This window comes from Micromonospora sp. WMMD812, from assembly GCF_027497215.1.
GTDB lineage: Bacteria > Actinomycetota > Actinomycetes > Mycobacteriales > Micromonosporaceae > Micromonospora.
This window is the reverse complement of the sequence record NZ_CP114904.1, coordinates 5,428,001-5,484,714: the sequence shown is the minus strand read 5'-3', so window position 1 is coordinate 5,484,714 and position 56,714 is coordinate 5,428,001. Positions and strand designations below refer to the sequence as shown.

General features: G+C 74.1%; 52 protein-coding genes (1 of these 52 cut by a window edge). 23 read left to right on the top strand and 29 right to left on the bottom strand.

The genetic code is table 11. From position 1 onward, the window contains the following. Nucleotides 1–27: 27 nt before the first annotated feature. From O7603_RS25430 to guaB, 4 genes are all read right to left on the bottom strand, one after another. Nucleotides 28–1,485, bottom strand: a complete 1,458-nt coding sequence (locus O7603_RS25430) for a M1 family metallopeptidase (RefSeq protein ID WP_281572272.1) — start codon at nucleotides 1,483–1,485, stop codon at nucleotides 28–30. A 144-nt stretch (nucleotides 1,486–1,629) separates the two neighbouring features. Further along, nucleotides 1,630–3,039: a M1 family metallopeptidase gene (locus tag O7603_RS25425; protein ID WP_281572271.1), complete on the bottom strand. Its 1,410-nt coding sequence runs from the start codon at nucleotides 3,037–3,039 to the stop codon at nucleotides 1,630–1,632. A gap of 50 nt (nucleotides 3,040–3,089) precedes the next feature. Then, the gene (locus O7603_RS25420; RefSeq protein WP_281572270.1) at nucleotides 3,090–4,208 is read right to left on the bottom strand and encodes a GuaB3 family IMP dehydrogenase-related protein; all 1,119 of its coding nucleotides are present in this window, start codon (nucleotides 4,206–4,208) and stop codon (nucleotides 3,090–3,092) included. Between the two features lie 37 nt (nucleotides 4,209–4,245). After that, on the bottom strand, nucleotides 4,246–5,808 hold the full coding sequence (gene guaB / locus O7603_RS25415) for an IMP dehydrogenase (RefSeq protein ID WP_281572269.1): 1,563 nt from the start codon (nucleotides 5,806–5,808) through the stop codon (nucleotides 4,246–4,248). Nucleotides 5,809–6,074: 266 nt separating this feature from the next. Here guaB and O7603_RS25410 point away from each other — a divergent pair, with 266 nt between their 5' ends. After that, entirely contained in the window at nucleotides 6,075–6,485 is a 411-nt protein-coding gene (locus tag O7603_RS25410) for a DUF5319 domain-containing protein (protein WP_281572268.1), read from the top strand. 101 nt (nucleotides 6,486–6,586) lie between these two features. Here O7603_RS25410 and O7603_RS25405 read toward each other — a convergent pair whose 3' ends face one another. After that, nucleotides 6,587–7,414 carry a LuxR family transcriptional regulator gene (locus tag O7603_RS25405; RefSeq protein ID WP_281572267.1) on the bottom strand — a complete coding sequence of 276 codons (828 nt, stop codon included), beginning with the start codon at nucleotides 7,412–7,414 and terminating at the stop codon, nucleotides 6,587–6,589. A gap of 252 nt (nucleotides 7,415–7,666) precedes the next feature. Between O7603_RS25405 and O7603_RS25400 the strand changes: the two genes are divergently transcribed. After that, nucleotides 7,667–8,050 carry a WhiB family transcriptional regulator gene (locus O7603_RS25400; RefSeq protein WP_281572266.1) on the top strand — a complete coding sequence of 128 codons (384 nt, stop codon included), beginning with the start codon at nucleotides 7,667–7,669 and terminating at the stop codon, nucleotides 8,048–8,050. A gap of 123 nt (nucleotides 8,051–8,173) precedes the next feature. Here the strand turns inward: O7603_RS25400 and O7603_RS25395 are convergent, their stop codons facing one another. The 3 genes from O7603_RS25395 to groES form a co-directional block, all read right to left on the bottom strand. Continuing rightward, the gene (locus O7603_RS25395) at nucleotides 8,174–9,877 is read right to left on the bottom strand and encodes a molybdopterin-dependent oxidoreductase (protein ID WP_281572265.1); all 1,704 of its coding nucleotides are present in this window, start codon (nucleotides 9,875–9,877) and stop codon (nucleotides 8,174–8,176) included. A gap of 129 nt (nucleotides 9,878–10,006) precedes the next feature. Next, nucleotides 10,007–11,653 (bottom strand): chaperonin GroEL, encoded by a 1,647-nt coding sequence (gene groL, locus O7603_RS25390; protein ID WP_281572264.1) that lies wholly within the window; start codon nucleotides 11,651–11,653, stop codon nucleotides 10,007–10,009. A gap of 69 nt (nucleotides 11,654–11,722) precedes the next feature. Next, nucleotides 11,723–12,037 carry a co-chaperone GroES gene (gene groES, locus O7603_RS25385; RefSeq protein ID WP_184534298.1) on the bottom strand — a complete coding sequence of 105 codons (315 nt, stop codon included), beginning with the start codon at nucleotides 12,035–12,037 and terminating at the stop codon, nucleotides 11,723–11,725. 365 nt (nucleotides 12,038–12,402) lie between these two features. Here groES and O7603_RS25380 point away from each other — a divergent pair, with 365 nt between their 5' ends. From O7603_RS25380 to O7603_RS25345, 8 genes are all read left to right on the top strand, one after another. Next, nucleotides 12,403–13,653, top strand: a complete 1,251-nt coding sequence (locus tag O7603_RS25380; RefSeq protein WP_281572263.1) for a methyltransferase domain-containing protein — start codon at nucleotides 12,403–12,405, stop codon at nucleotides 13,651–13,653. A gap of 7 nt (nucleotides 13,654–13,660) precedes the next feature. Then, nucleotides 13,661–14,143 carry a Cys-tRNA(Pro) deacylase gene (ybaK, locus tag O7603_RS25375; protein ID WP_281576803.1) on the top strand — a complete coding sequence of 161 codons (483 nt, stop codon included), beginning with the start codon at nucleotides 13,661–13,663 and terminating at the stop codon, nucleotides 14,141–14,143. A gap of 302 nt (nucleotides 14,144–14,445) precedes the next feature. Further along, a complete protein-coding gene (locus O7603_RS25370) occupies nucleotides 14,446–15,540 on the top strand; it encodes a sugar ABC transporter substrate-binding protein (protein WP_281572262.1) in 1,095 nt (364 codons plus the stop codon). 117 nt (nucleotides 15,541–15,657) lie between these two features. Beyond that, entirely contained in the window at nucleotides 15,658–16,485 is an 828-nt protein-coding gene (locus O7603_RS25365; protein WP_281572261.1) for an ATP-binding cassette domain-containing protein, read from the top strand. Further along, a complete protein-coding gene (locus tag O7603_RS25360) occupies nucleotides 16,482–17,741 on the top strand; it encodes an ABC transporter permease (protein ID WP_281572260.1) in 1,260 nt (419 codons plus the stop codon). The genes O7603_RS25365 and O7603_RS25360 overlap by 4 nt, the downstream gene beginning before the upstream one ends. A 26-nt stretch (nucleotides 17,742–17,767) precedes the next feature. Next, nucleotides 17,768–18,949, top strand: a complete 1,182-nt coding sequence (locus tag O7603_RS25355; RefSeq protein ID WP_281572259.1) for an ROK family transcriptional regulator — start codon at nucleotides 17,768–17,770, stop codon at nucleotides 18,947–18,949. Between the two features lie 100 nt (nucleotides 18,950–19,049). Beyond that, nucleotides 19,050–19,346 carry a DUF1707 domain-containing protein gene (locus tag O7603_RS25350; protein ID WP_281572258.1) on the top strand — a complete coding sequence of 99 codons (297 nt, stop codon included), beginning with the start codon at nucleotides 19,050–19,052 and terminating at the stop codon, nucleotides 19,344–19,346. A 143-nt stretch (nucleotides 19,347–19,489) separates the two neighbouring features. Then, nucleotides 19,490–20,227, top strand: coding sequence for a DUF4142 domain-containing protein (locus tag O7603_RS25345; protein WP_281572257.1), 738 nt, complete (start codon nucleotides 19,490–19,492; stop codon nucleotides 20,225–20,227). A 79-nt stretch (nucleotides 20,228–20,306) separates the two neighbouring features. On the opposite strand, the gene O7603_RS25340 is transcribed toward O7603_RS25345, so the two are convergent. The 6 genes from O7603_RS25340 to tsaB form a co-directional block, all read right to left on the bottom strand. Next, on the bottom strand, nucleotides 20,307–22,166 hold the full coding sequence (locus O7603_RS25340; protein WP_281572256.1) for an ABC transporter ATP-binding protein: 1,860 nt from the start codon (nucleotides 22,164–22,166) through the stop codon (nucleotides 20,307–20,309). Next, a complete protein-coding gene (locus O7603_RS25335) occupies nucleotides 22,166–23,866 on the bottom strand; it encodes an ABC transporter ATP-binding protein (RefSeq protein WP_281572255.1) in 1,701 nt (566 codons plus the stop codon). The genes O7603_RS25340 and O7603_RS25335 overlap by 1 nt, the downstream gene beginning before the upstream one ends. Nucleotides 23,867–23,948: 82 nt before the next feature. Continuing rightward, entirely contained in the window at nucleotides 23,949–24,203 is a 255-nt protein-coding gene (locus O7603_RS25330) for a hypothetical protein (RefSeq protein ID WP_281572254.1), read from the bottom strand. A gap of 10 nt (nucleotides 24,204–24,213) precedes the next feature. Beyond that, the gene (gene tsaD / locus O7603_RS25325) at nucleotides 24,214–25,260 is read right to left on the bottom strand and encodes a tRNA (adenosine(37)-N6)-threonylcarbamoyltransferase complex transferase subunit TsaD (protein WP_281572253.1); all 1,047 of its coding nucleotides are present in this window, start codon (nucleotides 25,258–25,260) and stop codon (nucleotides 24,214–24,216) included. 4 nt (nucleotides 25,261–25,264) lie between these two features. Continuing rightward, entirely contained in the window at nucleotides 25,265–25,717 is a 453-nt protein-coding gene (gene rimI, locus O7603_RS25320) for a ribosomal protein S18-alanine N-acetyltransferase (protein WP_281572252.1), read from the bottom strand. Beyond that, nucleotides 25,714–26,391, bottom strand: coding sequence for a tRNA (adenosine(37)-N6)-threonylcarbamoyltransferase complex dimerization subunit type 1 TsaB (gene tsaB / locus O7603_RS25315; RefSeq protein ID WP_281572251.1), 678 nt, complete (start codon nucleotides 26,389–26,391; stop codon nucleotides 25,714–25,716). Before tsaB ends, rimI begins: the two co-directional genes overlap by 4 nt. Before the next feature lie 295 nt (nucleotides 26,392–26,686). Between tsaB and O7603_RS25310 the strand changes: the two genes are divergently transcribed. Next, entirely contained in the window at nucleotides 26,687–27,451 is a 765-nt protein-coding gene (locus O7603_RS25310) for a helix-turn-helix transcriptional regulator (protein ID WP_281572250.1), read from the top strand. A gap of 4 nt (nucleotides 27,452–27,455) precedes the next feature. On the opposite strand, the gene O7603_RS25305 is transcribed toward O7603_RS25310, so the two are convergent. The 6 genes from O7603_RS25305 to O7603_RS25280 form a co-directional block, all read right to left on the bottom strand. Then, on the bottom strand, nucleotides 27,456–28,154 hold the full coding sequence (locus tag O7603_RS25305) for a uracil-DNA glycosylase (protein WP_281572249.1): 699 nt from the start codon (nucleotides 28,152–28,154) through the stop codon (nucleotides 27,456–27,458). Between the two features lie 75 nt (nucleotides 28,155–28,229). Further along, nucleotides 28,230–28,712, bottom strand: a complete 483-nt coding sequence (gene tsaE, locus O7603_RS25300) for a tRNA (adenosine(37)-N6)-threonylcarbamoyltransferase complex ATPase subunit type 1 TsaE (protein WP_281572248.1) — start codon at nucleotides 28,710–28,712, stop codon at nucleotides 28,230–28,232. Next, complete coding sequence (locus O7603_RS25295; RefSeq protein ID WP_281572247.1) at nucleotides 28,709–29,797, bottom strand: alpha/beta hydrolase; 1,089 nt, start codon at nucleotides 29,795–29,797, stop codon at nucleotides 28,709–28,711. Before O7603_RS25295 ends, tsaE begins: the two co-directional genes overlap by 4 nt. Then, nucleotides 29,794–30,912, bottom strand: a complete 1,119-nt coding sequence (alr, locus tag O7603_RS25290; protein ID WP_281572246.1) for an alanine racemase — start codon at nucleotides 30,910–30,912, stop codon at nucleotides 29,794–29,796. The genes O7603_RS25295 and alr overlap by 4 nt, the downstream gene beginning before the upstream one ends. A gap of 88 nt (nucleotides 30,913–31,000) precedes the next feature. Continuing rightward, nucleotides 31,001–32,470 carry an NAD(P)H-hydrate dehydratase gene (locus O7603_RS25285; RefSeq protein WP_281572245.1) on the bottom strand — a complete coding sequence of 490 codons (1,470 nt, stop codon included), beginning with the start codon at nucleotides 32,468–32,470 and terminating at the stop codon, nucleotides 31,001–31,003. Between the two features lie 53 nt (nucleotides 32,471–32,523). Beyond that, nucleotides 32,524–32,892: a holo-ACP synthase gene (locus O7603_RS25280; RefSeq protein WP_281572244.1), complete on the bottom strand. Its 369-nt coding sequence runs from the start codon at nucleotides 32,890–32,892 to the stop codon at nucleotides 32,524–32,526. Nucleotides 32,893–33,066: 174 nt separating this feature from the next. On the opposite strand from O7603_RS25280, the gene O7603_RS25275 reads away from it, so the two are divergent. Both O7603_RS25275 and O7603_RS25270 read left to right on the top strand, forming a co-directional pair. Beyond that, on the top strand, nucleotides 33,067–33,363 hold the full coding sequence (locus O7603_RS25275) for a hypothetical protein (RefSeq protein WP_281572243.1): 297 nt from the start codon (nucleotides 33,067–33,069) through the stop codon (nucleotides 33,361–33,363). Then, complete coding sequence (locus tag O7603_RS25270; RefSeq protein ID WP_281572242.1) at nucleotides 33,360–35,045, top strand: alpha/beta hydrolase; 1,686 nt, start codon at nucleotides 33,360–33,362, stop codon at nucleotides 35,043–35,045. Before O7603_RS25275 ends, O7603_RS25270 begins: the two co-directional genes overlap by 4 nt. Before the next feature lie 145 nt (nucleotides 35,046–35,190). Here O7603_RS25270 and glmS read toward each other — a convergent pair whose 3' ends face one another. After that, nucleotides 35,191–37,104: a glutamine--fructose-6-phosphate transaminase (isomerizing) gene (glmS, locus tag O7603_RS25265; RefSeq protein ID WP_281572241.1), complete on the bottom strand. Its 1,914-nt coding sequence runs from the start codon at nucleotides 37,102–37,104 to the stop codon at nucleotides 35,191–35,193. A 255-nt stretch (nucleotides 37,105–37,359) separates the two neighbouring features. Here glmS and O7603_RS25260 point away from each other — a divergent pair, with 255 nt between their 5' ends. From O7603_RS25260 to O7603_RS25250, 3 genes are all read left to right on the top strand, one after another. Then, nucleotides 37,360–38,139: an MmpS family transport accessory protein gene (locus O7603_RS25260; protein WP_281572240.1), complete on the top strand. Its 780-nt coding sequence runs from the start codon at nucleotides 37,360–37,362 to the stop codon at nucleotides 38,137–38,139. A gap of 101 nt (nucleotides 38,140–38,240) precedes the next feature. Then, nucleotides 38,241–38,975 carry an MmpS family transport accessory protein gene (locus tag O7603_RS25255; RefSeq protein ID WP_281572239.1) on the top strand — a complete coding sequence of 245 codons (735 nt, stop codon included), beginning with the start codon at nucleotides 38,241–38,243 and terminating at the stop codon, nucleotides 38,973–38,975. Nucleotides 38,976–39,006: 31 nt separating this feature from the next. Then, entirely contained in the window at nucleotides 39,007–40,200 is a 1,194-nt protein-coding gene (locus O7603_RS25250) for a pyridoxal phosphate-dependent aminotransferase (protein WP_281572238.1), read from the top strand. Between the two features lie 43 nt (nucleotides 40,201–40,243). Here O7603_RS25250 and O7603_RS25245 read toward each other — a convergent pair whose 3' ends face one another. After that, on the bottom strand, nucleotides 40,244–40,849 hold the full coding sequence (locus O7603_RS25245; RefSeq protein WP_281572237.1) for a PadR family transcriptional regulator: 606 nt from the start codon (nucleotides 40,847–40,849) through the stop codon (nucleotides 40,244–40,246). A gap of 75 nt (nucleotides 40,850–40,924) precedes the next feature. Between O7603_RS25245 and O7603_RS25240 the strand changes: the two genes are divergently transcribed. Both O7603_RS25240 and O7603_RS25235 read left to right on the top strand, forming a co-directional pair. Then, nucleotides 40,925–43,753 carry an ABC transporter permease gene (locus O7603_RS25240; protein ID WP_281572236.1) on the top strand — a complete coding sequence of 943 codons (2,829 nt, stop codon included), beginning with the start codon at nucleotides 40,925–40,927 and terminating at the stop codon, nucleotides 43,751–43,753. Nucleotides 43,754–43,755: 2 nt separating this feature from the next. Next, nucleotides 43,756–44,502, top strand: coding sequence for an ABC transporter ATP-binding protein (locus O7603_RS25235; protein ID WP_281572235.1), 747 nt, complete (start codon nucleotides 43,756–43,758; stop codon nucleotides 44,500–44,502). 64 nt (nucleotides 44,503–44,566) lie between these two features. Here O7603_RS25235 and glmM read toward each other — a convergent pair whose 3' ends face one another. From glmM to O7603_RS25200, 7 genes are all read right to left on the bottom strand, one after another. After that, complete coding sequence (gene glmM, locus O7603_RS25230) at nucleotides 44,567–45,925, bottom strand: phosphoglucosamine mutase (RefSeq protein WP_281572234.1); 1,359 nt, start codon at nucleotides 45,923–45,925, stop codon at nucleotides 44,567–44,569. Between the two features lie 115 nt (nucleotides 45,926–46,040). Further along, complete coding sequence (rpsI, locus tag O7603_RS25225; RefSeq protein ID WP_076466623.1) at nucleotides 46,041–46,505, bottom strand: 30S ribosomal protein S9; 465 nt, start codon at nucleotides 46,503–46,505, stop codon at nucleotides 46,041–46,043. Between the two features lie 20 nt (nucleotides 46,506–46,525). Then, nucleotides 46,526–46,969, bottom strand: a complete 444-nt coding sequence (rplM, locus tag O7603_RS25220) for a 50S ribosomal protein L13 (protein WP_242794454.1) — start codon at nucleotides 46,967–46,969, stop codon at nucleotides 46,526–46,528. Between the two features lie 191 nt (nucleotides 46,970–47,160). After that, nucleotides 47,161–48,522, bottom strand: a complete 1,362-nt coding sequence (locus O7603_RS25215) for a nitrate/nitrite transporter (protein ID WP_281576802.1) — start codon at nucleotides 48,520–48,522, stop codon at nucleotides 47,161–47,163. Nucleotides 48,523–48,727: 205 nt separating this feature from the next. Next, entirely contained in the window at nucleotides 48,728–49,021 is a 294-nt protein-coding gene (locus O7603_RS25210; RefSeq protein ID WP_281572233.1) for a hypothetical protein, read from the bottom strand. Next, the gene (locus tag O7603_RS25205; protein WP_281572232.1) at nucleotides 49,011–49,268 is read right to left on the bottom strand and encodes a DUF6364 family protein; all 258 of its coding nucleotides are present in this window, start codon (nucleotides 49,266–49,268) and stop codon (nucleotides 49,011–49,013) included. The genes O7603_RS25210 and O7603_RS25205 overlap by 11 nt, the downstream gene beginning before the upstream one ends. A gap of 118 nt (nucleotides 49,269–49,386) precedes the next feature. Next, entirely contained in the window at nucleotides 49,387–50,082 is a 696-nt protein-coding gene (locus tag O7603_RS25200) for a class I SAM-dependent methyltransferase (RefSeq protein ID WP_281572231.1), read from the bottom strand. 146 nt (nucleotides 50,083–50,228) lie between these two features. Here O7603_RS25200 and O7603_RS25195 point away from each other — a divergent pair, with 146 nt between their 5' ends. The 5 genes in view from O7603_RS25195 to O7603_RS25175 are tightly spaced (each overlapping or abutting the next) and all read left to right on the top strand, a layout consistent with a single transcriptional unit that may run on beyond the window. Then, nucleotides 50,229–52,391, top strand: coding sequence for a molybdopterin oxidoreductase family protein (locus tag O7603_RS25195; RefSeq protein ID WP_281572230.1), 2,163 nt, complete (start codon nucleotides 50,229–50,231; stop codon nucleotides 52,389–52,391). Continuing rightward, a complete protein-coding gene (locus tag O7603_RS25190) occupies nucleotides 52,388–53,827 on the top strand; it encodes an FAD-dependent oxidoreductase (RefSeq protein ID WP_281572229.1) in 1,440 nt (479 codons plus the stop codon). The genes O7603_RS25195 and O7603_RS25190 overlap by 4 nt, the downstream gene beginning before the upstream one ends. Next, the gene (nirB, locus tag O7603_RS25185) at nucleotides 53,824–56,355 is read left to right on the top strand and encodes a nitrite reductase large subunit NirB (RefSeq protein WP_281572228.1); all 2,532 of its coding nucleotides are present in this window, start codon (nucleotides 53,824–53,826) and stop codon (nucleotides 56,353–56,355) included. The genes O7603_RS25190 and nirB overlap by 4 nt, the downstream gene beginning before the upstream one ends. Then, on the top strand, nucleotides 56,352–56,690 hold the full coding sequence (gene nirD, locus O7603_RS25180) for a nitrite reductase small subunit NirD (RefSeq protein ID WP_281572227.1): 339 nt from the start codon (nucleotides 56,352–56,354) through the stop codon (nucleotides 56,688–56,690). Before nirB ends, nirD begins: the two co-directional genes overlap by 4 nt. After that, a protein-coding gene (locus O7603_RS25175) for a uroporphyrinogen-III synthase (protein ID WP_281572226.1) crosses the window boundary here: on the top strand, nucleotides 56,690–56,714 show its beginning. The gene runs 1,064 nt beyond the window's last position; the window shows 25 of its 1,089 coding nt (coding positions 1–25); the start codon lies at nucleotides 56,690–56,692; its stop codon lies off the right edge, out of view. Before nirD ends, O7603_RS25175 begins: the two co-directional genes overlap by 1 nt.

The following is a 56,714-nucleotide window of genomic DNA, read 5'->3' as shown; positions in this document are numbered from 1 at the left end:
GGGTCGGGGCCGGGCGGGCGGGCGCGGTTAGAGGGGTTTCGGCTCGGTGGGGCGGGTGGTGCCGTAGAGCCAGGCGTCGAAGAGGGCGTCGAGCTTCTTGCCGGACACGCGCTCGGCGAGCGCGATGAACTCGGCGGTGGTGCCGTTGGCGTTGCGCTTCTCCGCCGCCCAGGTCTTCAGGATCTCGAAGAACGCCTTGTCCCCGACGGCCACCCGCAGCGCGTGCACGGTCATCCCGCCGCGCTGGTAGACCGACTGGCTGAACAGGTTCTCCACCCCCGGCTTGCCGGGGGGGGTCCGCCAGAGCGAGGCCGGCGAGCCGGAGTACCGGGTGGCGAAGGCGGATTCGGCCTTCCGGCCCGCGCTGTGCTCGGCCCAGAGCCACTCGGCGTACGTGGCCAGCCCCTCGTTGAGCCAGATGTCCTGCCACTTCGTCAGCGCGACGCTGTCGCCGAACCACTGGTGCGCCAGCTCGTGCGCGACCACCTCGGTGTTCGCCCCCTGGCGGAAGAACCCGGCGGAGTAGACCGGGCGGGACTGCGTCTCCAGCGCGTAGCCGATCCGGTTGTCGGAGACCACCACGCCGCCGTACGCGTCGAACGGGTACGGCCCGAAGACGCTCTCCAGGTAGTCGGCCACCTCGACGGTGTCGGCGATCGCCTCGTCCGCCGCCCCCTTGGGCAGGTCGACGTCGACCGCGCTGAACACGGGCCGTCCCTTGTGCTCGCCGGTGGTCACCCGGAGCTTGCCGATCACAACGAAGCTCAGGTAGCTGGCCATCGGCTGGCGCTCGGACCACTTCCAGGTGGTCCAGCCGCCGCTGGCGGACTTCCCCGCCGGCACCCCGTTGCTGACGGCCGTCACCCCGTCCGGGACGGTGACCTCGAGGTCGTACGTCGCCTTGTCCGACGGGTGGTCGTTGACCGGGAACCAGGTGCTCGCCGACTCCGGTTGGCCGAGCGCGATCGCGCCGTCGTCGGTGTGGAGGAAGCCACCCACTCCGAGCACCTCGTTCTCCAGCGGCTCGGGCCGGCCCTCGTACGCGATCTCGGCGACGAAGCCGTTGCCCGCGATCAGGCCATGCGGCGGGGTTACCACCAGCTCGTCGGCCTTGCGGGTGTGCTTCGCCGGGGCGCCGTCCACCTTCACCGATCGGACGGTCAGCCCGGCCAGGTCCAGGTTGAACGACGACAAATCGTTGGTCGCGGCCGCCTGGACGCTGGCGGTGCCGGTGAGCTTGTCGGTCTTCGGGTCGTACCGGACCTTCACGGTGTACCGGCCGACGTCGTAACCCCCGTTGCCATAGCTCGGGAAGTAGGCGTCGCCAGCACCCGCCGCGCCCGGCTTGAACTCCCGGGGGGCGATCGGCGACGGGGCCGCAGCCGAGGAGCCCGACTCGGCCCCCGTCGAGTCGCAGCCGACCAGCAGCGCCCCGGTCAGCAGCAGACCGGCACCCGTCCGCAACGCCCGCCGTGGCAGCGTCATCGCTTCGCCCTCCCCTGTGCCGACGGGATCCGCGCCCGTCCGTCCGTTCGACGCACCGGGCCTACCTGGCCCAGCCCACCGGGCGCGACCGACGGGTCGCCCGAGTCGTCCGCGGCAGCCTACCGAGCGACCATCACGGGCCCGTCACGGCAGGGCGGGTGCACTGCCGCCCACCAGCCAGGCGTCGAACAGCGACCGCAGCTGCCGGCCGGCGACCCGTTCGGCGTGGGTGATCAGGTCGTCGGTCGTGGCGTTGCCGTCCCGCCGCCCGACCGTCCACTCGCGCAGGATGCGGAAGAAGGTGTCGTCGCCGACGGTCCGGCGCAGCGCGTGCACGGCGAGCGCGCCCCGCCGGTAGACGGCGTTGCCGAACATCGCCTCCCGACCCGGATCCACGGCGGGCGCCGACCAGTCGGTGGTCGCGTACTGAGCCTCGAAGGCACGCTGGGCGGTGCGGCCGCCGTCGTGCTCCGCCCAGAGCCATTCGGCGTACGTGGCGAAGCCCTCGTTGAGCCAGATGTCGCGCCACCGGGTCAGCGAGACGCTGTCACCGAACCACTGGTGGGCCAGTTCGTGTGCCACCACCGACGGGTTGGGCCGGCCGGCGGAGAAGAAGGCCGGCCCGTACACCGGCCGGGACTGCGTCTCCAGCGCGTACCCGATCCGCGGGTCGGCGACCACGATCCCGCCGTACGACTCGAACGGGTACGGCCCGAAGCGGCTGGCCAGGAAGTCCACGATCGCCCCGGTGCGGGCCAGCGAGGCGGCGGCGGCACCGGTCGCCGGCTCGCTCGCCGGCACCGCGGTCACCATCGGTCGGCCGGCGTGCGTACCGGTGGTCACCTGGTAGTCGCCGATCACCAGGGTGGTCAGGTAGCTGGCCATCGGGGCCCGCTCGGACCACCGCCAGGTGGTCCAGCCGTCGGCGCTGCGCTTCGGCCCCGGCGCGCCGTTGCTCAACGCGGCGAGCCCCTCGGGGACGGTCACCGCGAGGTCGTAGGTCGCCTTGTCCGACGGGTGGTCGTTGACCGGGAACCAGGTGGCCGCCGAGTCGGGCTGGCCGAGCGCGATCGCGCCGTCGTCGGTGTGCAGGAAGCCGCCGCTGCCCAACGCGCCCCCGACGACCGGGGCCGGCACACCGGCGTACGCCACCTCGATCGTGAACCGGGCGCCCCGGGCCAGCCCGCGCGCCGGGGTGACCACCAGTTCGTCGCCGGTCCGCCGGTGCGTGGCGGAGGCCCCGTCGACCACCACCCGGTCGACCTCCAGCCCGGCGAGGTCCAGGTTGAACCGGGACAACCCGGTGGTGGTCGTCGCGGTGAGCACCGCGCGCCCGGTCAACCGGTCGGTAGCCGGGTCGTACCGCACGTCGAGGTCGTAGTGCCCGACGTCGTACCCGCCGTTGCCACGCCCGGGGACGTACGGGTCGCCGAGGTCGGTGCTGCCCGGGCGGAAGCCATCCTCCTCATCGGACCGGGTACAGCCGCCGAGCGCGAGCGCGATCGCCAGGGCGACGCCCAGCGCCGGCCTCAACAGTGGGGAGATACGTCGCACCGGCCGAGCCTAGCGGCGCGGCCGGTGCGATCGGAGCAGGTTGGCGCAGGTCAGCGGTCCAGGACCAGGCCGACCTTCTGGAACTCCTTGAGGTCGCGGTAGCCGCACTTGGCCATCGCCCGGCGCAGCCCGCCGAAGAGGTTGAGCTGGCCGTCCGGCTCGTCGGCCGGGCCGAAGAGGAGCTGCTCCATCGAGCCGAGCGGCTCGCTGGCGACCTCGAAGGCGCCACGGGGCAGCGACGGGTGGCTTGCCGCCGAGTGCCACCAGGCGCCACCGGCCGGGGCCTCCGCGCAGAGCGACAGCGGCTCGCCGAGCATCACCGCGTCCGCCCCGCAGCCGAGCGCCTTGGCGATGTCGCCGGAGGTCTGCAGGTCGCCGTCGGCGATCAGGTGCACGTACCGGCCGCCGGTCTCGTCCAGGTAGTCCCGGCGGGCCGCCGCCGCGTCGGCGATCGCGGTCGCCATCGGCACCCGGATGCCGAGCACCGACTCGGTGGTCGACCACTCGTCGCCGCCGATGCCGACGATGACGCCGGCCGCGCCGGTGCGCATCAGGTGCAGCGCGGTCTTGTAGTCGGTGCACCCGCCGACGATGACCGGCAGGTCGAGGTCGGCGATGAACTCCTTGAGGTTCAGCGGCTCGTCGGTGGTCGAGACGTGCTCGGCGGAGACGATCGTGCCCTGGATGACCAGGATGTCCACGCCGGCGTCCAGGATCACCGGGGCGAGCGCCAGGGTGTGCTGCGGGGAGACGCGCACCGCCACCGTGCCGCCGCCGGTTCGCAGCTCGCGGACCCGCTCCGCGATCAGGTCGGGACGGATCGGCTCGGCGTACACCTCCTGGAGGCGCTTGGTGGCGCGGGCGCCCTCGTCCAGGCCGGCCAGCTCCTCCAGGATCTTGGTCGGGTTCTCGTAGCGGGTCCAGAGCCCCTCGACGTTGAGCACGCCCAGACCGCCGTGCTCGCCGAGCCGGACGGCGGAGGCGGGGCTCATGGTCGCGTCGGAGGGATGCCCGACGCACGGGATGCCGAACTGGTAGGCGTCGAGCTGCCAGGCGGTCGAGACGTCGTCGACGTCCCGGGTCCGGCGGCTCGGCACGATCGCGATGTCGTCCAGGTGGTAACCGCGCTGCGCGGTCTTGCCCAACCCGATCTCGACCACGTCACGCATGGGTCACTCCAGGTGTCTTCGGGGGTGGTGGGGGGAGTCAGCGGGTGTGGTAGTTGGGCGCCTCGACGGTCATCTGGATGTCGTGCGGGTGGCTCTCCTTGAGCCCGGCCGCGGTGATCCGGATCAGCTGCCCACGCTCGTGCAGGTCGGGGATGTTCTCCGCACCGGCGTATCCCATGGCCAGTCGCAGCCCGCCGACCAGCTGGTGCGCCACCCGGGACAGCGGCCCCCGGTAGGGCACCTGGCCCTCCACACCCTCCGGGACCAGCTTCTCGTCGCTGGTCACGTCCTGCTGGAAGTAACGGTCCTTGGAGTACGACTTGGCCTGCCCACGGGACTGCATCGCGCCGAGCGAGCCCATCCCGCGGTACGCCTTGAACTGCTTGCCGTTGACGAAGATCAGCTCGCCGGGGCTCTCCTCGCAGCCGGCCAGCAGGCTGCCGAGCATCACCGTGTCGGCGCCGGCGACCAGCGCTTTGGCGATGTCGCCCGAGTACTGGATGCCGCCGTCGCCGATCACCGGCACGCCGGCCGGCCGGGCGGCCCGGGCCGCCTCCATGATCGCGGTGATCTGCGGTACGCCGACTCCGGCCACGATCCGGGTGGTGCAGATCGCGCCCGGGCCGACGCCGACCTTGATCCCGTCGGCGCCCGCCTCGACCAGCGCCCGGGCCCCGGCGTACGTGGCGATGTTGCCGCCGACGACGTCGACGCTCACGTCCTTCTTGAGCCGGCGGACCATGTCGAGCACGGCCCGCTGGTGCCCGTGCGCGGTGTCCACGATCAGCACGTCCACGCCCGCGTCGACCAGCGCCCGGGCCCGCTTGTACGAGTCCTCGCCGACGCCGATCGCAGCGGCCACCCGGAGCCGGCCCGCGTCGTCCTTGGTGGCGTCCGGGTACTGCTCGCTCTTGGTGAAGTCCTTGACGGTGATCAGCCCGCGCAGCCGGCCCGAGCCGTCCACGATCGGCAGCTTCTCCACCTTGTGCTGGCGCAGCAGCGCCAGCGCCTCGTCCTTGCTCACGCCGACCGGCGCGGTGACCAGCGGGGCGCGGGTCATGATCTCGCGGACCGGGGTGGCCGGGTCGGAGACGAACCGCATGTCGCGGTTGGTCACGATGCCGACCAGCTCGCCGTCGCCGTCGACCACCGGGACGCCGGAGATCCGGTAGCGGCCACAGAGCGCGTCGACGTCACGCAGCGTGTCGTCCGGGCTGGCGGTCACCGGGTTGGTGATCATGCCGGACTCGGAGCGCTTGACGAGGTCGACCTGGAGCGCCTGGTCCTCGACCGAGAGGTTGCGGTGCAGCACGCCGATGCCGCCCTGACGGGCCATCGCGATCGCCATCCGCGCCTCGGTCACCGTGTCCATCGCGCTCGACAGCAGCGGCACGGAGAGGGTGACGTTGCGGGTCATCCGGGTGACGGTGTTCACCCGGCTGGGCACCACATCCGACTCGCCGGGCTGGAGCAGCACGTCGTCGAAGGTGAGACCGAGCGGCACCACCCGGGCCGAACCGGCCGGCAGCTCCGGCAGGTGGCCGCCCAGCTCGCCGTGGTCGGCGCCGGTCGGACGAGCGCTGCTGGGCGAATTTTCCACGATTGCTCCCCTGAGCTGTTCGGTTCGGCTTCAGCGAGGTGGCGCGGTGGGCACCGGAGGAGCGCCGCACGCGGCGCTCCTCCCATCGTACCCAGCGTGCGGGGCGAGCCCACGTCGCGTCGCGCCGAGTGACCCGCGTCCCCGGCGCGCCGGGGACGACGGGCCGGCGCGGGTGCGGCCGCGGGCGGGCCGGCACGCGGGTGCCGGGCGGGCCGGCCCGCGCGCGGGGGCGGGCGTCGCCGCGCCGTTGGGTCTACGGTGAGGGAGTGCACGAGGAGCCCATCGACCCGTTCAACGGCGACCCGGCCGACCCGGCCGCGGGCCTGCACGATCCGGGCGACGAAGCACCGCTCGACCCGCTGACCGACGTCGAGCGGCAGGACGTCCTGGAGGACCTGGCCGACCTGGAGATCTACCAGGCGCTGCTGGCGCCCATCGGGGTCCGCGGGTTGGTGATCGAGTGCGAGGACTGCCGGGAGCCGCACTACTTCGACTGGGACCTGCTCCGGGGCAACCTGCGCCACCTGCTCAGCTCGGGTCGGCCCCGCGTGCACGAGCCGGCGTACGACCCCGACCCGGACCACTACGTCACCTGGGAATACGCGCGCGGCTACGCCGACGGCGTGCACGACACGCTGACCGAGGGCAACGACGAGGAGCCCGGCACCGGGACGTGACCCCGGCCGGCGCGCACCCCGCGAGACGGGCGGTCCCGCCGACACCCGCGCTGTGCGACGCCCGCCCGCCCGGCCGGAGGTATCCGGGCCGGTCGGAGTCGTCAGGCCACCAGGCCGGCGCGGAAGCCGGCGGCTACCGCGTGCGCCCGGTCGCGGGCGCCGAGCTTGCGGAACAGCCGGCGGGCGTGCGTCTTCACGGTGTCCTCCGAGACGAACAGCTCACGGCCGATCTCGGCGTTGCTCTTGCCCTCCGCCATGCCGAGCAGCACCTGGAGCTCGCGCTCGGTCAGCCCGATGGCCGCCCGGGCGGCCCGGACGTTCGCCGCCGGCCGCTGCCCGTCCGGTGGCGCTCCCTCGGCCTCGCCACCGCCCGTCTCGGGTCCGTCGTCGCCGCGCTGCACCGGCACCATCGCCGGTCCGCCGCCCGGCTCCTCCTCGGTGCCTGCGGTCCAGCCGGCGCCCGGTTCTCCGGAGGGCCGGCCGGCCTGCGCGGGGCGGTTCGGTCCGCCTACCGCCGCGGTGTTCCGGGCCGGGTCGGTGACCCGGTGCCGGGCCGCCCGGCCGGGGGCGGAGAGCAGCAGCAGCGCCTTGGCGACCGCGCTGGTCAGGTCATGGTCGGCGCCCTGGATCAAACCCCGGGCGCCGGCGCTGATGGTGGCAGCGGCCGCCTCGGACTCCTCCGCGCCGAACAGCAGCACCGCGGCCTGTGGCGCGCGAGCCAGCACCCGGCGGACAAAACCGGCGCTGTCCGGCCGGGTGAGGGCGGTGTCGGCCAGGATGACGTCGGGCTGGCGCTCGGCGAGACGCAGCATCACCTCGGGATCGGAGACCGCGGTACGGACGACCGCGGACAGTCCCAACCGGGCGGCCGCGGAGGTCAGGTGCTGCGCCGCGAGCGGTGTCCGGACGCACACGAGAACGTTACGCACTGTGCTCTCCTCTCCGCCAACGAGCAGACCATGACGGGGTCGGCTGGGGAGGAGGTTCCCGGCAATCCTCCGAACTTTTCCGACAGATGGGGCATATGCCGCAAGTTGTCCGACGTTTTCGATCAAAGACGTGTGAGCGCAGGAAAGCCCGGGTACCGGGAGACCCAGGCCGGGAACGGTGCGCCTGTGCGGCCCGCCGCCCGTAAGCCGGCCACAAGTATCTCGCGGTGCCGCGCGGGAGGAGGGGTGCTGATGTCGAACGTACGTAGACTGCCCGGACCCATCGTCGATCTCTGGGACTGGCAGCGACTCGGCGCCTGCCGGGGCCGCGACAGCGCCCAGTTCTTCCACCCCGACGGCGAGCGGGGCTCGTCCCGGTTGCGCCGCGAGTCCGCCGCCAAGACCGTCTGCCGCGCCTGCCCGGTGCGGGCCGAGTGCGCCGCCCATGCGCTGTCGGTCCGCGAGCCGTACGGCGTCTGGGGCGGCTTCAGCGAGTCCGAGCGGCTGCGGCTGCTGGCCATCGGCTGGGAGGACCTGGCCGACCGGCGGCAGACGCGGGTCGACGTCGCCCGGCTGGAAGCCCGCCTGGGCCGCCCGCACAAGTCGACCGTGCCGGCCCAGCGCAACGTCGCCTGAGCGCACCCCAACCCCACGGAACCGCGCCCCCACCTGCCCCATCCCGTTGATCATGAGGTCTGCGGCGTCTTCGATCTCCGGATCTGCCGCAGACCTCATGATCAACCGGGGAGAGAATGGGGGCTAGGTGACGCGCACTCTGACCGTGTGCCAGCCGGTGGCGCCGTCGGGTGCCACGTCCTGCTCGCGCTCGGTCTGTGGTTCGCCCGTGGCGTCGGTGGCCCGGACCTGGAGGCGGTGCTCGCCCGGCGTGGCGTCCCAGCTCCACGACCACTGCACCCAGGTGTCCACCGAGACCGTCGGGGCCAGCTCGGCCTCCTGCCACGGACCGTCGTCGACGCGTACCTCCACACGCCGGATGCCCCGCTGCTGCGCCCAGGCCACCCCCGCCACCACCACCCGGCCGGCGGTCAGCCGGTTGCGCGCGCGGGGCGTGTCGATCCGCGACTGGGTCTTGATCGGCCCCTGGGCCGACCACCCCCGCGGCACCCAGTACGCGTCGAAGTCGGCGAAGCCGGTCAGCTCCAGCTCGGTCACCCACTTGCAGGCCGACACGTAGCCGTAGAGGCCGGGCACCACCATCCGGACCGGGAACCCGTGCTCCACGGGCAGTGGCTCGCCGTTCATCCCCACCGCCAGCAGCGCGTCCCGCCCGTCGCGCAGGGCGGCGGTCGGGGTGCCGCAGGTCCAGCCGTCGACCGAGCGGCCCACCACCTGGTCCGCCCCCTCCTCCGGCTCCGCCTCGTCCAGCAGGTCCCGGATCGGTACGCCCAGCCAGCGGGCATTGCCGATCAGGTCCCCGCCGACCTCGTTGGAGACGCAGGCGAGCGTGACGTAGCGCTCCACCATCGGCCGGGCCAACAGGTCCGCGAAGCTGAGCGTGATCGGGTTGCGCACCCGGCCGTGGATGCGCAACTGCCAGGTCTCGGGGTCCACCTGGGGCACCACCAGGGCGGTGTCGATCCGGTAGAAGCCGAAGTTCGAGGTGACGTACGGCGCGAGCTGGGTGAGGGAGAGGTCGGCCCCGGCCGGCACCGCGGGAGCGGGCGAGGCCGGAGCGGGCAGCACCACCGCGTCCCGGGCCGCCGACACCCCGCGCCGACCGGCCAGCCAGCGACCGCCGAAGCCGGCCACCGCCGCCGCGCCGAGCAGCACCCCCGTCCCGGTCAGGAACCGCCGCCGGGACTCCGGGTCGGTGCTCTCCAGCGACACCCCCACGGCCGCCGGTCCGGCGCCGGGGTGGGCCGGCGCGGCCGGTGGGTTGCCGGGTTCCTGTCGGGCGGCACCCTCGTCCCCAGCGAGCGGCGGGACCATCGGCTCGCCCGGCCTCGCCGCTGACAAGGGCGTGACGGGCCGGCGGCCCGGGCTGGGCGGGGTCCACGGCCACGGGTCGAGCTCCAGCGGGCCCGCGACGAACGCCCACAGCACGATCGCGCCGAGCCCGCCGCCGACCAGCGAGGGCAGCGCGTCCAGGGCGTCCGCGCCGGCTCGGGTCAGGGCGGCGGCCACGCCGAGCGCGGCGAAGCCGGCGATCCCGGCGAGGCCCACCGCCAGCCGGCGCACCGAGAGCGCGCCCAACAACGCGGCGAAGCCGGCGAGCAGCAGCGCCGTCCCGATCAGGAGGGCGAGCTTGTCGTGCCGACCGAAGAGGTCGATCGCGAACTGCTTGAGCGGCTCCGGAACGGTGTCCACGACCACGCCGCCGACCGCGACCAGCGGTGCCGATCGGGGGCCGGTCAGCACGGCCACCAGCTCGGCGGTGCCGATCGCCACCGTGGCGGCGGTGATCCCGGCCAGGGCGCCGTACCGGCGCGTGGTGGTGCTCATGGGCCCCAGTGTTTCCGATCGGCCCGGGCGGCCGGTAGTGACGTCAGCGACCGGTAATGACCTTCGCCGGATACGCGTCGGGGCGCACCGCCGGCTGGCGGTGCGCCCCGACCGGGCGAACGAGCTACGTCAGAAGCCCGGGCCGTGCTGGTGACCGTGGCCGTGCGAGTGGCCGTGCCCGCCGGCGGCGGCCGGCTCCGGCTCGGCCGGCTTCTCCACCACGAGGCTCTCGGTGGTGAGCAGCAGACCGGCGATGGAAGCGGCGTTGGAGACCGCGTTGCGGGTCACCTTCACCGGGTCCAGGATGCCGGCCTTGGCCAGGTCGACGTACTGGCCGGTGGCGGCGTCGAGGCCGTGGCCCCACTCCTTGCCGACGACCTTCTGCACCACGACGTAGCCGTCGTGGCCGGCGTTCTGGGCGATCCAGCGCAGCGGCTCGACCAGCGCCTTGCGCACGATCGAGACGCCGACCTTCTCGTCACCGGTGAAGCCGAGGTCGTCGTCGAGCACCGGCAGGATCTGCGCCAGGGCGGCACCGCCGCCGGGCACCGTGCCCTCCTCGACCGCGGCCTTGGTCGCCGCGATGGCGTCCTCGATGCGGTGCTTGCGCTCCTTCATCTCGACCTCGGTGGCCGCACCCGCCTTGATCACGGCGATGCCGCCGGAGAGCTTCGCCAGCCGCTCGGCCAGCTTCTCCCGGTCCCACTCGGAGTCCGAGGCCTCGATCTCCTTGCGGATCTGGGCCACCCGGTCGGCGACGTCGGAGGACTGGCCGCCACCGTCGACGATCGTGGTGTTCTCCTTGTCGACCACGATGCGCCGGGCGGTGCCGAGCACCTCCAGGCCGACCTGGTCGAGCTTGTAGCCCAGCTCCGGGGCGACCAGCTCGGCGCCGGTGGAGATCGCGATGTCCTGGAGCATCGCCTTGCGCCGGTCGCCGAAGCCCGGGGCCTTGACCGCGCAGACCTTGAGGGTCTTGCGGATCGAGTTGACCACGAGGGTGGAGAGCGCCTGGCCCTCCACGTCCTCCGCGATGATCAGCAGCGGCTTGCTGTTCTGGAGGACCTTCTCCAGCAGCGGCAGCAGCTCCTCGATCGCGGAGATCTTCTGCGTGGTGATCAGGATGTACGCGTCCTCGAGGACGGACTCCTGCGCCTCGGCGTCGGTGACGAAGTTCGGCGAGATGAAGCCCTTGTCGAACTGGAGACCCTCGGTCACGTCCAGCTCGGTGGTGAGGGTGGAGCCCTCCTCGACGGTGATCACACCGTCGCGGCCGACCCGCTCCATCGCCTCGGCGATCAGCTCACCGATGGTGGCGTCCTGCGCGGAGATCGTCGCGACGTGCGCGATCGACTCCTTGGCGGCGACCTCGACGGCCCGGCCGAGCAGCGCCTCGGAGACCTTGGCGGCCGCCGCGTCGATGCCCCGCTTGAGGCCGGCCGGGTTGGCCCCGGCGGTCACGTTGCGCAGGCCCTCGCGGACCATCGCCTGGGCCAGCACGGTCGCGGTGGTGGTCCCGTCGCCGGCGACGTCGTTGGTCTTCGTCGCCACCTCCTTGACCAGCTGCGCGCCGAGGTTCTCGTAGGGGTTGGTGAGCTCGATCTCCTTGGCGATGGTCACGCCATCGTTGGTGATCGTCGGCGCACCGAATTTCTTGTCCAAGACGACGTTGCGCCCGCGCGGGCCGAGGGTGACCTTGACCGCGTCCGCGAGGGCGTTGACACCGTGCTCCAGCTGGTGCCGGGCGTCGTCCGAGAAGCTCAGGATCTTCGCCATGAATGTCCCTTCAAGCGACGGCGCCCCGGCCCGGCGAGCCGGACCGGGGCACCGACACTGATCGGTTGCTTACTTCTCGATGACCGCGAGGACGTCGCGGGCGGAGAGCACCAGGTACTCCTCGCCGGCGTACTTGACCTCGGTGCCGCCGTACTTCGAGTAGATGACGGTGTCGCCGACCTTGACGTCAACCGGGATGCGGTTGCCGTTGTCGTCGACGCGCCCCGGGCCGACAGCGAGGACGGTGCCCTCCTGCGGCTTCTCCTTGGCGGTGTCGGGGATCACGATGCCCGACGCCGTGGTGGTCTCAGCCTCGTTCGCCTGGACCAGGATCCGGTCCTCGAGCGGCTTGATCGCAACCTTGGTCGCGGTAGTCACGGGCATACCCTCCTGGGGTACTGGTTTCTGTGCCGGTCGACTGGGCCGACCAGCGTCAATCTGCCACATGCCACCGGGCGGGGCCGTCGTCGCGGGTGCCGGTCCGCCTGGCGTTCAGCGCCCGGGTCGCGGGACCCGGAAGCTGGCACCCTCAGGGTGAGAGTGCTAATCGCAGGTTATTCCGTGGCTAGCACTCCGTCAAGGAGAGTGCCAACGGGCCCGGCTCCGTGTCGCCACAGCTCCGCCGGCACCCGGCCGGGCGCCCCAGCCCGACCCCGGCCGGACGCCCCGCACCCCCACAGCCCGGCCGGGCTGCTCCGCACCCCGACACCCCGGGCCGGGCACCCTGGTCGAGCCCGGACAATGGGCGGGTGGATCTCGACCAGCTCGCCGCCCTGCGTACCGCCGAGGGGGCGACCGCGCTCGCCGCGGCGGCCCGGGTGGCCGGCGGCGATCCACTGGCCGCGGCGTCCGCCCTGCGGTCGGCCGGCGTGCCCGCCGGGCTGGCCGCCGCGGCGCTGACCCAGTCGGAGCTGCGCCGGCGGGCCGCGACCAAGTTCGGGCCGGCGGCGGCCGGGATGTTCCTCACCCGGGCCGGCCTGGAGCAGGCGACCCGGGGCGTGGTCGCGACGCGGCGCGCCGAGCGGCTGCGCGCCGCCGGGGTGCGCACGCTCGCCGACCTCGGCTGCGGCTTGGGCGCCGACGCGCTCGCCGCCGCCCGCGCCGGCATCCGGGTGTACGGGGTGGAGGCCGACCAGGTGACCGCGGCGATGGCCGCCGCCAACGCCGAGGCGGCCGGGCTGGCCGACCTCTTCACGGTGGAGTGCGGGGACGCCACCGCGTTCGACGTGACCCGGGTGGAGGCGGTCTTCTGCGATCCGGCCCGGCGCACCGCCGGCACCGGCCGCCGGATCTTCGACCCGAACGCCTACTCGCCGCCGTGGGACTTCGTCACCGGGCTGGCCGAACGGGTGCCGCGCACGGTGGTGAAGGTGGCGCCCGGCCTCGACCACGGGCTCATCCCCGACGGCGCCGAGGCCGAGTGGGTCAGCGTCGACGGCGACCTGGTCGAGGCGGCGCTCTGGTGCGGCCGGCTCGCCGAGGTGCCCCGCCGGTCCACGCTGCTGCGCGAGGGGTCGCCGTCCACGCTGCTGCGCGAGGGGTCGCCGTCCACGCTGCTGCGCGAGGGGTCGCCGGACAACGCCCACCAGCTCACCGGCACCGGTGACCGCGAAGCGCCGGTCGGGCCGGTGCGGCGCTTCGTGCACGACCCCGACCCGGCGGTGGTGCGCGCCCACCTGGTCGCCGAACTGGCCGACCGCCTCGACGCCACCCTGGCCGACCCGAGCATCGCCTACCTCTACGCCGACACCCCGGCGGAGAGCCCGTACACCCGCTGTCTGGCCGTCACCGACGTGCTGCCGTTCTCGCTGAAGCGACTTCGCGCCCTGCTCCGGGAGCGTGGCGTGGGCCGGGTGGAGATCCTCAAGCGCGGCTCGGCGCTCACCCCGGAGCAGCTCCGACGGGACCTGCGGCTGGCCGGCGACGCGGCGGCCAGCCTGGTGCTCACCCGGGTGGCCGGTGCGCCCACCGTGCTGGTGTGCCAGCCGGTGCGGGGCTAGGTTGTCGATCGTGGCGGGACAGGGCACACCAGCGACGGCGCTGCTGGCGAAGCGGAAGATCGTCCACCGCACCCACCCGTACGACATCGACCCGGGCGCGTCGAACTACGGAGCGCTGGTCGCGGCGGCCCTCGGCGTACCGCCGGAGCGGGTGTTCAAGTCGCTGGTCACCGACGTCGACGGGGCGCTCACCGTGGCGGTGGTGCCGGTGACCGGTGAGCTGGACCTCAAGGCGCTGGCCGCGGCGGTCGGCGGCAAGCGGGCGGCGCTCGCCGACCGGTCGGTCGCCGAGCGGGCCACGGGCTACGTCCGAGGCGGGATCAGCCCGCTGGGCCAGCGCAAGCGGCTGCCCACCGTCCTCGACTCCTCGGCGCTGGACTTCCCCACCGTCTACGTCTCGGCCGGCCGGCGTGGCCTCCAACTCGAACTCGCCCCGGCCGACCTGGTCGCGCTGACCGACGCGCGCACGGCACCGGTCGCGGCCCGCTGACCCTTTCCCCCGCACCGTGCGACTCCACTGTGGATAGTGTCGTGGCGCTGGACGCCCTCCGGCTCGTGACGCCGGTCACCGCCAGATTTCACGCTGAGGCCGGCGCTTTTTTCCGGGACGGATGTGGCGACCGGAGAGCGTTTTCTCGTTCGGTGACCTGGGAGTGACGGCCACGTTGCTGAATTGTTACCGCCGCCAACAAACTCGCCACCTCGGCACTCTTGTGCCCCACATCGGCGCCGGAATACGTTGCCGGACACAACAAAACAAACACCTTCCCCCACCCCGAAAGGACCCTGCACATGCGTAAGGGGCTCCTCACCTTCGCCGCCGTGGGCCTCCTGGCCACCGGCAGCATGGCCGCCTGTGGCGACGACTCCGGTGGTAGCGAGGCCGGCGCGGACAAGACCCCCAAGATCGGCGTGATCCTGCCGGACAGCAAGTCCTCCGCCCGCTGGGAGGGCGCGGACCGGAAGTTCCTGGAGGAGGCCTTCAAGGCCGCCGGCGTCCAGTACGACATCCAGAACGCCCAGGGCGACAAGACCGCCTTCCAGACCATCGCCGACCAGATGATCACCAACGGCGTGACCGCCCTGATGATCGTCAACCTCGACTCCGGCACCGGCAAGGCCGTGCTGGACAAGGCGAAGTCCCAGGGCGTCGCGACCATCGACTACGACCGGCTGACCCTCGGCGGCTCGGCCGAGTACTACGTCAGCTTCGACAACGAGGCGGTCGGCAAGCTTCAGGGCGAGGGCCTGGTCAAGTGCCTGACCGACAAGGCCGCCAAGAACCCGTCGATCGCCTACCTCAACGGCTCGCCGACCGACAACAACGCGACCCTCTTCAAAAACGGGTACGACTCGGTGCTCAAGCCGAAGTTCGACTCGAAGGAGTACACCAAGGTCGCGGACGACTCGGTGCCGGACTGGGACAACGCCCAGGCCGCCACGATCTTCGAGCAGCAGCTCACCAAGGCCGGCGGCAAGATCGACGGGGTGCTCGCCGCGAACGACGGCCTGGGCAACGCCGCCATCTCGATCCTGAAGAAGAACAAGCTCAACGGGAAGGTCCCGGTCACCGGTCAGGACGCCACCCCCGAGGGCCTGCAGAACATCCTCGCCGGTGACCAGTGCATGACCGTCTACAAGGCGATCCGGGAGGAGGCGAAGGCCGCCTCCGACCTGGCCATCGCGCTCGCCAAGGGAGAGCGGAAGGAGACCGGTCAGACGGTCAAGGACCCCGAGGGCGGCCGGGACGTCGCGTCCGTGCTGCTGACTCCGAAGGCGATCTACAAGGAGAACGTCAAGGACGTCATCGCCGACGGCTTCGTCACCAAGGACGAGATCTGCACGGGGACCTTCGCCAAGCTCTGCACCGACGCCGGCATCAGCTGACCTGACGCCGCACCCGCCGAGGCGCAGCCCGCCGCCCGGCACGGGAGTCCCCCTCCCGTGCCGGGCGGCACTCGCCGGTCAGGCCCTGAGATCCCCCTCCACCCGAAGGAGACCCCCGTGTCCGCAACACCCCTGCTGGAGCTACGCGGGATCGACAAGAGCTTCGGTCCCGTCCAGGTTCTCCACGACGTCGCCTTCTCGGCCCACCCCGGCGAGGTGACCGCGCTGGTCGGCGACAACGGCGCCGGCAAGTCGACCCTGGTCAAGTGCATCAGCGGCATCTACCCGACCGACGCCGGCGAGTTCCACTTCGACGGCCAGCCGGTGAGCATCCACAGCCCCCGGGACGCCGCCGCGCTCGGCATCGAGGTCGTCTACCAGGACCTCGCGCTCTGCGACAACCTCGACATCGTGCAGAACATGTTCCTCGGCCGGGAGAAGCGCAGCGGCATCGTCCTCGACGAGCCGACCATGGAGCAGATGGCCGCGGAGACACTCGCCGGTCTCTCCGTCCGCACTGTGAAGTCGCTGCGACAGCACGTCTCCAGCCTCTCGGGTGGTCAGCGGCAGACGGTGGCGATCGCCAAGGCGGTGCTCTGGAACAGCAGGCTCGTCATCCTGGACGAGCCCACCGCCGCGCTGGGCGTGGCGCAGACCGCGCAGGTCCTCGAGCTGGTCCGCCGGCTCGCCGACAACGGTCTGGCCGTGGTGCTCATCTCGCACAACATGAACGACGTCTTCGCGGTCTCCGACCGGATCGCCGCGCTCTATCTCGGCCAGATGGTCGCCCAGGTGAAGACCAGCGACATCACCCACTCGCAGGTGGTCGAGCTGATCACCGCCGGCCGCTCCGGCAGGCTCGGTCTCGCCGCCGAGTCCGCTCCGGCGGGCGGCAACGGCAACGGCGCGGAGCCGGCCGACTCGTCCACAGGAGGCACTCGATGACCACGACCGTCGTGCAGAACGAAGGCCCGGCGGCCGTCACCCCGGCGCCGACCGTCGGCAGCCACGTACGCAACTACTGGAGCCGGGTACGCGGCGGCGACATCGGCGCGCTGCCGGCCGTCCTCGGGCTGCTCGTGCTCTGCACGGTCTTCTCCATCGCGCGGCCGTCGTTCCTCACCGCCGGCAACTTCGCCAACCTCTTCACCCAGGGCGCGGCGGTCACCCTGATCGCGATGGGGCTGGTCTTCGTCCTGCTGCTGGGCGAGATCGACCTCTCCGCCGGCTACGCGAGCGGCGTCTGCGCGGCCGTGCTGGCCAACGTGGTGACCGTGCTCGGCTATCCCTGGTACGTGGCGGTGCTCGCCGCGATCGTCACCGGCGTGGTCATCGGCACCGCGCTCGGCTTCCTGGTGGCCAAGGTCGGCATCCCGTCCTTCGTGGTCACCCTCGCCGGCTTCCTCGCCTTCCAGGGCATCGCGCTGATGCTCATGAAGGAGGGCAGCAACATCTCCATCCGCGACGAGACGCTGGTGGCCATCGCCAACCGCAACCTGCCCCCGCTGCTCGGCTGGGTGCTGGTTCTCGTGGCGGTCGCCGGGTACGCGGCCGTCCAACTGCTCCGGCACCGCAACCGGGCCGCCCGCGGGCTGATCACCGACCCGATCGCCGTGGTGTTCGCCCGGATCGGCGGCCTGGCACTGGTCCTCGGTGTGGCGGTGTTCATCCTCAACCTGGAGCGCAGTCGCAACGTCCTGATCACCTCGCTCAAGGGCGTGCCGATCGTGGTGCCGATCATCGCGCTGCTCCTGGTCGTGTGGACGTTCGTGCTCCAGCGCACGAGCTACGGCCGGCACATCTACGCCGTCGGCGGCAACAAGGAGGCGGCCCGCCGGGCCGGTATCGACGTCGACCGGATCCGCATCTCGGTCTTCGTGATCTGCTCCTCGATGGCGGCCGTCGGCGGCATCGTGGCGGCCAGCCGGGCCAACTCGGTCGACCCGAACACCGGCGGCAGCAGCGTCCTGCTCTACGCCGTGGGCGCGGCGGTCATCGGCGGCACCAGCCTGTTCGGCGGCAAGGGCCGGGTGCTCGACGCGGTGCTCGGCGGTGCGGTGATCGCCGTCATCGACAACGGCATGGGCCTGATGGGTTACAGCTCGGGCGTCAAGTACGTGCTCACCGGCGCGGTGCTGCTCCTCGCCGCGAGCGTCGACGCCTTCTCCCGCCGCCGCTCGACGGCGACCGGCACCCGTTGACCCACGCCCCGCCCGGAGTGCCACCCATGCGCACAGGACCGAGCCAGGACGAGATCCGTCGGCAGAACCTCGGCGCCCTGCTGCGTCACGTGCACGTCCACGGGGCGACCTCGCGCGCGGAGTTGACGACCGCGCTCGGGTTGAACCGGAGCACGATCGGCGCGCTCACGGCCGACCTGGCCGGCGCCGGCCTGGTCAGCGAGGGGCCACCGAAGGAGACCGGCCGGGCCGGGCGACCGTCGCTGGTCGTCCGGCCCGAGTCGGGCCGCATCTACGCGTACGCGTACAGCATCGAGGTCGACCGGCTGCGGGCCGCGCGGGTCGGTCTCGGCGGCGCGGTGCTCGACCGCCGGGAGCTGGACCGACCCCGGGGGCTGGTGGCCGCGGACGCCGCACCGCTGCTGGCCGGCGCGGCCAAGGACATGCAGCAGGCGGTGCCCGCCGACGCGGTCTGCGTCGGCACCGGGGTGGCGGTCTGCGGGATGGTCCGCCGGGACGACGGGCTGGTGCGGCTCGCGCCCACCACCGGCTGGGTGGACGAGCCGATCGGGGCGGCGCTCGGGGCCGAGCTGGGCATCGACGCGCCGGTCACGGTGGGCAACGTGGCCGACGTGGCGGCCTTCGCCGAGCACGCCAGGGGCGCCGCCGCCGGCTGCGACAACGTCATCTACCTCTACGGCGACGTCGGGGTCGGTGCCGGCATCATCGCCGGCGGGCGTCGGTTGACCGGGCACGGCGGGTACGGCGGCGAGGTCGGCCACATGAAGGTGGTCCTCGACGGCAAGCGCTGCGAGTGCGGCTCCCGGGGCTGCTGGGAGACGGAGGTCGGCGAGCACGGCCTGCTGCGCAACGCCGGCCGCTCCGACGCGCGGGGCCGCGACGCGCTGCTGGCCGTCTTCGACGCCGCCGACCGCGGCGACGCCCGGGCCACCGCGGCGGTCCGCCAGGCCGGCGACTGGCTCGGTTTCGGCGTGGCCAACCTGGTCAACATCTTCAACCCCGAGATGGTCATCTTCGGCGGCACCATGCGCGACCTTTACCTCGCCGCGGCCGCCCAGATCCGCAGCCGGCTCAACGCCAACGCGCTGCCCGCCTGCCTGGAGCACGTCCGGCTGCGCACCCCGAAGCTCGGCGGGGACGCGGCCCTGGTCGGCGCCGCCGAACTGGCCTTCGAGCGGCTCCTCGCCGACCCCCTCGACGTCGGCTGACCGGCAGCCCGGGACCGACCCGCGGCCTCGGACCGACCGGCTGGCGGCCCGGCCGACCGGCGGAGCCCGCGGACGGCCGGCGCTGCGTACCCTGTCCGACGTGGACGTCGAGCTGCGCGCCTCGGATGACGACCGGCACCGCGTGGTCGCCCAGTTGCAGGGGCACACCGAGGCCGGCCGGCTCACCCTGGACGAGTTCTCCGACCGGGTGGGCGCGGTCTGGGCCGCCCGGACGCTCGGCGATCTCGCCGCGCTGACCCGCGACCTGCCCGCGCCGGCCACACCGACCGGGGCCGAGGGGGCGACCGGTCACCACCGGCGGGAGCTGCTGGTCGTCTTCGCGGTCGCCGCGCTCACGTTGCTCCTGCTCGTCCTCTTCATGGCCGTCACCCGCTGATCGGCGGCGCCCCTCTCCGGCCGGTAGTCACCCAGGACGGTGAACTGATCGCGCGATCAGTCCGTACCAGTGGGCGGATGGGCGGCCGGCGGGTGGCCGCCCACTCAGAGACGTTCGGCCCGGACCGAGGAGGCACCGCAGACATGGCACCGCTCACTTCCGCCCGTCGCCGGTCGGGACACCGGGTTCACCGCGCGGCGGTGCTCCTCATCGCGATCGTGGCGGCGGTCGCCGTGCTGCCCGGCACGGCGGTGGCCGCGCCGGCGGGGCAGCAGCTGAACGCCGCCGACATGACACTGCTGAACGGGGTGCGGCTGGCCGGGCTGTGGGAGATGCCCGCCGGGCAGATGGCGGCCGAGAAGGGCCAGTCCGCCAAGGTACGGGAGATCGGGGCGGGCATCGCGTCCGAGCACCAGGAGCTGGACCAGCTCGTGGTGGACGCGGCCAACAAGCTCGGCACGGCCATCCCGACCGAGCCGACCGCCGAGCAGAAGGGCTGGCTGGCGGAGATGCAGAACGCCTCCGGCGCCCGCTTCGACCAGATCTTCGTCACCCGGCTCCGGGTCGCCCACGGCAAGATCTTCCCGGTGATCGGCGCGGTCCGCGCCAGCACCCGGGACGCCACGGTGCGCAAGCTCTGCGACGACGCCAACCGGTTCGTGATGCACCACATGCAGATGCTGGAGAGCACCGGCCTGGTCCGCTGGCCCGAGCTGCCGCCGGCCGCGCTCCCCGCGCCCGGCAACGACGGGCTGCTGGCCGCGGCGTCCGCCAACAGCGGCCCGGGGGCCGGGGTGAGCAGCACCGTGGTCTGGCTGGTCTTCCTGGCCGCCCTGGGAACGGGCGGCCTGGCCACCTACCGCCTGCTCCGCCGCACCTGACCCCCGGCCGGCGGTACCGCCTCGTCGATCATGAAGTTGTTGCCCGGCGGCACGGCGTGTCGCGGCAACAACTTCATGATCAACGCGAGAGGTCCGGGCCGTGCCAGGAGCGCCAGAGGGCGGCGTACGAGCCGTCGGCCGCGACCAGCTCGTCGTGCGAGCCCAGCTCGGTGATCCGGCCGTCCTCGACCACGGCCACCCGGTCCGCGTCGTGGGCGGAGAAGAGCCGGTGCGCGATGGCGATCACCGTCCGCCCGTCGAGGACGGCCGCCAGCGAGCGCTCCAGCTCCCGGGCGGCCCGCGGGTCGATCAGCGAGGTGGCCTCGTCCAGCACCAGCGTGTGCGGGTCGGCCAGCACCAGCCGGGCCAGCGCCAGCTGCTGCGCCTGCGCCGGGGAGAGCGGGTGCCCGCCGGAGCCGACCACCGTGTCCAGGCCGTCCGGCAGCGCGTCCGCCCAGTCGAGTGCCGCCACCGCGGCCAGCGCCGCCCGCACGTCCGCCTCGGTCGCCGCCGGGCGGACCATCGCCACGTTCTCGCGGAGCGTACCGATGAAGACGTGGTGTTCCTGGGTGACCAGCGCGACGTGCGAGCGCAGCTCGGCCAGGGGCAGCGTGTCCAGCCGCTGGCCGGCCACGGTGACCGAGCCGCCGCGTGGCGCGTGCACCCCGGCGAGCAGCCGGCCGAGCGTCGACTTGCCGGCGCCGGACGGACCCACCATGGCCAGCTTCTCCCCCGGCTCGGGCACCAGGGTCACCCCGTGCAGCACGTCCCGGCCCGCCCGGTACGCGTAGCGCACGTCCCGGGCGACCAACTGCCGGTCCCGGCCGTCCACCGATTCCGCGCCGGGGCCCGAAACACCGACGGCGCCGGCAGCGGCAGCGACGGCTGCGGTGGGCGCGGCAGCGACGACGCCGACCGGGCTGCCCGCGATCGCGCCGGCCGTCAACGGGGCGGCGCCGGCGTCGGGCTCGGCCACGCCGAGCAGGCGGGCCATCGAGGCCCCACCCACCTGTAGCTCGTCCAGCCAGGAGAGCAGCCGGTCCACCGGGTCGACCAGCTGCTGCACGTAGAGCGTGGCGGCGGTGACCTGACCCAGGCTCACCCAGCCCTTCAGGTAGAACCAGCCGCCGATGACCAGGGTCGCCACCACCGGTACCACGTAGCCGATCTCGGCCACCGGAAAGAAGATGGTCCGCAGCCGCAGGGTGTACATCTCGGCCGCGTACGACCGGCGGATGTCCGCGTCGGTGCGGGCCCGGCGGCGGGCCTGCTGGCGCAGGGCCTCGGTGGTCCGCGAGCCCTCGACCGTCTCGCTGATCCCGTCGGTGATGTCCGAGTACGCCGCGTTCTCCCGCAGGTAGCCGTCCGGCGCCCGGCGCAGGTACCAGCGGGTGCCGGCCCAGAGCACCGGCACCGCGATCAGGCAGGGCAGCGCGAGCAGCGGCCCGACCAGGAGCAGCCCGCCGGCGATGAAGCCGACGGTGACGATCGCGATCAGCGTCTCGGGCACCGCGAGGCGGACCGTCCGGGACAGCGCCGACACGTCCCGCGACGTTCGGGTGAGCAGGTCCCCGGTGCCCGCTCGCTCCACGGTGGACAGTGGCAGGGCGAGTACCCGGTCGACGAACTCCTCCCGGAGCTGCGCCAGCACCCGCTCGCCCAGTCGCGCCGACGCCAGGATGGCGAACCGCACCAGCATCGCCTGCACCACCACGAACCCGGCGATCAACAGGGCGATCCGGTCCACGGTCACCTGGGACGTACCCCGGGAGATGCCCTCGACCAGGTCACCGAGCAGGCGCGGGGCGACCAGCCCGGCCGCGGCGGCCAGCGCGTGCAGGCCGAGCGCCACGGCGAGCGCGCGCGGATGCCGGCGGACCAGCGTACGGGCGTAGCGGCGCACCTGGGCTGCGTCGGCGACCGGCAGCATGCTGGCCATCAGTCCTCCCCTCGACCGACCGTGGCCCGGTAACGCGCCTCGGTGTCGTACAGGTCGGCGTGCCGCCCCTCGGCGACCACCTTGCCGTCCTCCACGAAGATCACGTGGTCGGCCCGCCCCAACAGCAGCGGGCTCGTGGTGCAGACGAGGGTGGTGCGGCCGGCCCGGGTGTCTCCCAGCCGCGCGGCGATCCGCGCCTCGGTGTGCGCGTCCACCGCGCTGGTCGGCTCGACCAGCAACAGGGCCTCCGGGTCCGTGACCAGGGCGCGGGCCAGCCGCAGCCGCTGTTGCTGCCCGCCGGAGAACTCCCGGCCGCGCTCCGCGACCCGGCTGTCCAGCCCGTCCGGCAGCGCCTCGACGATGTCCGTGGCGCTCGCCGCCCGCAACGCCGCGTCGAGCGCGGCGTCGTCGGCCGTGTCATGCGGGTCCAACTCGGCGCGCAGTACGCCGGTGAACAGGCGCGCGTCGTTGTCGGCCACCAGGATCCGCTCCCGCACCGTCGCCAGCGCCAGCTCCCGCAGCGGTACGCCGTGCAGCGTCGCGTCCGAATCGGTGTACCGGCCGAGTCGGTCGACGATCGCGGCCGCGTCCTCGGGCGCGGTGGCGGCCAGCGCGGTGAACCGGCCCGCCGGCACCCGCACCCCCGACTCGACGTCGGCCAGGTCGCCCGGCCCGTCCGGCACGGTCACCGGCCGCGGCGGGTCGACCAGCTCGGGGGTGAGCTGGAGCAGCCGGACCACCCGGCGGGCGGCCACGTGGCCGCGGGTCAGCTTGTCCACCGCCTCGGTGAGCTGCCGCAGCGGGCTGACCAGGAACGCGGTGTAGCCGTAGAAGGCGACCAACTGCCCGGGGCTGATCTCGCCGGCCAGCGCGAACCGGGCGCCGAGCCAGGTGACCAGCACCAGGAACGCGCCGGGCAGCAGCACCTGCGCCGCCTCCAGCAGCGCCTGGACCCGGGCCACCCGTACACCGTGCGCGCGCAGCGCCTGCGACTCCGATCGGTAGCGGGCCGAGAGGACCGGCTCGCCCCCGACGCCGCGCAGCACCCGCAGCCCCGAGACGATGTCACCGGCCCGGGTGGTCAGCGCCCCCTCGGCGTCCCGGTACGCGTGCTGCTGCCGGTGCAGCGGCCGGATCAGCAGCGCGACCACCGCCATCATCACCGGTACGCCGAGCACCACGACCAGCCCGAGCGGCACCGAGGCGTCCAGCAGGATCACCGCCACGACCACGATCGCGACGAGCGCGCCGGTGCCCCGGGCGGTGATGTCGATCGCGTGGCCGATCTGCTCGATGTCGGAGGTGCCGATGCTCAGCACCTCGCCGGTGGCCACCCGGCGGGGCAGGGCCGCGCCGATCCGGTTCGCGGTCTGCACGGTGAGCTGCACCGTCCGGTACGCGGCGGCGAGCCAGTTCCGCACCGCGCACTGGTGCCGCAGGATCCCGGCCGCGGCCTGGAGCACGCCCAGCCCGAGCAGGATCAGACCCCAGGTGACCAGGTCGCCCTCGTCCCGGCGGCTGAGCCCGTCCACGGCGCGGCCGACGGCGGCCGGCATCAGCGCCTGGGCGACCATCCAGATGACGCCGAGCAGCAGGCCGGCGCCGAACACCAGCTTCTGCCGGCCGGCGACCCAGAGCAGGTAGCGGGTCGCCGACCGGGAGTCAGGTTCGCCGGGGTCGCCGGCCGGTGAGAAGCCCATCACCGTCGACGCTAAGCGGGCGGCAGATGCCCGCGCGAACCAATTACGACCCCCGCGGACGTGTCGTCCACCACGCCGTTGATCAGCGATCGACCTGCGTGAAGTCCCACGAGTGCGGCGGCCGCGCGACCAGCATGGCCGGCGGTTCGGGCAGCGGTCGCGGGTTGCTCCGCCACTTCGAGATGACCACCACCCGGTGGTCGGTGGACGAGTACACCTCGCTGGACACGTGCAGCGGGTCGTGCTCGAAGTCGGGCAGCGCGGTGTCGCAGACCCAGGTGATCAGGTCGGCGACTCCGTACGACTCGGCACGCGCCTCCCACATGCGGACGATCACGGGGTCTCCCTCACACGCTGACGACGGTCAGCGGCATGGCCGAGTCGGCGGGCAGGTTGAGCCGGCTCGGCGCGACGCCTGCGGCGACCAGGTGCGAGCCGAGGGCGGCGACCATCGCGCCGTTGTCCGTGCAGAGCTTCGGCCGGGGCACCCGCACCCGGATGCCGTGCTTCTCCGCCCGCTGCTCGGCCATCGCGCGCAGCCGCGAGTTCGCCGCCACTCCGCCGCCGATCACCAGCGTGTCGATGCTGTGGGCGCGGCAGGCGTCCAGCGCCTTGGTGGTGAGCACGTCACAGACCGCCTCCTGAAAGGACGCGGCCACGTCCGGGACCGGCACCGGCTCGCCGGCCCGCTGCCGGGCCTCCACCCAGCGGGCCACGGCGGTCTTCAGGCCGGAGAACGAGAAGTCGTACCGGTGCGCCGCGAGGTCCTTGGCGGCGGTGAGCCCGCGCGGGAAGGTGATGCTCGCCGCGTCGCCGGCCCGGGCCTCGCGGTCGATCGGCGGGCCGCCCGGGAACGGCAGCCCGAGCAGCCGGGCCACCTTGTCGAACGCCTCCCCGGCCGCGTCGTCGATGGTGGCGCCGAGCGGCGTGACCCCACGGGCGAGGTCGTCGACGAGCAGCAGCGACGAGTGCCCGCCGGAGACCAGCAGCGCGATCGCCGGCTCGGGCAGCGGGCCGTGCTCCAGGGTGTCCACCGCGACGTGGGCGGCCAGGTGGTTCACCCCGTAGACCGGCTTCTCGGCGGCGAGCGCGTACCCCTTGGCCGCGGCGACGCCCACCAGCAGCGCGCCGGCCAGGCCCGGGCCGGAGGTGACGGCGATCGCGTCGACGTCCGCGATCGTCACCCCGGCCTCCTTCAGCGCCCGGTCCATGGTCGGCACGATCGCCTCCAGGTGGGCCCGACTGGCCACCTCCGGCACCACGCCGCCGAACCGGGCGTGCTCCTCGACGCTGGACGCCAGCGCGTCGGCGAGCAGGGTGTGCCCGCGGACGATGCCGACCCCGGTCTCGTCGCAGGAGGTCTCGATGCCGAGGATCAGGGGTTCGTCAGCCATGGGGTCAGTCCTCGTCCCGCTGCATGACCAGCGCGTCCGTGTTGCTCGGTTGGTAGTAGCCCCGCCGTACGCCGATCGGCTCGAACCCGTACATCGCGTAGAGCCGCTGGGCGGGGGCGTTGTCCACGGCGACCTCCAGCAGGGTGCTGCGCGCGCCGCGCCGGGTCGCCTCGGCGAGAAGCTCCTCCAGGAGGGCACGGCCGACGCCGCTACGCTGGGCGTCGCGGCGGACCGCGATGTTCTGCACCCACACCTCGTCCGGTGGGGCACCGGCCAGCCCGGCGTAGCCGAGCACCGAGCCGTCCGCGTCGACGGCGACCCGGTAGTGGTGCCCATTGGCCAGCTCGTTCCAGAACATCGCCGGCGACCACTGCTCGGCGCCGAAGAGGTCCGCCTCGATCGGCAGCACCTCGTCGATGTGCCACCACCGGAACCGGTCAAGCCGGACAGCGCTCACGGGAGGACCGGCTTGCGGGCGATCGACACCACCGCGTCCGGGCGTCGCAGGTAGAGCGGGGTGAGCCGGTCGCCGGGCGCGCCGGCCCGGATCCGCTCGCCGGCCAGGCGGGCCAGCGCGACCGGGTCGGGGTAGCGCGGCTCGGCACGGATCGGCAGGTCGAGGACGTCGGCGTACCGGTGGGCGCCGTCGCCGACCGCGACGGTGGCCGCGAGGTCGCGGGCCCGCGCGGCGGCCACGGCGGGCGTGTCCACCTCCGGCCCGGCGATCCGCTGGCCGGCGCCGTCGTAGACCGCCCAGTAGATCTCCTTGCGCCGCGCGTCGCTCGCCGCGAGCACCGGCTCGCCGGCAGCCGCCGGGTGGCCGATGCCGTCCAGCGAGCAGACGCCGTACGTCGGGATGCCGAGCACCTGGCCCATCGTGGCGGCGGTGACCAGGCCGACCCGCAGCCCGGTGAACGGCCCGGGGCCGAGCCCGGCGACGATCGCGTCAAGGTCGGTCGGGCGCGCGTCCGCGTCGGCGAGCACCGCGTCCACTTCCGGGGCGAGCAGTTCGCCGTGCGCCCGGGCATCGACGGTGCACCGGTTGGCGCGGAGCGCGACGCCGGCCGCCGAGACCTCCACCAGCGCCGCGGTCACCGCGGGGGTCGAGCTGTCCACCACGAGTACGAGCACGGTATGCCAGCCTAGCCGCCCCCGCCGTCACGCCCGGTGACGCCCCACTTCCCGCGCCCGCGATCCCGGCAGCGGGCCCTGGCCTGCGCCTCGCTTGCTTGCCCGCGTCCACGCATTGGTGGGCGACGGCGATGTCGGTTCGCGGCGTCGCCGGCTGGCCCGGGTCCACGCGCTGGCGGGCGACGGCCACGTCGGTACACGGCGTCGGTGGCACACCTCGCGACCCTTATGCCTCTGCGTCATATTTATGACGGAGAGGCATAACGCTCGCGGAGGTATGGCCGACCATGGCGGGATGTCGAGCCGTCTTGTCCAGCTTCTCGGCGACACCGTCCGGCATCAGCGCGAGTCGCGCGACCTCAGCCAGCAGGCGCTGGCCGATCTGGCCGGCGTCAGCCAGGCGATGGTGGCCCGGGTCGAGCGCGGCGACGGATCACCCGGCCTGCCGCTGCTGGAACGCCTGCTCGCGGCGATGGACGTCCAGCTCACGGTGACGGTCGAACCGCTCGACGCGCACCTGGACGCCGCGCTGGCCGACCTAGCCGGCCGGCCGCTCGCCGACCGGATCGACATGCTCAATCTGGACCGGCTGCTCGACCGGCTCGGCGACCTGCCCCACGTGATCGCGGGAGGCACCGCCGCGCTGCTCCAGGGGGCGCCGATCCCGGTCGACGCCGCGGAGTTCGCCATCCGCTGGCGCGATTCCGCCCGGCTCACGCAGTGGTTGAAGAGTGCCTACGCGCAGCGGTGGAACGCGCGGTGGGGTGAGTTCGGCGGGGTGCACGTCGAGCCGGAGGCGCCGGGCGAACATCGCTGGCGCACCCGCTACGGCGAGATCCGCGCGGCCATGTGCGACGAGCTGCCGGACGCCGTCGAGGTGCGGCACGGCGAGCGCGGCTACCGGGTGGTGCCACTGCTGGAGGTGGAGGTCGCCGATCCCCCGCCGGCCGAGCTGCTGCGCCGCTACCGGAAGCGGCGGATCCCGCAGCAATCGACGGGCGGCGCGGACCGCGCAGGCGGCCCGGACCGCGCCGGCGGCCCGGACCGCGCGGCGGGGTGAGCGGTCAGCCGGCGGACCGCTCCCAGTCGATCGTGGGCAGGCCGGCGTCGGCGAGCGCCTTGTTCGTCGCGCTGAACGGGCGGCTGCCGAGGAAGCCGCGCGGGTTCATCGGGCTCGGGTGGCCCGCCTCCAGCACCACGTGCTGCGGGTTGGTGACCAGCGCCGCCTTCTTGCGGGCGTAGCCGCCCCACAGGAGGAAGACCACCCGGCCCGGCGAGGCGTCGAGCGCGCGGATGGTGGCGTCGGTGAACTCCTCCCAGCCCTGGTTGGCGTGCGACCCGGGGCTGGCCTGGCGGACGGTCAGCACGGCGTTGAGCAGCAACACGCCCTGGGCCGCCCAGCCGTCGAGGTTGCCGCCGCGCGGCTTCGGTGTCCCGAGGTCCTCGCCCAGCTCCTTGAAGACGTTGCGCAGCGACGGTGGCACGGCCACGCCGTCGCGGACGCTGAAGCTGAGCCCGTGCGCCTGCCCGGCCCTGTGGTACGGGTCCTGCCCGAGGATGAGCACCCGACACGCCTCCGGCGAGCAGAGCCGGTAGGCGGAGAACAGGTCCTCCAGCGGCGGGAAGACGGTCTGGGTGGCGTATTCACGGGCCACGAAGTCGGCCAGCGCCGCGGTGCGCGCCGGGTCGAGGTGCGGGGTGAGCGCGGCACGCCACTCCTCGGGCAGGAGCGCCAGCAGGTCCAGGTCGGGTACGTCGGCCATCGGCAACCTTTCGCAGTCGGTCGGCCCCTTCCTACCAGCCCGCACCGACACCGCGGGTGTCGCGGACCGGCACGCTCAGCGGAGGGCGGTGACGCGCTGGGCCCAGTCGCCACCGACCGGGTCCAGTTCGACGACCCGGGTGTCGTCGTCGCGCCGGTCGATGCGGACCCGTAGGTGCGCGTCGACCAGCTGCTCGACCATGCCCTCACCCCACTCGACGACGGTCACCGAGTCGTCCACCGAGGCGTCCAGGTCCAGGTCGTCGATCTCGGCACGCGGGTCGGCGGCATCGCCCAGCCGGTACGCGTCGGCGTGCACGAGCGACACCCGCCCGCCCCGGGCCGGGTCGGGCCGGTGCACGCGGGCGATCACGAACGTCGGCGAGGTCACGTCACCGAGCACGCCCAGCCCGGCGCCGATGCCCTGGGTCAGCGCGGTCTTGCCGGCGCCCAGCGGCCCGGTCAGCAACACCAGGTCACCGGCGCGCAGCACCCCGGCCAGCCGGCGGCCGAACTCGTGCGTGTCGGCGACGGTCGGCAGCTTCACGACCTGACTCACAGCTCCTCCAGGAACCTCGCCAGCGCGGCGTTGACCTCGTCCGCGTGTTCCAGCATCACCACGTGCCCACTGTCGGTGATCTTGATGAACTCGGCGTGCGGCAACCGCCGAACGATCTCCTCCGAGTGGGTCACCGGGGTGATCATGTCTTTGTCGCCCACCACCACCAACACCGGCGTGTCGGCCAGCGCGGCCAGCGCCGGAAACCGGGAGTGGGTGGCCAGCGTACGCAGGTAGCGGGTCACCGTGTCCGCCGAGGTGCGCGAGTTCATCGTCTCCACGTACGACACCAGGGCCGGGCTGGGCTTCCGGCTGCCGAACCCGTACTTCCGGGTGAGCAGCCAGGCCACGTTCGACGTGGACTTGCGGGCCTTGTCGATGACCGTGCCGCCGTACCGGGTGGCGTTGCTCATCATGTACAGCACCGGCGCGCCGACCCGGCCGAGCAGCGCCGGCGCCACCAGCTTCGTCTCGGCGAGCAGCCCGCCCGAGGTGGCCATCAGCACGGTGCCGACCACCCGGTCACCGAACATCTCCGGGAACAGCTCGGCGAAGGCCATGATGGTCATCCCGCCCATCGAGTGGCCGACCAGCACCAGCGGCCCGTCCGGCGCGGTGCGGTCGATCACCCGGCGCAGGGTGCTGCCCAGCACCTCGAGGTCGTACTCGCCGGTCTCCAGCCGGCCGGACCGGCCGTGCCCGGGCTGGTCGTAGGCGATCACCCGGTGCTCACCCTGCTCGGTGAGCATCTTGCGCTGGAAATGGAACGTCCCCATGTCCAGACAGAAGCCGTGCACCAGCACCACCGTCGGGTTGTCGGGCACCGGCCGGGTCGGCTCGACCACCTCGACGTGGATGTCGGTCCCGTCCGGCAGTTCCAGCCGGAACGCGTCGTCGTATCGCAGCTGCTCGAAGGGCTCGTGCGCGTACGGGTCGGTCGGGTCCGCCTTGGCCCGACGGACCAGGGCGCGCTCGGTGGCGACGCCCGCCGCGAGGCCCGCGGCGGCCACACCCACCGCGGCGCCGAGCACACCGGCGACCTTGCCCGCCGCCGTCCGCGGCCGCGGAATGCGGTACGGACTCATGCGCGCTCGCCGTCGTACACCCTCGGCACCCGGCTGCTGCCGAACCGGGTGACGATCTCGTAGTTGATCGTGCCCACCGCCTCGGCCCAGTCGTCCGCGGTCGGCCCGCCGTCGGCGCCGCTGCCGAACAGGGTCACCACGTCGCCGGCGGCCACCGGGTCGTCGCCGCAGTCGAGCACGAACTGATCCATGCAGACCCGGCCGGAGATGACCCGCCGCGCGCCACCGAGCTGCACCGGGCCGCTGTTGGAAGCGTGCCGGGGCACCCCGTCCGCGTAACCGAGCGGCACCACGGCCAGGTTCGTGTCCCGGTCCGTCGTGTAGGTGTGGCCGTACGAGACGCCGGTGCCGGCCGGCACCCGCTTGGTGAGCATCACCCGGGCCCGCGCGGTCATCGCCGGGCGCAGCCCGAAGGTCTCGCCCGCGATCGGGGAGAGCCCGTACACGGCGAGGCCGGGCCGGACCAGGTCGAAGTGGGTGTCCGGCCGGGTCAGCGTGGCCGCCGAGTTGGCCAGGTGGCGGTAGCGCGGGCGCAGCCCGGCCTGCTCGACCATGGCCAGGCCCTCGTGGAAGACGGCCAGCTGCCGGTCGGTGGTGGGGTGGCCCGGCATGTCGGCGTACACGAAGTGGCTCCACACACCGACCACCTCGACCAGCCCGTCGGCCTGCGCCTTGGCGGCCGCGTCGAGCAGCGCCGGCCAGTCGGCCACCGTCGCGCCGCCCCGGGACAGGCCCGTGTCGATCTTCAGGTGCAGCCGCGCCGGACGCTCGGCCCGACGGCTCGCCTCGATCATCTCGTCGAGCTGCGGCAGGCTCGCGGCGGCCAGGTCGACGTCGGCCGCGACCCCCTCGTGCAGCGGCAGCCCGGGGGCGAGCAACCAGGCCAGCACCGGCGCGGTGATGCCGGCCCGGCGCAGCGTGAGCGCCTCGTCGAGGGTGCAGACGCCGAGCCAGTCCGCTCCGGCGTCGAGTGCCGCGCGGGCGGCCGGGATCATGCCGTGCCCGTACCCGTCGCCCTTGACCACCGCCATCAGCTCGGCGGTGGTGCCGGAGCGGAGACGGCTCACGTTCTCGCGGATCGCATCAAGATCGACGCGTACCTCGGCCTGCCACATGGGCACAGCCTACTTTCCGCCGTGATCACGCCGTGGGTCGACGCTCGGCCCCCGCGCCGAACCGGTCGACGTGGCCGCGTCCGGACGGTCAGCGCAACCGGGCGATGACCGGACGCAACGCGGTCGCCACGTCCGGCGCGGTCACCGGGCCGGACCGGGCCGCCTCCCGGCCGGCCAGCCCGTGCAGGTACGCCGCCACGGCGGCCGCCCGCTCCGGTCGCACGCCGCCGGCGAGCAGCGAACCGAGCAGCCCGGCCAGCACGTCCCCGGTGCCACCCGTGGCCAGCGCCGAGGTGCCGGTCGGGTTGACGTACGCCCGGCCGTCCGGCGTGCCGATCACCGTGCGATCCCCCTTGAGCAGCACCACCGCGTTCATCCAGGCGGCGAGCCGCAGGGTCGCGGCGACCCGGTCGGTGCCCGGCTGCTCGCCGCAGAGCCGGGTGAACTCCCGGTCGTGCGGGGTCACGACGATCGGCGCGTCCCGCCGGCGCAGCTGCTCGGCGAGCGACCCGTCCACCAGCAGGGTGAGCGCGTCGGCGTCGAGCACCACGGGCACCGGCGCGGCCAGCACCGCCCGCAGCTCGGCGGCGGCGTCCTCGCCGGTGCCGAGCCCGGAGCCGCACACCCACGCCTGGACCCGGCCGGCGTCCGCGACCCGCCCGCTGGCGATCACCGAGGGGTGCTGGTGCAGCACCCCCTCCCGGGCGCCACCGGCGTAGCGGACCATCCCGGTCGGACCGGCCAGCGCGCCGCCGACCGAGAGCACGGCCGCACCCGGGTAGGTGGCCGAGCCGGTGGCCACCCCGACCACTCCCCGGCTGTACTTCTCCGAGGCCGGGCCCAGGGTCGGCCACCAGTCGACGACGTCCGACCACTCGGTGACCCGCAGCGCCGGGGTGCCGCGCAGCCAAGGCTCCAGCCCGATGTCGACCAGCTCGACCTGACCGGCGAGCGGCGCCGCCGGGCCCACCACCAGCGCCGGCTTCAACGCACCGAAGGCCACCGTCACGTCGGCCCGGACGGCGCTCGGCCGGCCGGACGCGGTCACCGGGACGTGGCCGGTGTCCACCGCGACCCCGCTCGGCACGTCCACCGCGACCACCGTCGCCCGCGCGCCGTCCCGGCCGTGGTGCCGCACCAGGCTCGCCGCCAACTGGTCCGCGGTGTCCCGCAGGCCGCCCGTGCCGCCGATCCCGACGATCCCGTCCAGCACCAGGTCGACCACCGTCGGCGGGCGCTCGACCACCCGGCCGCCCGCGGCCCGCAACGCGGCCACACCCTCGGCGTGGGCCCGCCCCGGGTTCACCAGCAGGGCTGACAGCGCGGCGCCGCGCCGGGCCAGGTGCGCCCCGGCGAAGAGCGCGTCGCCGCCGTTGTCGCCGGAGCCGACCAGCAACAGCACCCGCGAGCCGTACACGCCGCCCCGGTCGCCGAGCAGCAGCGCGCAGCGGCGGGCCAGCCCGGCCGCGGCCCGCTGCATCAGCGTCCCGGGCGGGAGGGTGGCCATGAGGCCGGCCTCCGCCGCGCGTACGTCCGACACCCGCCAGACCGGTCTCATCCCGTCGGCCCCCATCCCACGTCCCGGGCGCGCCCGCCGGCGGCCCGTCCGACTCAGCGTTCCGCGACCACCATCGCCGACGCGATCCCGCCGTCGTGGGACAGCGAGAGGTGCCAACGGTTCACGCCACGTTCGATAGCCACCGCGGCCACCGTGCCGGAGACGGTCAGCCACGGCCGGCCGTCCGGGTCCGGCACGATCTCGCAGTCGTGCCAGCACAACCCGGCGGGCGCGCCGAGCGCCTTGGCCACCGCCTCCTTGGCGGCGAAGCGGGCGGCGAGCGACTCCGGTGAGCGCGGGTTGCCGGAGCGGGTGTACCGCTCGGCCTCGGTGAAGAGCCGGTCGGCGAGCAGCGGCGTCCGCGCCAGCGCCCGGGCGAACCGGTCGACCAGGACGACGTCGATGCCGACAGCGACGATCACCAGCTCACCCTACCGGCGGCGGGGCCGGCACATTAGCCGCCGACTCCGCGCCGGGCAACGCCTGTGGACAACCGAGGGGTACGCCCGCCGGCCGCCGTCCACAGGGCGCCCCGGGCGGCTCCCCGGCCACCTAGCGTCACCGGTGTCGATGCCGATCCACACGGGGGTGCGGGGATGATCGAGGAGCGGTTCGCCGTCGAGCCGGAGGCGATGCGCGCGGTGGCCCGGGCGCTGGACGACGACGCCTACGGGCTGGCGCACGGGCTGGCCGGAGTGGCGGGGCTGGTGGTGGCCGCCCGGGGCTGGCGCGCGACCGCCGCGCTGGCCGGGCTGGAGTCGGCCGTGCACGGCTGGCTCGCTCGGCTCGGCGGTCGGGTGGCCGTGACCGGCGGCGCGGTCCGGGCGGCGGTCGACGCCTACCAGGCGGTCGACGAACGGGCCGCCCGCCGGCTCACCTCCCTGCCCCGGTGACCGCGCAGAGCGTCGGCCGGGCGACCACGCCGGCCCGCTCCGCAGCCGGGTCGAGGCTACCCGCGGCCGGGGCGGGGCAGCCGGCGGGCGGCGCGGCGGTCGGGTACGCCCAGCTCTGGGCCGCCGATCCTGGCGCGTGGCGGGCCGTGGGCGCTGCCTGGGGCGGGCTGACCGACCTCGTCGACCGGCGGGCCGGTGACCTGGGCGAGCGGGCCACGGCGCTGGGCGGCGGCTGGTCCGGCGCGGCGGCGACGGCCGCGAGCGGTCGGTTGGCCGGGGTCCGGAGTGACCTGGCCTCGGCCGCCCCGGCGCTGATCGAGGCCGACCAGGTGCTTGCCGAGTACGCCGGGCGGCTCGCCGCCGCGAAGGGACGGCTGGCCGCGGCGGTGGCGCTGGCCGACGCGTCCGGGTTGTTGATCGACCGGGACGGCCGGGTCAGCGCCGATCCGGCCCGGGCCCGGCCGAGCGAGCGGGACGGGCCCGCCGCCGCCCGGGTGGCCGCCGCGCTGCGCGCGGCGCTGGAGCTGGCGGGGGCCGCCGACCAGACGGCCGGCGCTCGGCTGGACGCGCTCGCCGCGTCCGCCGGAACGGGCTGGCTGGCCGCACCGCCACCCGGCCGTCCGGAACGGGGCGCCACACCGGCACAGGTCCGGGCCTGGTGGGCGGGCCTCACACCGGCCCAACGCCGGTGGCTGGTGGCGCACGAGCCGGTGCTGGTGGGTCACCTGGACGGCGTACCGGCGGCGGCCCGGGACCAGGCCAACCGGCTGCTGCTCGGCGTCCGCCGGGCAGAGCTGCTCGCCGAGCGGCGACGCCTGCTCGACCGGGTGCCGCCCGGCCCGGTCGAGACGGCCCGGCTGCGCCTGGTCGACGCCCGTCTGGCCGGCCTCGACGGGCTCACCGACCGGCTGACCGAGCCGGGCGGGCCGCGCGCCTATCTGCTGGGGCTGGACACCGCGGGCGAGGGCCGGGTGGTGGTGGCGTTGGGCGACCCGGACCACGCCGACCGGGTGCTCACCTACGTGCCGGGGATGACCGCCGGCCTCGACGACGCGCCGGGCGAGCTGGGCCGGGCGGCGCGGGTCCTCGACCGGTGCGCCGCGCTCGCCCCCGAGGAACGGAGCGCGGCCGTGCTCTGGCTGGACTACGACGCTCGGGATCTCCTGCACGAGGCGATCTCGGCCCGTCAGGCTCAGGACGCGGGTCCCGCCCTGCAGCGCTTCCAGGAGGGGTTGCGGGCCACCCACGAGGGGCCGCCGGCCCGGCAGACCGTGCTGGGGCACAGCTACGGGTCGCTGGTGGTGGGCACGACCGCACGGGACCACGGGCTGGCCGCCGACGCCCTGGTCTTCGTGGGCTCACCGGGCGTCGGGGTGGCGCACGCCGAGGAGCTACGCCACCCGCCCGGCCAGGTCTGGGCGAGCAGCGCGCCGGACGACGTGATCCGGCTGGCCCGTCCACCGGACGAGCTGGCGCTCGGGGCCCTGCGCGGCGCGTCGCCGCTGGCCGCCGCGCTCGCGCTGCCCGGGCGGGGCGAGCACGAGCTGTGGTTCGGCCGCGACCCGGCCGCCCCGGGCTTCGGTGGCCGGGTCTTCCCCAGCGGCCGGCACGGCCACACCGGCTACTGGGACGCGGACAATCCGGCCCTGGACGGCGTGGCCCGCATCGTGCTCGGCCGCTGACGGCCCGGGCCGGCGCGCCACCAGGCCGTCGGCACGCGGGACCGACACGGGCGGGACCCGACGGGGTCCGGGTCGGCGCGGGACGCGACCGGGTCCCGGTCACCGCGGACGCGGCGGCCGGGACCCGGGTCGGTGCTCGGTGCGGTTACTCGACGGTGACCGACTTGGCGAGGTTGCGCGGCTGGTCGACGTCGAGCCCCCGGGCGGCGGCGATCTCGGCCGCCAGCACCTGCAACGGCACGGTGGTGACCAGCGGGGCGAGCAGCGTCGGCGTCCGCGGCACGTAGATCAGGTGGTCGGCGTAGCGGACGACGGCCTCGTCGCCCTCCTCCGCGATCACGATGGTCCGCGCGCCGCGCGCCCGCACCTCCTGGATGTTGGAGACGACCTTGTCGTGCAGCACCCCCCGGCCGGCCGGCGAGGGCACCACGCAGATCACCGGGGTGCCCTGGTCGATGAGGCCGATCGGCCCGTGCTTCAGCTCGCCGGCGGCGAAGCCCTCGGCGTGCATGTACGCCAGCTCCTTGAGCTTGAGCGCGCCCTCCAGGGCCACCGGGTAGCCCACGTGGCGGCCGATGAAGAGCACCGTCGGCTCGGACTTCAGGTCGCGGGCCAGCTCGCGCACCGGCTCGATCCGGCCCAGCAGCTCACGGAGCTTGTTCGGCATCTCCTGGAGCTGGGCGACGACGGCGGAGACCTCGTCGGCGTACTTGATCCCGCGCACCTGGGCCAGGTGCAGGCCGATCAGGTAGCAGGCGACCAGCTGGGTGAGGAACGCCTTCGTGGAGGCGACCGCGATCTCCGGCCCGCCGTGCGTGTAGAGCACCGCGTCGGACTCACGCGGGATGGTGGAGCCGTTGGTGTTGCAGATGGCCAGCACGCGGGCCTTCTGCTCCTTGGCGTGCCGGAGCGCCATGAGGGTGTCCATCGTCTCGCCGGACTGCGAGATCACCACGATCAGCGTGGACCGGTCGAGCACCGGGTCCCGGTAGCGGAACTCGCTGGCCAGTTCCACCTCGCAGGGGATCCGGGTCCAGTGCTCGATGGCGTACTTGGCGACCATGCCGGCGTGGTACGACGTACCGCAGGCCACGATGAAGATCTTGTCGACGTCGCGGAGGTCCTGGTCGCTGAGGCGCACCTCGTCCAGGGCGATCTCTCCGGTGTCGGTGAGCCGGCCTAGCAGCGTGTCGGCGATGGCCTGCGGCTGCTCCTCGATCTCCTTGAGCATGAACCAGTCGTAGCCGCCCTTCTCGGCGGCCGACGAGTCCCAGTCGATGTGGAAGTCCTTGCCGCTGGCCGGCTGGCCGTCGAAGTCGGTGATCTCGATGGTGTCGCCGGTGATCAGCACGATCTGGTCCTGGCCGAGCTCGACCGCGTCGCGGGTGTGCTCGATGAACGCGGCGACGTCGGAGGCGAGGTAGTTCTCGCCCTTGCCACGGCCGACCACGAGCGGGGAGTTGCGGCGGGCCCCGACGACCGCGCCGGGCACCGCGGAGTCCACGGCGAGCAGGGTGAACGCGCCCTCCAGTCGCTGGCACACCACCCGCATGGCGGCGGCGAGCAGCTGCGGGCCGTCCGGTTGGCCGGCGGCGCGCAGGTCGGCCAGCGCGGCGCCGAGCAGGTGGGCCGCGCACTCGGTGTCCGTGTCGCTGTTGAGCTGGACGCCGTCGGCCTCCAGCTCGGCGCGCAGCTTCGCGAAGTTCTCGATGATGCCGTTGTGGATCACGGCGACCCGGCCGTCGCCGGCGACGTGCGGGTGGGCGTTGCGGTCGGTGGGGCCGCCGTGGGTGGCCCAGCGGGTGTGCCCGATGCCGGTGGTGCCGTCGCCGATGCCGATCGGGCTGGCCGCGCAGGACGACGGGTCGTCGGCGGCCCGCTCGGAGAGCACCTTCTCCAGGTTGGCCAGCTTGCCGGCCTTCTTCTCGGTCAGCAGCTCACCGTCGCACACGATGGCGACGCCCGCCGAGTCGTAGCCGCGGTACTCCAGCCGCCGCAGCCCGTCCAGCACGATGCCGAGCGCCGGCCGCGCGCCGGCGTAACCCACGATTCCACACATGGTCCGCAGCCTAACCCAGTTTCGCTCATCGCGCGTGCGCGAAAGTCCGGTAAACAATCACTGACTTTGAGCGAACACCCGAGTCTCCGCGTTCCGCAGGCGTGATCCGGGGCCTGGAGGGCGACGACGCGGGCGCTCACCGCCCCCCGCCTACCCGTACATTGAGGGCCGCAACCGGCGGGCCGGCGACAACGTCGCCCACCGGCACCCCACCCGCGCCGCGGCCACGGCGCGTCCACCCCCGGAGCAGAACAGATGTCCGAGGTGTCACCGTCCGCCGATCCGACCCCGTCGGCCGGGCCGGCCCCGGGTCCGTGGGCGCCCCCCGACCCCGGCGCGTGGGACGGCTCCGCCAGCGGCTACGGACCGCCGCCCCCGACCACCGCCCCGCCACCCGGCACCGCGCCGCCGTACGGGTTCGCGCCACCCTCCGGCTACGGGCCGCCGTACGGGTTCACGCCGCCCGGCGGTGCCGCCCCGGGTCCGGCGGCACCCGCCGCGCCGTACGGGTATCCGTGGTCCGCCGCGCGCCCGGCCGCTCCCCTGCCCCGGTCGGGCAACCGCTCGGCCACGGTGGGCGTCGTCATCGCCGCGGCCACGGTTCTGGTCCTGGTCATCTGCGGCGCCGTCGGCGCGGCGGCGCTGAGCCGGTACGGGGCGCCGGGCCCCACCGACACGGTCGCCGAAGGGCCCTACGACGGCCCGTACCACGAGGACGGGGACGAGGACGAGGCCTGGCAGGACCAGCCCGCGCTGTCCCCGTCCGCCGGGTCCGGGGTCGTCCAGGTGGTCTACGAGGTGACCGGCCGCGGCCCGGTCGACCTGGAGTACTACGACGCCAACGGCACCTTCGTCCAGGACGCGGAGGTGCGGCTGCCCTGGCGGCTGACCTTCCGGGCGCGCAGCGCCGACCGCGTCATGGTGCTCGCCCACAACGCCGACACGGAGGGGCCGGTGAACTGCCGGATCCTCGTCGACGGGGAGGCCGTCGACGAGGTGTCGGCGGAGCGCTGGGGAGCGAGTTGCTTCGGCTGATCCCTCGACCCGACCGGCGCCGGCACGTCCCCCGTCGTCCGCCGGTATCCCTGACCGCGCCGGATCGTCCGCCACGGCCCGAACCTCCCGAGGAGGCCAGCATGTCCGAAGGCCCACCGGCCTCCGGTTCGTCACCCGAGCCGTCCACCGGGCCGCTGCCCTGGGCGCCGCTCGATCCGCCGTCGACGCCGTCCTCGGCGCCGCCGGACCGCTGGCTTCCGGACGCTCCGGTCCACCCGCCGTTCGCCGGCGGCACCGCCCCCGGCATCGCGTCCCGCTCCGGCGTCCCGGCCACCGCGTCGGCCCGCCGGACGGACGAGCGGCCGGGCCGGCGCGTGGTGACCGGCATGGTCCTCGTGGCGGCGCTGCTGCTCGGCGGCGCCGGGTACGGCGCGTACGCGTCACTGCGCGACGACGACCGGCCCCAGGCCGAGCAGGCCGACCCCGATGCGTGGTACGCGGGCGACGGTGTCGAGGAGGCTCCGCAGGAGGCCGGCCCCGTGCCGCAGCCGACCCACTCGGCGACGCCGGCGGCCACCCCGTCCACCGGTCCCGGCCGGGACACGGTGGTCTACGAGGTGACCGGGAAGGGGCGGGTCGACATCCTCTACAGCGACGCGAACGGCGAGAGCGTCTGGCTGGACGGGGTGCGGCTGCCGTGGCGGGCGCGCATCCGCACGGATCACCGGGACCAGGCGATGGTGCAGGCCAGCAGGACCGGCGACAACGTGGACGCCATCGCCTGCTCGCTCACCATCAACGGCGGCGCCCCCGTGACGGAGGAGATCACCGGCGCCGGCTGGCGGGCCAACTGCTACGACCCGACGGCCGGTTGAGGCGGTGACGCCGGACCGTAGGCTGGCGGACGTGACGACGACCACCGATGCCGACCCGCTCGTGGCCCGGATGCGGCCGTTCGGCACGACCATCTTCGCCGAGATGTCCGCGCTCGCCGTCCGCACCGGCGCGGTCAACCTGGGGCAGGGCTTCCCGGACACCGACGGGCCCGCGGAGATGCTCGCCGCCGCGGCCGAGGCGCTGCGCTCGGGGCAGAACCAGTACCCGCCCGGGCCGGGCGTCCCCGCCCTGCGCGCGGCCGTCGCGGCGCACCAGCGCCGCTTCTGGGGACTGGAGTACGACCCGGACGGCGAGATCGTGGTGACCGCGGGCGCGACCGAGGCGGTGGCCGCGACGATCCTCGCCCTCTGCGAGCCGGGCGACGAAGTGGTCTGCTTCGAGCCGTACTACGACTCGTACGCCGCCTCCATCGCCCTGGCCGGCGCGGTCCGCCGGCCGGTCACGCTGCGTCCCGCCGACGACGGCCGGTACGCCTTCGACCCGGCGGCGCTGCGCGCGGCGTTCGGACCGCGGACCCGGCTGGTGCTGCTGAACTCGCCGCACAATCCGACCGGGAAGGTCTTCACCCCGGCCGAGCTGGCGCTGGTCGCCGAGCTGTGCCAGGAGTACGACGCCTACGCGGTGACCGACGAGGTGTACGAGCACCTGGTCTTCACCGACGCGGCCAGTCCGCACGTGCCGCTGGCCACCCTGCCCGGCATGCGGGAACGCACGGTGCGGATCTCGTCGGCCGGCAAGACGTTCTCCTGCACCGGTTGGAAGGTCGGCTGGGCGAGCGGACCGGCCGCGCTGGTCGCCGCGGTGCTGCGGGTGAAGCAGTTCCTGACCTTCGTCAACGCGGCGCCGCTGCAACCCGCGGTCGCCGTGGCGCTCGCGCTGCCGGACGACTACTTCACCGGTTTCCGGGCCGGCCTGCAGGCCCGCCGCGACCAGCTGGTCGGCGGCCTCACCGACGCCGGCTTCGAGGTGCTCGCCCCGGAGGGGACGTACTTCGTCACGGCCGACGTCACCGCGCTCGGCGGACACGACGGGGTGGAGTTCTGCCGCTCGCTGCCGGAGCGGTGCGGCGTGGTGGCGGTGCCGACGCAGGTCTTCTACGACGACGCCGAGGCGGGCCGGCAGCTGGTCCGGTTCGCGTTCTGCAAGCGCCCGGAGGTGCTGACCGAGGCGGTCACCCGGCTGCGCCGGCTCTCGGTGGACTGACTCGGGACGAGTCTGGGCACCGCGCGGGCGTGCCTCACGACGTCTACGCCGTGGCCGACGAGCCGGCTTCACGCGTGCCGCTGGCCGCGCTGGCCGGTCGGGTCGCCGCGAGCGTGGCGAGCAGCGTGCCGCCGTCGGAGAGGAGCACGGACTCCGCGTCGTCGACGAACGCGAGGTCGGCTTCGACGTGCCGGCCGGCGGCGGCGAGCAGCAGCCCGACCACCGGGTCGTCGGCCTTGCGCCGCAGCCCGTCGAGGTTGCGCAACTCCCGCAGCAGGTGCCCGCGCTGGTTGCTCAGCACCGCCCGGACCGTGGCCGCGGAACCGGACCGGGCGGCGGCGGTCACCTTGAGGAAGAAATCGTCCCGGAAACCCCCGGCGCGGGGGCTCGGCTCGGCCAGCCACCGCTCCAGCTCGGCCCGGCCCTCAGGGGTGATCTCGTAGACCACCCGGTCCGGTTTGACCGCCTGTGGCTGGCGCGCGGCGACCACCAGCCCGTCCCGGGAGAGCCGGTCGAGGATCTGGTACAGGTGCCCGATGTTCAGCGGGCCCCACTGTGGACCGACCGCGCCCTCGAAGTCGCCCTTCAGCTCGTAGCCGTAGCTCGGCCCGCGGGCGAGCAGCGCCAGGACGGCGTGCTGGATCGCCATCGTCTCCTCCGGTTTCCGTCTTGCATTGTGACAATGTAACCCGCAGAGTGAGAGTCAGCACACGGGGAGGCGCGAATGCCGCACTTCATCTGGAGTCACCTTCGTGGCCGTGCTGGGCGGTCGGTGGCGCTGCTGGTCGGCGTGCTGGTGGCCACCACCGGTTTCGTGGTCCTGACCGGCGCCACCACCACGTCCCGCCTGGCTGTCACCGGCGCCGTCGAACGCAACACCCGGGCCGCCTACGACATCCTGGTCCGTCCCCAGGGGACCCGCACGCCGCTCGAGGCCGAGCGCCGACTGGTCCAACCCAACTACCTCTCCGGCCTCTTCGGCGGCATCGCCCCCGCCCAGTACGAGCAGGTGAGGCGGATCCCGGGCATCGACGTGGCCGCGCCGATCGCCATGCTGGACTACTCGACCTCGTCGGTGCCGGTCCGATTCGACCTGACGGACGCGGTCGACCGTTCCCTGGAGCAGCAGGTCATCCGGCTCGACCCCACCTTCACGGCCGAGCGTCGGCTCTCCACCGCTCCCAGCAGCCCGCGCTACGTGTACGTGACCAAGCGCCCACTGCTCTACCCCGAGTGGGACGAGAACATAAACGATTCCTCGTCTCCATACTCCGACGGCCGGGCGTACCGGTACGACCCGCAGTGCGGGGAGGTCCCACGGGAGGTGCTTCCCGATGGACGGAGCGCACCGATCTGCGACCCCCACCTGATGTCGCGGGCGCCGAACGGTGGGCTGTCCTCCGAACGGGAGAGCTGGAGCGTCGACACCGTCCGGCTGCTGCCCGACGGGCGCTTCGAGGCGAACAGCTGGCTGCCCGGCCGCGCCCAACGCGTCGTCACCGACCAACTGGTGGTCACCTACCGGGTGACGGTGCCGTTCCTGCTGGCCGCCGTCGACCCCGACGCGGAGCAGCGCCTCGTCGGCCTGGGTGACGCGGTGACCGAGGGCCGCCCGCTCCGGCCGGACGACACCACGACCGAGACCTCCCTGGGACCCGGCGCGCTCGAACGGTCGATCCCGGTGGTGAGCACCAGCCGGCCCTACCTCGACGGCACCGTGCGGTCCGCCCTCACCCGGCTGCCGCAGGCACGGCCCGCGGGGCTGCCGATCGACGAACTGGAGCGGGCGCTGAGCCGCGCCACCGGGGTCGGGGCCGGGACCGAGGAGTACGCGCTGACCGACGGGTATCGCGACCTGCTCGCCGAGGGCATCTCCGAGACCGGCTGCTGCATGGGCGACCTGCAGACGGTCATTCAGGCGGGCGCCCCGGAGTACGAGCGACTTCCCGACGGCACCCTCCGAGCCGTCGCGCGACCACCGTTCGATCACGCGCTCTACGGCGGCCAGAACAACCTGAACTTCCGCCCCCGTCCGTGGCTGGCCGACGACAACGGCTTCCGCCCGGTGACCGCGCTCCCGCAGCCGCCGTCGGGCGCGAACCTCCAGGTCCGGGTCTGGCGGACCGTCGGCATCTTCGACCCGGAGAAGCTGAGCGGATTCAGCGACCTGTCCCGGGTGCCGCTGGAGACGTACGAGCCGCCGCGCACCGACGGCGCCGACGAGCGCAGCCGCCAGGCGCTGGGCGGTCGGCCGCTGGAGCCGAGCGGCAACCCGGCCGGTTACCTCTCCACGCCGCCGCTGCTGCTCACCAGCCTGGCCGCGGTGCCGAAGCTGTTGGCCGGTGACGCCACCCCGACCCGGACGGCGCCGATCAGCGCGATCCGGGTCCGGGTCGCCGACGTCGCCGGGTACACCGAACGGTCCGCCGAGCGGGTGCGGCTCATCGCCGAGCGGATCGCCGACACGACCGGGCTGGACGTCGATCTCACCTTCGGCTCGTCGCCCGCTCCGCAGACCGTGGAGCTGCCCGCGGGCTCGTACGGCCGGCCCGAGCTGCGGCTGACCGAGCCGTGGTCCGCCCTCGGGGTGGCCTCGGTGATCACCAGGGCCGTCGACCGCCAGAGCGTCGTGCTCTTCGGGCTGGTGCTGGTGGTCTGCGCGCTGTTCCTCGGCAACGCGGTCTCCGCCGCCGTCCGGGACCGGCGCCCCGAGCTGGCGGTGCTCGCCTGCCTGGGCTGGCCAGCCCGCCGGATAGCGGCGCTCGTCCTCGGCGAGGTGGCCGCGCTGGGGCTGGCCGCCGGCCTGCTCGCCCTCGGGCTGGCATACCCGCTGGCCGCCGCGCTGGACATCGGGATCGGCTGGCGTCAGGCGGCGCTCGCCCTACCGGTGGCCCTGCTGCTGGCACTGGTGGCGGGCCTGGTCCCGGCGCTGCGGGCCGCGCGCGCCCACCCGGCCGCCGGCCTGCGGCCGCTGGTGGCCCCGGCCCGTTGGGTACGTCGGCCCCGCACCCTCTTCGGGCTGGCCCTGGCCAACCTGGTCCGCACCCCCGGGCGCACCCTGCTCGGGGCGGGCGCGCTGGCCATCGGACTGGCCGCGCTGACCCTGGTCAGCGCCGCCGCGTACGCCTTCCGTGGCGCGATCGTCGGCAGCCTGCTCGGCGACACCGTCTCGCTCAACGTACGCGCCGCCGACACCCTGGCCGCGGTCGTCACCGTCCTGCTCGGCGCCGGCGCCCTCGCCGACGTGCTCTACCTGAATGTCCGGGACCGCGCCGCAGAGCTGTCCGCCCTGCGCGCGGTCGGCTGGACGGACGCCGCGCTCGGCCGCCTCGTCGGTTACGAAGGGCTCCTCATCGGCGCGCTCGGCGCGGCGACCGGGGTGGGTCTGGGGCTCGCCGGGGCGGCCTGGCTGGTCGGTGGCCTGCCCGCCGCCCTGGTGCTGGTCGCCACCGCGGTGGCACTCGCCGGGGTGCTGGTCACCTGTCTCGCAGCGCTCGTGCCGGCCGCGTTGCTGCGCCGGCTCCCGACCGCACGGCTACTCGCAGAGGAGTGACGATGGAGGAAACGACGGGCAGCATGATCCGGATCCGCGGGCTGACCCGGCAGTTCCGCACCGGCGCCGAGCGACGGACCGCGGTCGACGACGTCTCGCTGGAGGTGACGGCCGGATCGGTGGTGGCGCTGACCGGTCCGAGCGGCTCCGGCAAGTCGACCCTGCTGCACCTGATCGGCGCCATCGAACAGGCCGACAGCGGCACCGTCACGGTCGACGACGTGGAGATCACGGCGCTGCGCCGCGCGGCGCTGGCCCGGTACCGGCAGCGGGTGGGGTTCGTCTTCCAGCGCTACCACCTGCTGCCGGCGCTGACCGTGCTCGACAACGTGATCGCCCCGGTGCTGCCGCGGCGTGGCCGGGCCGACCACGCGACCCGGGCCCGTGAGCTGCTCGACGCCGTCGGCCTCGCCGGACGCGAGCGGGCGATGCCGGCGCAGCTCTCCGGTGGCGAGCAGCAGCGCGTCGCCATCGCCCGGGCGTTGATGGGCGCACCCGGGCTGCTGCTGGCCGACGAGCCCACCGGCAACCTCGACTCGACCACCAGCGCCCAGATCCTCGACCTGCTGCTCGAGCTGCGGGAGCGGCACGGCATGACGATCCTGCTCGCCACGCACGAGCGGTCGATCGCGGCCCGCTGCGATCGGCTGATCCGGCTCGGCGACGGCACGGTGGTCGAGGACCTCGACCTCACCGAGGGCGAGGATCCCGCCGACACCTTCGACCGAGCCGCCCGCCTCCGCCTCTGATCGGCGAACGGACACCCGACCGGAGGGGGATCCGGCAGCAGGCGGACGACCGCGGTGCGGACGGTCAGGCGTTCGCGGGGCTGGCGGTGCGGACCTGCTCGGCGATCCGCTCGGCGACCTCGCGCGCGGTGCGCTCGGTGGCGGCCTCGACCATCACCCGGACCAGCGGCTCGGTGCCCGAGGGACGAAGCAGCACCCGACCGGTGCCACCCAGCTCGGCCTCGGCCCGCTCGACCTCGGCCCGGACTGCCGGCGCGGCGGCGCCCACGGTGCGGTCGCCCACCGGCACGTTGATCAGCACCTGCGGGAGCTTGGTCACCACGGCGGCCAGGTCGGCCAGCGAGCGGCCGGTGGCCGCCATCCGGGACATCAGGTGCAGCCCGGTCAGGACGCCGTCGCCGGTGGTGGCGTACGCCGGCATCACGATGTGGCCGCTCTGCTCACCGCCGAGCGCCAGCCCGGAACCGCGCAGCTCCTCCAGGACGTACCGGTCGCCGACCTTCGTCTCGACCAACCGGATGCCCTCGGCGGACATCGCCAGCCGCAGGCCGAGGTTGCTCATCACCGTCGCCACGAGCGTGTCGTCGGTGAGGGTGCCGGCCTCCCGCATGGCCAGCGCGAGGATCGCCATCACCTGGTCGCCGTCGACCTCGTCGCCCGCCGCGGTCACCGCCACGCACCGGTCGGCGTCGCCGTCGTGCGCGATGCCCAGGTGGGCGCCGTGCTCGACCACCGCGGCGCGCAGCGCCTCGATGTGGTTGGAGCCGCAGTCGTCGTTGATGTTGAGCCCGTCCGGCTCGGCGTGGATGGCGATCACCTCGGCGCCGGCCTCCCGGTACGCCACCGGGGCGACCTCGGCCGCGGCGCCGTTCGCGCAGTCGACCACGACCTTGATGCCGTCCAGCCGGTGCGGCACGGTGCCGACGAGGTGCTGCACGTAGTGGTCGGCGCCGTCGAGCAGGTCGTGCACCCGGCCGACGCCCGCGCCCACCGGGCGGTCCCAGGCGGTGGTGGCGTTGGCCTCGACCGCCGCCTCGATCTTCATCTCGATCTCGTCGGGCAGCTTGTGCCCGCCGGCCGCGAAGAGCTTGATCCCGTTGTCCGGCATCGGATTGTGCGAGGCGGAGAGCATCACACCGAGGTCGGCCTTGGCCTCCGCAGTCAGGAACGCCACCGCCGGGGTGGGCAGCACGCCGACCCGGATCACGGTGGCGCCGGCACTGGTCAGCCCGGCCACGACGGCGGCCTCCAGCATCTCGCCGCTGGCCCGGGTGTCCCGGCCCACCACCGCGACCGGCGGATGACTCCGGTCCGTCTCGGCGAGCGTGTGCGCGGCCGCGACCGCCACCGCGAGCGCCAGCTCCGGGGTGAGATCCACGTTCGCCCGCCCGCGGACGCCGTCCGTGCCGAACAACCGACCCATACCCGCCAACCTCCGATGACCCTGACGATACGAGGAGAAAACGGAACGGCCGGCCACCTCCCGACGAGGGGAGGCGGACCGGCCGTCCGTCAGACGTACAACGTGCTGCTGAAGATCAGCGCTTCGAGTACTGGGGAGCCTTGCGGGCCTTCTTGAGGCCGTACTTCTTGCTCTCCTTGACCCGGGCGTCCCGGGTCAGGAAGCCGGCCTTCTTCAGGGCCGGCCGGTCGTCCGGCTCGTTGACGATCAGGGCCCGGGCGATGGCGAGCCGCAGCGCGCCGGCCTGGCCGGTGATGCCGCCACCCCGCAGGTTGGCGATGACGTCGAACGCCTCCGGCTTCTCGGCGGTGACCAGCGGATCCTTGATCAGCTGCTGGTGCACCTTGCTCGGGAAGTAGGCCTCGAGGTCGCGGCCGTTGCAGGTGATCTTGCCGGTGCCCGGAACGATGCGGACCCGGACGATGGCCTCCTTGCGGCGGCCCACGGTCTGGATCGGCCGGTCACCACGAGGCGCGCGGGCGACGGGCGCCGGCGCCTCGGTGGCCTCGGGGGCAACCTCGGTGGCGGTGATGTCGGTCATGCTGTTTCCTTCGCCCGCGCTCACTGCGCGATCTGCTTGATCTCGAACGGCACCGGCTGCTGGGCGCCGTGCGGGTGCTCGGCACCGGCGTAGACCTTCAGCTTCTTGATCAGCTGACGGCCCAGCTTGTTGTGCGGGAGCATCCCCTTGACGGCCAGCTCGATGGCCCGCTCGGGACGCTTGGTCAGCAGCTCGTCGTAGCCGACCTGCTTCAGACCGCCCGGGTAGCCGGAGTGCCGGTAAGCGATCTTGGTGTGGCGCTTGTTGCCGGTCAGCGCCACCTTGCCCGCGTTCACGATGACGACGAAGTCGCCCGTGTCGACGTGCGGCGCGAAAGTCGGCTTGTGCTTACCACGCAGCAACGTGGCGGCGTGGGTGGCCAGACGGCCCAGCACGACATCAGAGGCGTCGATGACGTGCCACTGACGCTCGATCTCACCCGGCTTCGGGCTGTACGTACGCACAGGTCTACCTTGTCTCGTCGTCGGTCTGGGGTCGCGCGCCGAAGTCACCAGGCGCGCACGAACGACCAAGCGTACCTGATGTGGCACGCCTCTGGATGTCGTACAACAGCAGGCAACGATACCCGGCGCCCGGTCGGCAGGTCAAAACGGGGTCCCGCCGCGCGTGGCCCGTGCCCGGGCGGTGGTCGGTGTCACACCCCGGGCAGCCGGCGCGCCCCCGGACGCAGGTAGACCAGCCACGTCACCCCGAAGCAGACCGCGTAGCCGGCGATGAACGCGACGTAGGCCGCGTCCGCGTCGCCGCGGGTCAGGAACGACTGCCGGAACGCGACGTTCACCAGCAGCCCGCCGGAGGCGCCGACCGCTCCGGCGATCCCGATCAGCGCCCCGGTCATCCGGGTCGACCAGTGCCGCGCCGCCACCGGGTCCCGCCGGCCGGCGCTCACCGCGGCCGCCGCCCGGGCCCGGAAGATCGCCGGGATCATCTTGTACGTCGAGCCGTTGCCGAGCCCGGAGAAGACGAAGAGGGCCAGGAACCCGGCGAGGTAGAGCCCGAACGACCGCTCGCGGGCGGCGTGGAGCACCACGGCGGCCCCGGCGGCCATCGCGACGAAGTTCCAGAACGTCACCCGGGCGCCGCCGAGCCGGTCGGCGAGGTGCCCGCCGAGCGGCCGGATCAGCGACCCGGTCAGCGGGCCGAGGAAGGTCAGCCAGGCGGCGTCGACCGGGGTGGGGAACCGATCGGCGAACTGCAACTGGAGCACCTGGCCGAAGGCGAAGCCGAACCCGATGAACGACCCGAAGGTGCCCACGTAGAGCAGCGACATGATCCACGTGTGCGGGTCACGGGACGCCTCGCGCAGCGCCCCGGGCTCGTTGCGGGCCCCGGGGACGTTGTCCAGCCAGCGCGCCGCCGCCAGCGCGGCGAGCACGATCAGCGGCAGGTAGACCGCGGGCACCAGCCGGGGGTACGCGACTCCCGCGGTGGCCAGCACCGCGAGGCCGACCAACTGCACCGCGGGCACCCCGAGGTTGCCCCCGCCGGCGTTGAGCCCGAGCGCCCTGCCCTTGAGGCGCTGTGGATAGAAGAGGTTGATGTTCGCCATGGACGAGGCGAAATTGCCACCGCCGACGCCGGTCAGGCAGGCCAGCACCATCAGCGTGGCGTAGGAGACGCCCGGCTCCAGCAGCACGGTCATCGGCACCGCCGGCACCAGGAGCAGCAGCGCGCTCACGATCGTCCAGTTCCGGCCGCCGAACCGGGCCACCGCCAGGGTGTACGGCAGCCGCAGCGCCGCGCCCAACGCGGCCGGCACCGCGGTGAGGAGGAACTTCCCGGCCGGGTCGATGCCGTACTCGGGGCCGAGGAAGAGCACCAGCACCGACCAGAGGCTCCACACCGAGAAGCCGACGTGCTCGGCGAAGATCGAGACGTACAGGTTGCGGCGGGCGACACGCGCCCCGGTCGTCCGCCAGAAGTCGGGGTCCTCGGGTCGCCAGTCGTCGAGGCGGTGCGGGCGCCGCGGGGCGGCCGGCCCGGTCTCGGAAACGATGGTCGTGCTGGCGAGCGTGCTCACGGGCGGCACCTCCCGGTGCGGGAGTGGCCCGCCAGGCGGCCGCGCCGCCGGCCCGGGTGGCCACTCGTCGGCCTGGTCGCCAGGACGCTAGGGAGGGCCGGTTACCCGGGCGTGCCCGCCACGGGTCCGGCGGGAAACGGAGACCGCACCGGCGACCGGGACCGGTGGTGAGCGGGCGAGGTCAGATCCCCTGCAGGATGCGCAACGCCCAGCCCACCCGGAGCATGGTGTCGGCGTCGGCGACGTCGACGCACTCGGTGAACCACTTCTTCATCGGCGACGAGATCCGGTCGGGCATCACCACGTATCCGCCCATCGCCACGGCGAGCGGCGAGTCGCGCAGCAGCGCCTGCTCGACCACCTCGGCCACGATCACGATGGGTACGTCGGTGGAGTTGTAGACGTCGGAGCTGATCACCAGCCCGAGCCGTTCCCGGGCGCCCTCGATGCGCCAGATCTCGCCCCTACGCAGCACGCGGGCGACCGCCGAAGAGCAGGTCGTCGACCATGCCCACCTCGCTCGCGTCGGAGAGGGCGGCGGACTCCAGATCCAGGCCGGCCCGGCCGACGGCGGCGGCGTGCGCGGCGAAGACCTCGCGCAGCGCCTTCTCCCGGGCCGCCTGGTCCATCCACGCCGAGAGTGACAGCCCCTCGCGCTTGGCGAACCGGCGGGCCTCCTCGATCGTCTCGTCCGAGAACGACAGGGTCACTTTGGCAGTCATGCGAGGAAGACTACCCAACGGTATGACCGGTAGTCATCCCGTGGACCGTCCAGCCCGCTCCCGAAATGCCAGAACACCCAGCGCGGCGCATTTCGCCCACTGCCGGCTTGGGGTCAGCTCAGGCCGCGTGTCCGCCGAACACGGCGAACCGCCACTCCTTGAAGAAGCAGTCCACGTCGACCAGGCCCGCCTCGGCCAGCCAGCCGCACTGGGCGGCCACCGGCGCCGGCCGGTCGTACGCCATCCGGGCCCGGGCGGCGGCGATCTCCTCGTCGTCCGAGCCGAGCGCGGCGACGCGCTCCCGCCAGACCTCGTCGTAGCGCCGGTCCAGCGCGGAGGTCGGGCCGGCCACCTGCTCGGCGTTGACGAAGACGCCACCGGGCGCCAGCGCGGCGGGCAGCCGCCGGTAGAGCGCCCGCTTGCCGGTGTCGTCGAGGTGGTGGATGGCCAGCGCGCTGACCACGGCGTCGTAGCGCCCGGGCGGCAGCGGGTCGGCCAGGTCGGCGTGCACCGTGCGGTGCGGCACGCCCCGCACGCGCAACTCGTCGGTGGCGACCGCGAGCATCGCCGGCGCCGCGTCGACCAGGGTCAGCCGGAGCCCGGGCACGGCCGCGGCGAGCAGCAGCGACAGCAGGCCGGTGCCGGCGCCCAGGTCCAGCACCTCGGGCGCGCGCCCGGCGGCCACCGCGGCCCGCAGTGGTGGCGCGGCCACCTCGACGGCGGTGCCGTAGAAGGCGTCGAAGCAGGGCACCAGCCGGCGACGGGCCTCGTCGTAGGTGCCGGCGACGGCGTCGAAGGCGTCCGCGACGGTCATGCGCGCTCCCAAAATCTAGGAATCTGCTCCCACATTCTAAACGCTGCGGACCGGCGCGTCACCGCCGTGCGGTGTGAGCCGCTCGTGACAGGACCGAAACAGGAGAGACCCGGCTCGGAAACCGCCCGGCGGCACGCTTTGCCGACATGACAGACGGTGCACGGCCGGCGACTCGACCGGGGCGCTCGCCCCGGGAGGCGGCGACACACTGCCCGTACTGCGCCCTCCAGTGCGGCATGGTGCTGCGCGAGGAGGGCGGCCGGGTGACGGTGCTCCCCCGGGAGTTCCCCACCAACCGCGGCGGGCTCTGCCAGAAGGGCTGGACCGCCGCCGAGCTGCTGGACCATCCGGAACGCCTGACCACCCCGCTGGTGCGCGACCGGGCCGGCGGCGGGTTGCGCCCGGCCAGTTGGTCGGTGGCCCTGGCGCGGATCGTCGCGGGCCTCCGCGCCGTCCAGGATGGACACGGCCGCGACGCGGTGGCCGTGTTCGGCGGCGGTGGGCTCACCAACGAGAAGGCGTACGCGCTCGGCCGGTTCGCCCGCGTCGCGCTGGGCACCCGGCACATCGACTACAACGGCCGGTTCTGCATGTCCTCCGCGGCGGCCGCCGGCCTGCGCGCCTTCGGCGTCGACCGCGGGCTACCGTTCCCGCTCGCCGACCTGGGTCGGGCGGACACGCTGCTGCTGGTCGGCGCGAACCCGGCGGAGACCATGCCGCCGCTGGTGCGCTGGCTGACCGAGCAGCGCCGGCGCGGCGGCCGGCTGATCGTCGTCGACCCTCGGGCCACCGCCACCGCGCGGCAGGCCGACCTGCACCTGCAACCGCTGCCCGGCACCGATCTCGCGGTGGCCAACGCGCTGCTGCACATCGCCCTCACCGAGGGCTGGGTGGACCGGGCGTACGTCGCGGAGCGGACCTCGGGCTTCGACGCCGTGCGGCGGACGGTGGCCGGGTGGTGGCCGGCGCGGGCCGAGCAGCTCTCCGGCGTGCCGGTGGCGGACCTGGAGGCCACCGCGCGGGCGCTGGGCACAGCCGAGCGCGCCGTCATCCTGACCGCCCGCGGCGCCGAGCAGCACGCCAAGGGTGTCGACACGGTGACCGCGTTCGTGAACCTGGCGCTCGCCCTCGGCCTGCCGGGCCGGGCCGGCTCCGGGTACGGCTGCCTGACCGGGCAGGGCAACGGCCAGGGCGGCCGGGAGCACGGGCAGAAGGCCGACCAGCTACCGGGTTACCGGCGGATCGACGATCCGGCGGCCCGCGCGCACGTCGCCGAGGTCTGGGGCGTGCCGGCCGACGCGCTGCCCGGGCCGGGGGTCCCCGCCTACCAGCTGCTGGACGCGCTGGGCACGCCGGGCGGACCGCGGGCGTTGCTGGTCTTCGGCTCGAACCCGGTGGTCTCCGCGCCCCGGGCCGCCCGGATCGAACGCCGGCTGCGCGACCTCGACCTGCTGGTCGTCGCCGACCTCCTGCTGTCCGAGACGGCCGCGCTGGCCGACGTGGTGCTGCCCACCGCCCAGTGGGCGGAGGAGGACGGCACGATGACCAACCTGGAGGGACGGGTGCTGCGCCGCCGGGCGCTGCGCCCACCGCCGGCCGGCGTGCGGACCGACCTGGCCATCCTCGCCGACCTCACCGCCCGCCTCCGGCCCGGGACGGCGCCGGACGCGGAGCCGACGCCGGACGCACCGCCGGCCGACGAGCCGGCGGGAGGCGACGAGGCGGATCCCCGGCGGGTCTTCGCGGAGCTGCGCCGCGCCTCGGCCGGCGGCGTCGCCGACTACGCGGGGATCACCTGGGAGCGGATCGACGCCGCCGACGGCGTCTTCTGGCCCTGCCCCGCCGAGGACGGGCCGGACAGCCCGCGGCTCTTCGCCGACCGGTTCGCCACCCCCGACGGGCGGGCCCGGTTCCACCCGGTGGAGCACCGGCCTGCGGCCGAGGAGGTCAGCCCGGACTACCCGCTGCACTTCACCACCGGCCGGGTGCTGGCCCAGTACCAGTCCGGCACCCAGACCCGCCGGGTGGCGGCGTTGCGCCGCGCCGCCCCGGACGCCTTCGTGGAGCTGCACCCGGACCTGGCCGCTCGGCTCGGGGTGGCCGACGGCGACCCGGTGCGGGTCGTCTCCCGCCGCGGCGAGCTGCGGGCGCCGGCCCGGCTCAGCCCGACGATCCGGCCGGACACGGTCTTCGCGCCGTTCCACTGGGGCGGCCCGGCCCGGGCCAACTCGGTCACCAACGACGCCGTCGACCCGATCTCCGGCATGCCCGAGTTCAAGATCTGCGCGGTACGGGTGGAGAAGGCATGACCGAGCGCGTGGTGATCGTCGGCAACGGGATGGCGGGCGCCCGGCTCGCCGCCGAGCTGCAGGCCCGCGGCGGGGACCGGAAGGTCACTGTGCTGGGGGCGGAGCCGCACCGGGCGTACAACCGGATCATGCTCTCCACCCTGCTGGCAGGGAAGATCGGCGAGCCGGACGTGGAGTTGGCCGAGGCCGCCGGGCAGGGCGTGGACCTCCGCACCGGGGTCACGGTGACCGCGATCGACCGGGCCGGCCGGAGCGTACGGACCGACGACGGCGACCGGATCGGCTACGACCACCTGGTGCTCGCCACCGGCAGCCGCCCGGTGGTGCCGCCACTGCCCGGGCTGGACCCGGCCGCGCCACCGGAACGGGTGGTCCCGTTCCGCACCCTGGCCGACTGCCGGCGGATCCTGGCCCTCGCCGTCAACGCGCGCCGGGCACTGGTGCTCGGCGGCGGCCTGCTCGGGTTGGAGGCGGCCCGTGGGCTGGCCGCCCGGGGCCTGGACGTCGGCGTGGTGCACCCGGTGCCGTACCTCATGGAGCGGCAGCTCGACCCGACCGGCGCCGCGGTGCTGGCCGGCACGCTCGCCGGGCTCGGCGTGACCACCCACCTGGCGGTGCCGGCGAGCGGGCTGGCCGCCGACGCCGACGGCATACGCCTCGACCTCGCCGACGGCCGGTCGCTCACCGCCGACCTGTTGGTGCTCTCCTGCGGTGTACGCCCGGATGCCGCGCTCGCCACGGCGGCCGGCCTCACCGTGCGGCGGGGCGTGGTCGTCGACGACCGGCTGCGCACCAGTGACCGGCGGATCTCGGCGATCGGCGACTGCGCCGAGCACGACGGGTCGCCGAGCGGGCTGGTCGCCCCCGCCTGGGCGCAGGCACGTGTGGTGGCCCAGGTGCTCAGCGGCGAGGACCCGCTGGCCCGGTACCGGCCACGGCCGGTGGTGACCCGGCTCAAGGCGGCCGGTATCGACCTGGCCGCGATGGGTGACCCGGCCGGCGGCGGTCCCGGCGAGGAGCTGACCTTCACCGACCCGGCCCGGGGCACGTACGCCCGGCTGCGCATCCACGACGACCGGCTGACCGGCGCCATCCTGCTCGGCGACAACCCGGCGGTCGGCACCGTGATCCAGCTCTTCGACCGGGGCCAGCCCGTGCCGGCCGACCGGAGGTCCCTGCTGCTCGGCCGGGCGCTCGGCACGGCCGCGCCGGCCGTCGCCGCGTCCCCGGCGCTGATGCCGGACGCGGCCACGGTCTGCCAGTGCAACACGGTCAGCAAGGGAGCCCTGGTGAGCTGCTGGCGCTCCGGGGCCCGCACGGTCGACGCGGTGGTGGCGGGCACCCGGGCCGGCACCGGCTGCGGCGGTTGCCGGGACGCGGTCGCCGGCATCGTCGACTGGCTCCGCGAAGCCGACTCGGTGGAGGTGACGCGATGAACGGCGGCAGGCTGGTGGTCGTCGGCAACGGCATGGTCGGGCAGCGCTTTCTGGACGCGCTGCGGGCCCGTGACCCGGGGGCGGACTGGCGGGTGACCGTGCTCGCCGAGGAACGGCGGCCGGCGTACGACCGGGTGCGGCTCTCCGCGTTCTTCGACGGGGTGTCCGCCGACGAGCTGAACCTGCACGTCCCGCACGACGGCGTCGAGCTGCGCCTCGGTGAGCCCGGCACGGCGATCGACCGGGAGCGGCGGGTGGTCCGGACGGCGACCGGCGAGTACCCGTACGACGCGGTGGTGCTGGCCACCGGCTCGTACCCCTTCGTGCCGCCGGTAGACGGCGCGAGCCTGCCCGGTGTGTTCGTCTACCGCACGCTCGACGACCTGGCGGCGATCCGCGCGCACGCCCGGGGACGACGGACCGGCGCGGTGATCGGCGGCGGGTTGCTGGGGCTGGAGGCGGCGAACGCGCTGCGGCTGCTCGGCCTGGCCACCAGCGTGGTGGAGTTCGCGCCCCGGCTCATGCCCGCGCAGCTGGACACCGCCGGCGGGGCGATGCTCCGCCGGTACGTCCAGGAGCTGGGCGTCCGTACCCACCTCGGGGTGGCCACCACCGCGCTGCGGCCCGGCCCGGACGGCGTGGTCGCCACGCTGGAACTGGCCGATGGCACGGCCGTCGACGCCGACGTGGTCGTGGTCGCGGCCGGCATCCGGCCCCGGGACGAGCTGGCCCGGGCGGCCGGCCTGCCGCTCGGCCCGCGGGGCGGGGTGCTCGTCGACGCGGCCTGCCGCAGCGCCGACGAGCTGATCTGGGCGGTCGGCGAGTGCGCGGCGGTCGACGGGGTCTGCCACGGCCTGGTCGCCCCCGGGTACGCGATGGCCGAGGTCGTGGCCGACCGGCTGGTCGGCGGCTCGGCGACCTTCCCCGGCGCGGACACCGCCACGAGGCTGAAGCTGCTCGGGGTGGACGTCGCCTCGTTCGGCGATGCCCACGGCAGCACCGAGGGCTCCCTCGACGTGACCTTCACCGACCCGGCCACCCGGGTCTACGCGAAGCTCGTCCTCTCCGACGACGCGACGACCCTGCTCGGTGGGGTGCTGGTCGGCGACGCCGGCGCGTACCCGACGCTGCGGGCCGGCGTCGGCGGGCCGCTGCCGGCTCCCCCGCTGGCCCTGCTCGCGCCCGACGGGGGTGGCGCGGGGGCCGACACCCTGCCCGCCGCCGCGCAGGTCTGCTCCTGCAACGCCGTCACCCGGGGCGACATCGACGCCGCCATCACGCAGGGCTGCGCGGACGTGCCGGCGCTGAAGGCGTGCACCCGGGCCGGAACGAGCTGCGGCTCCTGCGTACCGATGCTCAAGCAGCTGCTGGACGCGGCCGGGGTCGCGGGCTCCACGGCGCTCTGCGAGCACTTCGACGCCAGCCGCCGGGAACTCTTCGAGATCGTCCGGGTCCGCGGCATCCGCACCTTCTCCCGCCTCGTCGCCGAGCACGGGCGAGGACGCGGCTGCGACATCTGCAAGCCGGTGGTCGCCTCGATCCTCGCCTCGCTCGGCACGGGCCACGTGCTGGACGGCGAGCAGGCGTCCCTCCAGGACACCAACGACCACTTCCTGGCCAACCTGCAACGCGACGGCAGCTACTCGGTGGTGCCCCGGATCCCCGGTGGCGAGATCACCCCGGAGAAGCTGATCGTGATCGGCGAGGTGGCCCGGGACTTCCAGCTCTACACGAAGATCACCGGCGGGCAGCGGATCGACCTGTTCGGCGCCCGGGTCGAGCAGCTGCCCCACATCTGGCGCCGACTGGTGGACGCCGGCTTCGAGTCCGGCCACGCGTACGGCAAGGCGCTGCGCACGGTCAAGTCGTGCGTCGGGTCCACCTGGTGCCGGTACGGGGTGCAGGACTCGGTGGGCCTGGCCGTCGCGCTGGAGCTGCGCTACCGGGGACTCCGCGCACCCCACAAGATCAAGTCAGCGGTGTCCGGCTGCGCCCGCGAGTGCGCCGAAGCGCGCGGCAAGGACTTCGGCATCATCGCCACCGAGACCGGCTGGAACCTCTACGTCGGGGGCAACGGCGGTTTCCGCCCCCGGCACGCCGACCTCTTCGCGACCGATCTGTCCACAGAGGATCTGATTCGGCTGATCGACCGGTTCCTGATGTTCTACATCCGCACCGCCGACCGGCTGCAACGCACCGCCGCCTGGATCGAGGCCATGGACGGCGGCCTCGACCATCTCCGCGCGGTGATCGTCGACGACTCGCTCGGCCTCTGCGCCGACCTGGACGCGGCGATGGCCCGGCATGTGACGTCCTACTCGGACGAGTGGCGGGATGTGCTCGACGACCCGGACCGGCTGCGCCGCTTCACCTCCTTCGTCAACGCGCCGGACGTGCCCGACCCGTCGATCCGGTTCACCCGGGAGCGCGGCCAGCCGGTGCCGGCACGCGGCGGGCCGTCGGGCGCCGGCGACGCGGTGACCCGCCGGCAACCGGTCGCGCTGGGCCCGCCAGGGGTACGGCGATGACCGCGCCGGCGTGGACGCCGGTCTGCCCGCTGGACCGGCTGGAGCCCGACCGGGGCGTCGCCGCGCTGGTCGACGGGGTGCAGGTGGCGCTCTTCCGGACCGCCGACGGGCTGTTCGCGGTCGACAACCGCGATCCGGTGACCGGCGCGTACGTGCTGTCCCGGGGGATCGTCGGCAGCCGGGGCGAAGCGCCGACCGTCGCCTCACCGCTGCACAAGCAGGTGTACGACCTGCGCACCGGGCGGTGCCTCGACCTGCCGGAGGTGGCCGTGCCCCGGCACGAGGTGCGCTGCCGGGGCGGCCAGGTCGAGGTACGGCTGCGACAGGAGGGGTGATGCGGGAGGACCTGGCCGGCTTCA

Coding starts and splice junctions, on each gene's coding strand:
- rpsI (WP_076466623.1), bottom strand. CDS start 46,505: ATGACCGACATCACCGCCACCGAGGTTGCCCCCGAGGCCACCGAGGCG.
- O7603_RS25275 (WP_281572243.1), top strand. CDS start 33,067: ATGATCGAGGAGCGGTTCGCCGTCGAGCCGGAGGCGATGCGCGCGGTG.
- O7603_RS25400 (WP_281572266.1), top strand. CDS start 7,667: ATGTCGAACGTACGTAGACTGCCCGGACCCATCGTCGATCTCTGGGAC.
- O7603_RS25235 (WP_281572235.1), top strand. CDS start 43,756: ATGGAGGAAACGACGGGCAGCATGATCCGGATCCGCGGGCTGACCCGG.
- O7603_RS25240 (WP_281572236.1), top strand. CDS start 40,925: ATGCCGCACTTCATCTGGAGTCACCTTCGTGGCCGTGCTGGGCGGTCG.
- O7603_RS25200 (WP_281572231.1), bottom strand. CDS start 50,082: ATGACCGTCGCGGACGCCTTCGACGCCGTCGCCGGCACCTACGACGAG.
- O7603_RS25395 (WP_281572265.1), bottom strand. CDS start 9,877: ATGAGCACCACCACGCGCCGGTACGGCGCCCTGGCCGGGATCACCGCC.
- O7603_RS25370 (WP_281572262.1), top strand. CDS start 14,446: ATGCGTAAGGGGCTCCTCACCTTCGCCGCCGTGGGCCTCCTGGCCACC.
- O7603_RS25285 (WP_281572245.1), bottom strand. CDS start 32,470: ATGAGACCGGTCTGGCGGGTGTCGGACGTACGCGCGGCGGAGGCCGGC.
- O7603_RS25420 (WP_281572270.1), bottom strand. CDS start 4,208: ATGCGTGACGTGGTCGAGATCGGGTTGGGCAAGACCGCGCAGCGCGGT.
- glmS (WP_281572241.1), bottom strand. CDS start 37,104: ATGTGTGGAATCGTGGGTTACGCCGGCGCGCGGCCGGCGCTCGGCATC.
- O7603_RS25340 (WP_281572256.1), bottom strand. CDS start 22,166: ATGGCCAGCATGCTGCCGGTCGCCGACGCAGCCCAGGTGCGCCGCTAC.
- O7603_RS25260 (WP_281572240.1), top strand. CDS start 37,360: ATGTCCGAGGTGTCACCGTCCGCCGATCCGACCCCGTCGGCCGGGCCG.
- O7603_RS25345 (WP_281572257.1), top strand. CDS start 19,490: ATGGCACCGCTCACTTCCGCCCGTCGCCGGTCGGGACACCGGGTTCAC.
- nirB (WP_281572228.1), top strand. CDS start 53,824: ATGAACGGCGGCAGGCTGGTGGTCGTCGGCAACGGCATGGTCGGGCAG.
- O7603_RS25360 (WP_281572260.1), top strand. CDS start 16,482: ATGACCACGACCGTCGTGCAGAACGAAGGCCCGGCGGCCGTCACCCCG.
- O7603_RS25195 (WP_281572230.1), top strand. CDS start 50,229: ATGACAGACGGTGCACGGCCGGCGACTCGACCGGGGCGCTCGCCCCGG.
- groES (WP_184534298.1), bottom strand. CDS start 12,037: ATGCCCGTGACTACCGCGACCAAGGTTGCGATCAAGCCGCTCGAGGAC.
- O7603_RS25335 (WP_281572255.1), bottom strand. CDS start 23,866: ATGGGCTTCTCACCGGCCGGCGACCCCGGCGAACCTGACTCCCGGTCG.
- alr (WP_281572246.1), bottom strand. CDS start 30,912: ATGTGGCAGGCCGAGGTACGCGTCGATCTTGATGCGATCCGCGAGAAC.
- O7603_RS25355 (WP_281572259.1), top strand. CDS start 17,768: ATGCGCACAGGACCGAGCCAGGACGAGATCCGTCGGCAGAACCTCGGC.
- nirD (WP_281572227.1), top strand. CDS start 56,352: ATGACCGCGCCGGCGTGGACGCCGGTCTGCCCGCTGGACCGGCTGGAG.
- tsaD (WP_281572253.1), bottom strand. CDS start 25,260: ATGGCTGACGAACCCCTGATCCTCGGCATCGAGACCTCCTGCGACGAG.
- O7603_RS25310 (WP_281572250.1), top strand. CDS start 26,687: ATGTCGAGCCGTCTTGTCCAGCTTCTCGGCGACACCGTCCGGCATCAG.
- O7603_RS25245 (WP_281572237.1), bottom strand. CDS start 40,849: ATGGCGATCCAGCACGCCGTCCTGGCGCTGCTCGCCCGCGGGCCGAGC.
- glmM (WP_281572234.1), bottom strand. CDS start 45,925: ATGGGTCGGTTGTTCGGCACGGACGGCGTCCGCGGGCGGGCGAACGTG.
- O7603_RS25205 (WP_281572232.1), bottom strand. CDS start 49,268: ATGACTGCCAAAGTGACCCTGTCGTTCTCGGACGAGACGATCGAGGAG.
- O7603_RS25430 (WP_281572272.1), bottom strand. CDS start 1,485: ATGACGCTGCCACGGCGGGCGTTGCGGACGGGTGCCGGTCTGCTGCTG.
- O7603_RS25255 (WP_281572239.1), top strand. CDS start 38,241: ATGTCCGAAGGCCCACCGGCCTCCGGTTCGTCACCCGAGCCGTCCACC.
- O7603_RS25190 (WP_281572229.1), top strand. CDS start 52,388: ATGACCGAGCGCGTGGTGATCGTCGGCAACGGGATGGCGGGCGCCCGG.
- O7603_RS25305 (WP_281572249.1), bottom strand. CDS start 28,154: ATGGCCGACGTACCCGACCTGGACCTGCTGGCGCTCCTGCCCGAGGAG.
- O7603_RS25295 (WP_281572247.1), bottom strand. CDS start 29,797: ATGAGTCCGTACCGCATTCCGCGGCCGCGGACGGCGGCGGGCAAGGTC.
- groL (WP_281572264.1), bottom strand. CDS start 11,653: ATGGCGAAGATCCTGAGCTTCTCGGACGACGCCCGGCACCAGCTGGAG.